The sequence below is a fragment of the Arthrobacter sp. 08Y14 genome, from assembly GCF_002929455.1.
GTDB classification, from domain to species: domain Bacteria; phylum Actinomycetota; class Actinomycetes; order Actinomycetales; family Micrococcaceae; genus Arthrobacter_B; species Arthrobacter_B sunyaminii.
This window is the reverse complement of record NZ_PJIX01000002.1, coordinates 519,045-574,281: the sequence shown is the minus strand read 5'-3', so window position 1 is coordinate 574,281 and position 55,237 is coordinate 519,045. Positions and strand designations below refer to the sequence as shown.

55 protein-coding genes (2 of these 55 only partly in view) are annotated in these 55,237 nt (G+C 64.7%); 25 read left to right on the top strand and 30 right to left on the bottom strand.

Going from position 1 to position 55,237, the window contains the following annotated elements; all coding sequences use genetic code 11:
- The 3 genes in view from kdpA to CXR03_RS18615 are tightly spaced (each overlapping or abutting the next) and all read right to left on the bottom strand, a layout consistent with a single transcriptional unit that may run on beyond the window.
- Positions 1-734, bottom strand: the 5' end (the start) of a protein-coding gene (kdpA, locus tag CXR03_RS09245; protein ID WP_104103524.1) for a potassium-transporting ATPase subunit KdpA. Its footprint begins 928 nt before the window's first position; 734 of the gene's 1,662 nt are visible here — the first part of the coding sequence; the start codon lies at positions 732-734; its stop codon lies off the left edge, out of view.
- On the bottom strand, positions 734-820 hold the full coding sequence (locus tag CXR03_RS09240; RefSeq protein WP_258073621.1) for a potassium-transporting ATPase subunit F: 87 nt from the start codon (positions 818-820) through the stop codon (positions 734-736). The genes kdpA and CXR03_RS09240 overlap by 1 nt, the downstream gene beginning before the upstream one ends.
- Positions 820-954, bottom strand: a complete 135-nt coding sequence (locus tag CXR03_RS18615; protein WP_258073575.1) for a hypothetical protein — start codon at positions 952-954, stop codon at positions 820-822. Before CXR03_RS18615 ends, CXR03_RS09240 begins: the two co-directional genes overlap by 1 nt.
- Positions 955-1,472: 518 nt before the next feature.
- Between CXR03_RS18615 and CXR03_RS18610 the strand changes: the two genes are divergently transcribed.
- Positions 1,473-1,940 (top strand): DinB family protein, encoded by a 468-nt coding sequence (locus tag CXR03_RS18610; protein WP_258073620.1) that lies wholly within the window; start codon positions 1,473-1,475, stop codon positions 1,938-1,940.
- Between the two features lie 121 nt (positions 1,941-2,061).
- Positions 2,062-3,456 carry a hypothetical protein gene (locus CXR03_RS09230; RefSeq protein WP_104103520.1) on the top strand — a complete coding sequence of 465 codons (1,395 nt, stop codon included), beginning with the start codon at positions 2,062-2,064 and terminating at the stop codon, positions 3,454-3,456.
- A gap of 74 nt (positions 3,457-3,530) precedes the next feature.
- Here CXR03_RS09230 and CXR03_RS09225 read toward each other — a convergent pair whose 3' ends face one another.
- The 3 genes from CXR03_RS09225 to CXR03_RS09215 form a co-directional block, all read right to left on the bottom strand.
- Positions 3,531-4,901, bottom strand: a complete 1,371-nt coding sequence (locus CXR03_RS09225; protein WP_104103518.1) for an alpha-amylase family glycosyl hydrolase — start codon at positions 4,899-4,901, stop codon at positions 3,531-3,533.
- Positions 4,902-5,064: 163 nt separating this feature from the next.
- Entirely contained in the window at positions 5,065-6,699 is a 1,635-nt protein-coding gene (locus tag CXR03_RS09220; protein WP_104103517.1) for a ribonuclease J, read from the bottom strand.
- A gap of 300 nt (positions 6,700-6,999) precedes the next feature.
- Positions 7,000-7,500 carry a MarR family winged helix-turn-helix transcriptional regulator gene (locus tag CXR03_RS09215; protein ID WP_104103515.1) on the bottom strand — a complete coding sequence of 167 codons (501 nt, stop codon included), beginning with the start codon at positions 7,498-7,500 and terminating at the stop codon, positions 7,000-7,002.
- A 157-nt stretch (positions 7,501-7,657) separates the two neighbouring features.
- On the opposite strand from CXR03_RS09215, the gene CXR03_RS09210 reads away from it, so the two are divergent.
- Complete coding sequence (locus tag CXR03_RS09210) at positions 7,658-9,490, top strand: NAD(P)/FAD-dependent oxidoreductase (protein WP_104103513.1); 1,833 nt, start codon at positions 7,658-7,660, stop codon at positions 9,488-9,490.
- Between the two features lie 126 nt (positions 9,491-9,616).
- Here the strand turns inward: CXR03_RS09210 and CXR03_RS09205 are convergent, their stop codons facing one another.
- The 5 genes from CXR03_RS09205 to CXR03_RS09185 form a co-directional block, all read right to left on the bottom strand.
- Complete coding sequence (locus tag CXR03_RS09205; protein ID WP_258073574.1) at positions 9,617-10,501, bottom strand: cytochrome b/b6 domain-containing protein; 885 nt, start codon at positions 10,499-10,501, stop codon at positions 9,617-9,619.
- Positions 10,502-11,073: 572 nt separating this feature from the next.
- Positions 11,074-12,066 (bottom strand): electron transfer flavoprotein subunit alpha/FixB family protein, encoded by a 993-nt coding sequence (locus CXR03_RS09200; RefSeq protein ID WP_104103512.1) that lies wholly within the window; start codon positions 12,064-12,066, stop codon positions 11,074-11,076.
- Entirely contained in the window at positions 12,063-12,851 is a 789-nt protein-coding gene (locus tag CXR03_RS09195) for an electron transfer flavoprotein subunit beta/FixA family protein (protein ID WP_104103511.1), read from the bottom strand. Before CXR03_RS09195 ends, CXR03_RS09200 begins: the two co-directional genes overlap by 4 nt.
- 154 nt (positions 12,852-13,005) lie before the next feature.
- Positions 13,006-13,836: a MaoC/PaaZ C-terminal domain-containing protein gene (locus CXR03_RS09190; RefSeq protein ID WP_104103509.1), complete on the bottom strand. Its 831-nt coding sequence runs from the start codon at positions 13,834-13,836 to the stop codon at positions 13,006-13,008.
- A complete protein-coding gene (locus tag CXR03_RS09185; protein WP_104103508.1) occupies positions 13,833-14,738 on the bottom strand; it encodes an SDR family oxidoreductase in 906 nt (301 codons plus the stop codon). Before CXR03_RS09185 ends, CXR03_RS09190 begins: the two co-directional genes overlap by 4 nt.
- Before the next feature lie 94 nt (positions 14,739-14,832).
- Between CXR03_RS09185 and CXR03_RS09180 the strand changes: the two genes are divergently transcribed.
- The 4 genes from CXR03_RS09180 to CXR03_RS09165 are packed head-to-tail and all read left to right on the top strand — an operon-like array spanning position 14,833 to position 18,260.
- A complete protein-coding gene (locus tag CXR03_RS09180) occupies positions 14,833-15,591 on the top strand; it encodes an enoyl-CoA hydratase family protein (protein WP_104103507.1) in 759 nt (252 codons plus the stop codon).
- On the top strand, positions 15,588-16,442 hold the full coding sequence (locus tag CXR03_RS09175; RefSeq protein WP_219816218.1) for a CoA transferase subunit A: 855 nt from the start codon (positions 15,588-15,590) through the stop codon (positions 16,440-16,442). The genes CXR03_RS09180 and CXR03_RS09175 overlap by 4 nt, the downstream gene beginning before the upstream one ends.
- On the top strand, positions 16,435-17,190 hold the full coding sequence (locus CXR03_RS09170) for a CoA-transferase subunit beta (RefSeq protein ID WP_258073573.1): 756 nt from the start codon (positions 16,435-16,437) through the stop codon (positions 17,188-17,190). Before CXR03_RS09175 ends, CXR03_RS09170 begins: the two co-directional genes overlap by 8 nt.
- The gene (locus CXR03_RS09165) at positions 17,187-18,260 is read left to right on the top strand and encodes a nitronate monooxygenase family protein (RefSeq protein WP_104103504.1); all 1,074 of its coding nucleotides are present in this window, start codon (positions 17,187-17,189) and stop codon (positions 18,258-18,260) included. Before CXR03_RS09170 ends, CXR03_RS09165 begins: the two co-directional genes overlap by 4 nt.
- A 115-nt stretch (positions 18,261-18,375) precedes the next feature.
- Here the strand turns inward: CXR03_RS09165 and CXR03_RS09160 are convergent, their stop codons facing one another.
- From CXR03_RS09160 to CXR03_RS09150, 3 genes are read right to left on the bottom strand one after another with little or no spacing between them, the layout of a single operon-like run.
- Entirely contained in the window at positions 18,376-19,527 is a 1,152-nt protein-coding gene (locus CXR03_RS09160) for an acetyl-CoA C-acetyltransferase (protein ID WP_104103502.1), read from the bottom strand.
- Positions 19,528-19,540: 13 nt separating this feature from the next.
- Entirely contained in the window at positions 19,541-20,344 is an 804-nt protein-coding gene (locus CXR03_RS09155; RefSeq protein ID WP_104103501.1) for an SDR family oxidoreductase, read from the bottom strand.
- Entirely contained in the window at positions 20,341-21,513 is a 1,173-nt protein-coding gene (locus tag CXR03_RS09150; protein WP_104103499.1) for an acyl-CoA dehydrogenase family protein, read from the bottom strand. The genes CXR03_RS09155 and CXR03_RS09150 overlap by 4 nt, the downstream gene beginning before the upstream one ends.
- Before the next feature lie 120 nt (positions 21,514-21,633).
- Between CXR03_RS09150 and CXR03_RS09145 the strand changes: the two genes are divergently transcribed.
- From CXR03_RS09145 to CXR03_RS09130, 4 genes are read left to right on the top strand one after another with little or no spacing between them, the layout of a single operon-like run.
- A complete protein-coding gene (locus CXR03_RS09145) occupies positions 21,634-22,491 on the top strand; it encodes an enoyl-CoA hydratase (RefSeq protein WP_104103498.1) in 858 nt (285 codons plus the stop codon).
- Entirely contained in the window at positions 22,488-23,666 is a 1,179-nt protein-coding gene (locus tag CXR03_RS09140) for an acyl-CoA dehydrogenase family protein (protein ID WP_104103496.1), read from the top strand. The genes CXR03_RS09145 and CXR03_RS09140 overlap by 4 nt, the downstream gene beginning before the upstream one ends.
- Entirely contained in the window at positions 23,663-24,631 is a 969-nt protein-coding gene (locus CXR03_RS09135; protein WP_104103494.1) for an acyl-CoA dehydrogenase family protein, read from the top strand. The genes CXR03_RS09140 and CXR03_RS09135 overlap by 4 nt, the downstream gene beginning before the upstream one ends.
- Positions 24,632-24,667: 36 nt before the next feature.
- Positions 24,668-25,843 carry an acyl-CoA dehydrogenase family protein gene (locus CXR03_RS09130; RefSeq protein WP_104103492.1) on the top strand — a complete coding sequence of 392 codons (1,176 nt, stop codon included), beginning with the start codon at positions 24,668-24,670 and terminating at the stop codon, positions 25,841-25,843.
- A 3-nt stretch (positions 25,844-25,846) separates the two neighbouring features.
- Here the strand turns inward: CXR03_RS09130 and CXR03_RS09125 are convergent, their stop codons facing one another.
- Both CXR03_RS09125 and CXR03_RS09120 read right to left on the bottom strand, forming a co-directional pair.
- Positions 25,847-26,593 carry an SDR family NAD(P)-dependent oxidoreductase gene (locus CXR03_RS09125; protein ID WP_104103491.1) on the bottom strand — a complete coding sequence of 249 codons (747 nt, stop codon included), beginning with the start codon at positions 26,591-26,593 and terminating at the stop codon, positions 25,847-25,849.
- Positions 26,594-26,678: 85 nt separating this feature from the next.
- Positions 26,679-27,413, bottom strand: coding sequence for an SDR family NAD(P)-dependent oxidoreductase (locus CXR03_RS09120; RefSeq protein WP_219816217.1), 735 nt, complete (start codon positions 27,411-27,413; stop codon positions 26,679-26,681).
- 121 nt (positions 27,414-27,534) lie between these two features.
- On the opposite strand from CXR03_RS09120, the gene CXR03_RS09115 reads away from it, so the two are divergent.
- Both CXR03_RS09115 and CXR03_RS09110 read left to right on the top strand, forming a co-directional pair.
- Positions 27,535-28,401 carry a CoA transferase subunit A gene (locus CXR03_RS09115; protein WP_104054346.1) on the top strand — a complete coding sequence of 289 codons (867 nt, stop codon included), beginning with the start codon at positions 27,535-27,537 and terminating at the stop codon, positions 28,399-28,401.
- Entirely contained in the window at positions 28,401-29,159 is a 759-nt protein-coding gene (locus CXR03_RS09110; protein WP_104054347.1) for a CoA-transferase subunit beta, read from the top strand. Before CXR03_RS09115 ends, CXR03_RS09110 begins: the two co-directional genes overlap by 1 nt.
- Positions 29,160-29,176: 17 nt before the next feature.
- Here the strand turns inward: CXR03_RS09110 and CXR03_RS09105 are convergent, their stop codons facing one another.
- Complete coding sequence (locus tag CXR03_RS09105) at positions 29,177-29,794, bottom strand: TetR/AcrR family transcriptional regulator (protein WP_104104069.1); 618 nt, start codon at positions 29,792-29,794, stop codon at positions 29,177-29,179.
- Positions 29,795-29,913: 119 nt separating this feature from the next.
- On the opposite strand from CXR03_RS09105, the gene CXR03_RS09100 reads away from it, so the two are divergent.
- Positions 29,914-31,524 carry an AMP-binding protein gene (locus CXR03_RS09100; protein WP_104103489.1) on the top strand — a complete coding sequence of 537 codons (1,611 nt, stop codon included), beginning with the start codon at positions 29,914-29,916 and terminating at the stop codon, positions 31,522-31,524.
- Between the two features lie 100 nt (positions 31,525-31,624).
- Here the strand turns inward: CXR03_RS09100 and CXR03_RS09095 are convergent, their stop codons facing one another.
- The 7 genes from CXR03_RS09095 to CXR03_RS09065 all read right to left on the bottom strand — a co-directional run bounded on the left by CXR03_RS09095 (position 31,625) and on the right by CXR03_RS09065 (position 39,520).
- Complete coding sequence (locus CXR03_RS09095; RefSeq protein WP_104054350.1) at positions 31,625-32,845, bottom strand: acetyl-CoA C-acetyltransferase; 1,221 nt, start codon at positions 32,843-32,845, stop codon at positions 31,625-31,627.
- Positions 32,845-33,654 (bottom strand): SDR family oxidoreductase, encoded by an 810-nt coding sequence (locus CXR03_RS09090; RefSeq protein WP_104103488.1) that lies wholly within the window; start codon positions 33,652-33,654, stop codon positions 32,845-32,847. Before CXR03_RS09090 ends, CXR03_RS09095 begins: the two co-directional genes overlap by 1 nt.
- Positions 33,655-33,754: 100 nt before the next feature.
- A complete protein-coding gene (locus CXR03_RS09085; protein ID WP_104103486.1) occupies positions 33,755-34,498 on the bottom strand; it encodes an ABC transporter ATP-binding protein in 744 nt (247 codons plus the stop codon).
- Positions 34,495-36,318, bottom strand: coding sequence for an ATP-binding cassette domain-containing protein (locus tag CXR03_RS09080; RefSeq protein WP_104103485.1), 1,824 nt, complete (start codon positions 36,316-36,318; stop codon positions 34,495-34,497). Before CXR03_RS09080 ends, CXR03_RS09085 begins: the two co-directional genes overlap by 4 nt.
- A gap of 2 nt (positions 36,319-36,320) precedes the next feature.
- Complete coding sequence (locus CXR03_RS09075; RefSeq protein WP_104096793.1) at positions 36,321-37,178, bottom strand: branched-chain amino acid ABC transporter permease; 858 nt, start codon at positions 37,176-37,178, stop codon at positions 36,321-36,323.
- Between the two features lie 212 nt (positions 37,179-37,390).
- Complete coding sequence (locus CXR03_RS09070) at positions 37,391-38,251, bottom strand: SDR family oxidoreductase (RefSeq protein WP_104103483.1); 861 nt, start codon at positions 38,249-38,251, stop codon at positions 37,391-37,393.
- Between the two features lie 39 nt (positions 38,252-38,290).
- A complete protein-coding gene (locus tag CXR03_RS09065; protein ID WP_104103481.1) occupies positions 38,291-39,520 on the bottom strand; it encodes an ABC transporter substrate-binding protein in 1,230 nt (409 codons plus the stop codon).
- A 179-nt stretch (positions 39,521-39,699) separates the two neighbouring features.
- Here CXR03_RS09065 and CXR03_RS09060 point away from each other — a divergent pair, with 179 nt between their 5' ends.
- On the top strand, positions 39,700-40,488 hold the full coding sequence (locus CXR03_RS09060) for an SDR family NAD(P)-dependent oxidoreductase (RefSeq protein WP_104103480.1): 789 nt from the start codon (positions 39,700-39,702) through the stop codon (positions 40,486-40,488).
- Positions 40,489-40,529: 41 nt separating this feature from the next.
- Here the strand turns inward: CXR03_RS09060 and CXR03_RS09055 are convergent, their stop codons facing one another.
- Complete coding sequence (locus CXR03_RS09055) at positions 40,530-41,147, bottom strand: PadR family transcriptional regulator (RefSeq protein ID WP_104103478.1); 618 nt, start codon at positions 41,145-41,147, stop codon at positions 40,530-40,532.
- A 97-nt stretch (positions 41,148-41,244) separates the two neighbouring features.
- On the opposite strand from CXR03_RS09055, the gene CXR03_RS09050 reads away from it, so the two are divergent.
- Positions 41,245-42,189, top strand: coding sequence for an alpha/beta hydrolase (locus CXR03_RS09050; protein ID WP_104103476.1), 945 nt, complete (start codon positions 41,245-41,247; stop codon positions 42,187-42,189).
- Entirely contained in the window at positions 42,186-43,796 is a 1,611-nt protein-coding gene (locus CXR03_RS09045; RefSeq protein ID WP_104103475.1) for an NAD(P)/FAD-dependent oxidoreductase, read from the top strand. Before CXR03_RS09050 ends, CXR03_RS09045 begins: the two co-directional genes overlap by 4 nt.
- A 52-nt stretch (positions 43,797-43,848) precedes the next feature.
- Here CXR03_RS09045 and CXR03_RS09040 read toward each other — a convergent pair whose 3' ends face one another.
- Complete coding sequence (locus tag CXR03_RS09040; RefSeq protein ID WP_104103473.1) at positions 43,849-44,592, bottom strand: SDR family NAD(P)-dependent oxidoreductase; 744 nt, start codon at positions 44,590-44,592, stop codon at positions 43,849-43,851.
- 120 nt (positions 44,593-44,712) lie between these two features.
- Between CXR03_RS09040 and CXR03_RS09035 the strand changes: the two genes are divergently transcribed.
- Positions 44,713-45,165: a thioesterase family protein gene (locus CXR03_RS09035; protein ID WP_181034543.1), complete on the top strand. Its 453-nt coding sequence runs from the start codon at positions 44,713-44,715 to the stop codon at positions 45,163-45,165.
- On the opposite strand, the gene CXR03_RS09030 is transcribed toward CXR03_RS09035, so the two are convergent.
- From CXR03_RS09030 to CXR03_RS09020, 3 genes are all read right to left on the bottom strand, one after another.
- Positions 45,145-46,209: an MBL fold metallo-hydrolase gene (locus tag CXR03_RS09030; protein WP_104103470.1), complete on the bottom strand. Its 1,065-nt coding sequence runs from the start codon at positions 46,207-46,209 to the stop codon at positions 45,145-45,147. The genes CXR03_RS09035 and CXR03_RS09030 overlap by 21 nt on opposite strands.
- A gap of 94 nt (positions 46,210-46,303) precedes the next feature.
- Positions 46,304-47,071 (bottom strand): hypothetical protein, encoded by a 768-nt coding sequence (locus CXR03_RS09025; protein WP_104103469.1) that lies wholly within the window; start codon positions 47,069-47,071, stop codon positions 46,304-46,306.
- 57 nt (positions 47,072-47,128) lie between these two features.
- Positions 47,129-47,914 (bottom strand): IclR family transcriptional regulator, encoded by a 786-nt coding sequence (locus CXR03_RS09020; protein WP_104103467.1) that lies wholly within the window; start codon positions 47,912-47,914, stop codon positions 47,129-47,131.
- Between the two features lie 153 nt (positions 47,915-48,067).
- On the opposite strand from CXR03_RS09020, the gene CXR03_RS09015 reads away from it, so the two are divergent.
- Genes CXR03_RS09015 through CXR03_RS08985 form a run of 7 tightly spaced genes read left to right on the top strand, consistent with a single transcriptional unit; the run spans position 48,068 to position 54,688 of the window.
- Positions 48,068-49,771 (top strand): AMP-binding protein, encoded by a 1,704-nt coding sequence (locus CXR03_RS09015; RefSeq protein WP_104103466.1) that lies wholly within the window; start codon positions 48,068-48,070, stop codon positions 49,769-49,771.
- Positions 49,768-50,328: a MaoC family dehydratase N-terminal domain-containing protein gene (locus CXR03_RS09010; RefSeq protein ID WP_104054369.1), complete on the top strand. Its 561-nt coding sequence runs from the start codon at positions 49,768-49,770 to the stop codon at positions 50,326-50,328. Before CXR03_RS09015 ends, CXR03_RS09010 begins: the two co-directional genes overlap by 4 nt.
- Positions 50,325-50,774, top strand: coding sequence for a Zn-ribbon domain-containing OB-fold protein (locus tag CXR03_RS09005; RefSeq protein ID WP_104103464.1), 450 nt, complete (start codon positions 50,325-50,327; stop codon positions 50,772-50,774). Before CXR03_RS09010 ends, CXR03_RS09005 begins: the two co-directional genes overlap by 4 nt.
- The gene (locus CXR03_RS09000) at positions 50,771-51,178 is read left to right on the top strand and encodes a MaoC/PaaZ C-terminal domain-containing protein (protein WP_104103463.1); all 408 of its coding nucleotides are present in this window, start codon (positions 50,771-50,773) and stop codon (positions 51,176-51,178) included. Before CXR03_RS09005 ends, CXR03_RS09000 begins: the two co-directional genes overlap by 4 nt.
- On the top strand, positions 51,175-52,353 hold the full coding sequence (locus tag CXR03_RS08995) for a lipid-transfer protein (protein ID WP_104054372.1): 1,179 nt from the start codon (positions 51,175-51,177) through the stop codon (positions 52,351-52,353). The genes CXR03_RS09000 and CXR03_RS08995 overlap by 4 nt, the downstream gene beginning before the upstream one ends.
- A gap of 15 nt (positions 52,354-52,368) precedes the next feature.
- Positions 52,369-53,586 carry an acyl-CoA dehydrogenase family protein gene (locus CXR03_RS08990; protein ID WP_104103461.1) on the top strand — a complete coding sequence of 406 codons (1,218 nt, stop codon included), beginning with the start codon at positions 52,369-52,371 and terminating at the stop codon, positions 53,584-53,586.
- Positions 53,567-54,688: an acyl-CoA dehydrogenase family protein gene (locus CXR03_RS08985; RefSeq protein ID WP_104054374.1), complete on the top strand. Its 1,122-nt coding sequence runs from the start codon at positions 53,567-53,569 to the stop codon at positions 54,686-54,688. The genes CXR03_RS08990 and CXR03_RS08985 overlap by 20 nt, the downstream gene beginning before the upstream one ends.
- Before the next feature lie 48 nt (positions 54,689-54,736).
- On the opposite strand, the gene CXR03_RS08980 is transcribed toward CXR03_RS08985, so the two are convergent.
- A protein-coding gene (locus tag CXR03_RS08980) for an ABC-F family ATP-binding cassette domain-containing protein (RefSeq protein ID WP_104103460.1) crosses the window boundary here: on the bottom strand, positions 54,737-55,237 show its 3' end. 1,092 nt of this gene lie beyond the right edge of the window; the window shows 501 of its 1,593 coding nt (coding positions 1,093-1,593); its start codon lies beyond the right edge, outside the window — the gene reads right to left on this strand; it ends in the stop codon at positions 54,737-54,739.

The window sequence follows — 55,237 nt, the reverse complement described above, 5'->3', positions numbered from 1 at the left end:
GGGTTCTCGAACGGGTGCGAGGAGTTTGCGTTGAAGAATCCGCCGCCGTTGGTGCCCAGGAGCTTGATGGCTTCCTGGGAAGCTACGGGACCGCCCGGAATCGTCGAGGTGCCGCCGGCGAGGCCGGTTACCTGCGTGAAGCCGTTGAAGTTCTGGATGACGCCGCCCAAAAGCAGCAGCAGCGCACTGACGAAAGCGATGGGCAGCAGCAGCCGCACCACAGACCGAGTCATATCCGTCCAGAAGTTGCCGATCGTCGCTTCCTTCCGGGACGCGAAGGCCCGGACCAGGGCAATGGCTACCGCCAGGCCCACAGCTGCCGATAGGAAGTTCTGTACAGCCAGTCCTGCCATCTGGACCGTGTAACCCACCGTCACTTCCGGCGAATAGGACTGCCAGTTGGTGTTCGCCACGAAGGATGCTGCCGTGTTGAACGCAAGACCTTCAGGTACGGAGGGCAGACCCAGTGACCCCGGCAGCAGATGCTGCAGGCGCTGGAGCATGTAAACCACCAGCATGCCCACGGCGGAGAAGGCCAGCACGCTGCGCGTGTACGACTGCCACGACTGCCGGGAATCCGGATCAACGCCAATGACCCGGTAAAAACCGCGTTCCACTGCCAGATTTTTGGTGGAGGCGTAAAACCGGGCCATGTAGTCCCCCAGCGGCCGGTAAAGCGCTGCCAACAGCAGCGCCACCAACAGGAAAGAGGCCACTGCCGGCCAAACGCCCATCAGAACCGCTCCGGACGAATCAGCGCGGCCAACAGATAGGCGGCTGCGGCAACTGCCAGGGCAAGGGCCAGGAAGTCGAAGAACATCACAGCTTTTCCACCGCCCGGATGCCCAGGGCAAGGGCGGCGAAGAAAACCGCCGTACCGAGCACAATAACTACGTCAAGCAAGGGAAACTCCCGGGGTTCGTTCGCATGGTGCCGGACAGGCAGCATGGGCACAATCAGCGCCTTTTCGATTAGAACCTTGGTAAGAGGCGCTTTTTGGAGTCCTTACGGATTCCTCACGCCCCGAGGGTGAACCATAACGAAATACTCCTCCGGGCCCCGGATGACCGTGCGGACGATTGTTAGGATCAGGCATGGAACAGTTGCCCGAGGGTATTCAGGAATCATCCAACTACCGCCCCGGTGAGCCCCTGCGTCCGTGGGAGGACACCCGCATTGCCGGTGCTGACCTCGCCCTGGCCATCAAAGGTGCCCGAGCGGAAGGCGCCGTCGTTCGCCTCATTAATGGAGAAGATCTTTCCAAGGATGAAATCATCGCTTTCGGCCGCCTGAACGCGCTGTGCGTTCTGAGATGGTACGAGCCGCTGGTGAACCTGCTCGGCCCGCGCAGCCCGGAGCTGCTTCCGCAGCATGCCGATTTGGTCCGCAAGCACACCAAGCTTTTCCGGACCAGGCCGGGTTCAGGGGCAAGCACGTCATCGAGCGATCAGACCGCGGCTTTCGCCGCACCGCTGGCAGCGCAGCTGCATCTGTTTATTGATCACCACCGCGGGAACCTTGGCCTCTGTTTAGAGGCCATGAGCGAGGAGGAAGCGCGCACTTCCCTGGTCCCCTCCAAGACGACGCTGCTGGGACTGGTCAAACACGCGACATTCGTAGAGCAGGTCTGGTTTGACGAGGCCATTACCGGCCACTCCCGGGCTGACATCGGTTGTCCCGCCGGCCCGGACGAATCCTTCGACCTGCTTCCGGAAGACACCATCGACTCAGTGCTGTCCGCCTACCTCCGGGTCTGTGCACAGTCGCGAAAAGCAGCAGCCGGACTGGACCTTGACGATATTGTGTACGGGAACCGCCGCGGACCGCTGCCGATGCGGTGGATTTACCTTCACGTTCTCCGTGAACTGGCGCAGCACTGCGGGCACGCGGACATTCTGCGCGAACAAATTATTGTTCGTCGCAGCAGCGTGACCGCCTAACCTGCAGCTAGCTGTTCCGGCGACATGCCCCTGTTATCCACAAGCACCGCGAAAATTTTCCGCGGCAGGTAGGGTTCCAGTGTTAAGCGCAGGACATCACTTCAACCTGGGGGGAACATATATGAAGAAGAAAGCAACAAGCGCCGCCGCAGCGGTCTTTGTCTCCGTAATTGGCTTGACCGGCTGCGGCGGTCCGCAGCTCGTCTATAACGGCCAGGAACTTTCAGAAGTCGAAAAGTCAATGGAGGAAATTGATGCCGCGTGGAAACAATCCGTCGCTAACGGAGTGGAGGCTACAGTCTCCGATGACTCTCGCTGCTATCTCCAGATTAGTGAGGACACAGTAGCCGAGGCAGCGGTGTGCGGGCCGGTTCATTATCTGGGAGACGACGAAACGACTTGGGACGGGACGCAGTGGGAGTCCGTTGCTGACGATAAGGACAAATACTCCCTCAGACCTGGAAGCATCTTTGCCCACGGCCAGCAGTTGCAGGCAAACACTCAGTTGTACAGGCCGGACGATAAGGAGCCGCCCGCTGAGCTGGACCTGGATGAACCCGACGCTCCGGTAGCGGAGAAAGACAAGCCGTTCTGGCTGCCCGTCGGACAGGCACCGGATGAGTCAGGGCCCGCAACGGCGAAACCCGGGGTTCTGAAAAGTCCGGTTGGAACCGTAAGCGTTGTCAGCACGGAAATGTCTGAACGCGTTGGGGATGCCAGCAACCGCAAGCAGGCTCCCGAGGGCACGCGGTTCCTGACAATCAACTTTTCCGAGCTCAGTGGTTTCGAGCCTTCTTCCGACGTATCCGCGATGGCGGTAGTTGTCGGGGACAAGACGTATCCAATTGAAACAGTCGAAGGAAAGTCCGTTGTCGTTCCGGTGGCTGGTGATGCCGAAAAGGCACTCCTCCAGCTGACCTACGACGGACTGGACCAAGACCTGTCGTTGGCAGATCTATCCCGCACGGATGATGCCGTGGCTGCGGGTCTGTACAGCGGTTTGGAGACCGAGCCAAAGGAATCCGATAGCCGCAGCGGTGAAATGGCAATGAACGCGGCTAAGGAAGACAACACGTTCTCCGGGAGCCTTAGTTACAACGTGAAGGCGGAGCGGCTGGCCTACGACCAGGAACGAAAGTGGCCTGCGGCAGGAATGTCCTGGCTCAAAGTGACCCTCAGCACGACTACCAACGGACCCAAGTGGGACGGAGAAAGCTACAAGAGCGGCTTCTACAACCTGACCAAAACAATCGAAGCGCCAACGGTACAGGTCGATGGTAAGAGCATCACAGGGGAAGTGGGCGACCTAAATATAGGCGTCTTCAGCGGAGGGCAGGAGATTTGGTACCAAGTGCCGTCAGCATCTCCCCAAGCCACGTTCTCCGCTGATGTAAAAATGGCCGGGGCACTCAAATCTGATTCAAGCAGTGCCGAGAATTCACCGGCGTCCGTGGAGCACGTCTATCAAATCCGGGATGTGAACCTTGAATTCGCTCCTCAGGCTAAAAACGGATAACTGATTGATGCTGTGGGGTGAAGAATAATCTCCACCCCACAGCATCACCGCAGCCGCGGAACCGCCTAACCCGGCTACGAACCGACCTCGGCATCCGTCCCGGCCAGTACAACCCACCCGCCGGGCGGAAGCGTCAGCTGCCCCGGCTGAGGATCCAGATCTCCGTCGCCGGCCAGCACATCGCCGGCTGCTTCAGGCACCTGAACGGAAACCGCCTGATCCGCAAGGTTAAGTGTCGCGAACAGGGAATTGCCGCCGTCGTACACCTCATAGACGAGCTGCTCGTTGCTGAGCGAATGCACCCGGGTTCGGGCCGCATGCACCCAGGAATGGCGGCGGCGCAGCCCGATGAGTTCTTGGTGCAGCCGGTACAGCGGCTGGCCCACCGCGGAAAGTTCGTCCGGCGTGGCAGGGAAGGAAGGGCGGACGTCGTCGTCTCCCCCGGCCCGGTCCTCCTTGACGCCGCGGTAGCCCTGCTCGTCTCCGTAGTAGACGGAAGGGGTGCCCGGAAGGGTGAAGAGCAGCACCAGGGCCTGAGCCAGCCGGAATGCACTTTGCCCCGGAGCCGGTTCCAGGCGGCTGGCAATGCGGGTGACATCGTGGTTGCCCACGAAGGTGAGCGGCACAAAGGTGTCCAGGAACGTGTTGTGCCGCTCCAGGGCGGCAGCCAGCTCATAGAAGTTGGCGTCCACCAGAGAACTCCAGATCGCCTTCCAGAGTTCGTACTGGGTCACCGCGTCCAGCGTTCCGTCCGTTACTTCAGCCGGATAATCGCCGTGAATGTACTCCCCCACAAAATAGGCGTCCGGGAATTCGGCACGGACATTGCGCAGCACCCGCGCCCAGAACGACGACGGCACCGCGTACGCCGCGTCCAGCCGCCATCCGTCGGCACCGCGGCGCAGCCAGTGCTTCATCACATCGGCAACGAAGTCTGCCACTGCCGGTTCGGCATGGTTCAGGGCCACCAGCTGGTGGTGGCCTTCAAAGTCCGCGTAACCGGGTTCGGTCTCCGGCGTCCACGCATCGGGCCAGGTGAAGGAGAACCAATTTGCCGTTGCCGCGCCGGGTCCCTGCTCCAGGGCCTCTGTGAAAGGTGCGAAGGAACGGCCGGTGTGGTTGAAAACGCCGTCCAGCAGCACCCGGATGCCGCGGGAGCGGGCTTCGCGGATGAGCTCGTCAAAATCGCTGTCATCGCCGAGCCGCGGATCAATCCGGTAGTAGTCGGTGGTGTCGTAGCCGTGGGTCTCCGAGGCGAACACCGGTCCCAAGGCCAGGCCGGAGGCACCCATTTCCACGATGTAGTCCAGCCAGGAGGTGAGGTGGGCCAGCCGGTGGCGGGGCTCCGCATCCGCAGGCAGCGCCGTCTGTTCCGCGCCGGTGAAGCCCAGCGGGTAGACCTGCCACCAGATGGCGTGCTGCACCCAGTCCGGTGTTGTCCTCATGAGAATTCCCCTTCAGCCGCTAATGTCCCTGGAGCTAATGTCCCTGTACCAGTGTGTCATCAGCCAACTGGCCCGGACACCAAAAAGGAGGGGACGGCGTCGTCGTCCGACACCGTCCCCTCCTTCGTTTCCCTTCAGCTACCGCTGAGGGAAAGCTGCTGCTTTAGGCATCCACAACAATGGCCGTGATGGCCGGCGTGCGGTTGTAGAAGCGGCGCATCCAGTTTGCCGTGGCGCGCTCGATGATCGCCTCGGGGTCCTCGCTGCGGCCACCGCGGCCGCGGCCGGCGGCGTCGTTGATGGCCTTCTCGATGGCGGCTTCAGCCTTCTTGATATCACCGGGGCTGCAGGCGAAGCCCTTGATGAAGAGCTCCGGCGGCTCGGCCACCGTGTTGGTGTCCGGATCGATGAGCGCCAGGACCGTGACGGAACCCTGCTCGGAGAGCTGCATGCGCTCCTTGAGGTCATCCTCGGTGGTGTGGCCGACGCTGTCGCCGTCCACGAACACCAGTCCCACGGGGATCTTGCCCGAAACCGTGGCACGGCCGCGGCGCAGGTCAACTGTCACGCCGTCTTCGGCGATAACGACGTCGCGCGGGTCCATGCCGGTGGCGACGGCGATGGCTGCGTTGGCCTTCAGATGGCGCCATTCGCCGTGGACCGGCATGACGTTGCGCGGCTTGACGATGTTGTAGCAGTACGCCAGTTCACCGGCGCTGGCGTGGCCTGAAACGTGGACCTTGGCGTTGCCCTTGTGCACCACATTGGCGCCCAGTTTGGTCAGGGAGTTGATGACGCCGTAGATGGCGTTCTCATTACCCGGAATCAGCGAGCTGGCCAGCAGGACGGTGTCGCCCTCGTGGATGCGGATCGCGTGGTCCTTGTTGGCCATGCGGGACAGTGCAGCCAGCGGCTCGCCCTGCGAACCGGTGCAGATCAGCACCACCTTGTGGTCATCCGAGCGCTGCAGCGCCTTGAAGTCCACCAGGAGGCCCTTGGGGATGTTCAGGTAGCCCAGCTCTTCGGCGATCGTCATGTTGCGGACCATCGAGCGGCCCACAAACGCCACCTTGCGCTTGTAGCGGTCGGCAGCGTCGATGACCTGCTGGATGCGGTGGATGTGGCTGGCGAAGCTGGAGACAATGATCCGGCGCGGCGCGGTGCGGAACACCTGGTCGATGGCGGGAGCAAGTTCCTTTTCCGAGGCCATGAAGCCGGGAACGTCGGCGTTGGTGGAGTCGGTGAGGAACAGGTCCACGCCTTCGGCGCCAAGCCGGGCGAAGCCCGCGAGGTCGGTGATGCGGCGGTCCAGCGGGAACTGGTCCATCTTGAAGTCACCGGTGTGCAGGACCATGCCGGCCGGAGTGCGGATGGCAACGGCCAGGCTGTCCGGGATGGAGTGGTTGACGGCCACGAATTCCAGGTCGAATCCGCCCATGGTGCGGCGGTCGCCTTCCTTGACCTGGATCAGCTTCGGGGTAATGCGGTGTTCTTTGAGCTTGGCTTCCACAAACGCCAGCGTCAGCTTGGAACCAATCAGGGGAATGTCAGCGCGTTCGCGCAGCAGGTACGGGACACCACCAATGTGGTCTTCGTGGCCATGGGTCAGGACAACGCCCACAACGTCATCCAGGCGGTCACGGATGTAGGAGAAATCAGGCAGGATCAGGTTGACGCCGGGATGGATTTCCTCGGGGAAAAGCACGCCGCAGTCAACAATCAGCAGCTTGCCGTCAAATTCGAAGACGGTCATGTTTCTGCCGATTTCACCGATACCACCCAGCGCAACAATGCGCATGGTTCCATTGGCGAGTTCCCGGGGGGCTTTCAGTGCGGCAGGTGTTCTATTCACGGATGGAGTTTCTTTCGTCGGGTACGGGTTTTGCTGGGGCGCTGCAGCACTGTGCTGCTGCGCCAAAAGGTCTTGGGTCCGTTTCAGAGCCGACTCCGCCGGGCCCGCGCAACCGTGCGCATTCTGGGCCTCAGGCCGCCGCCGGTGTGTAGCTGAGCGGACGGGGGCCATACGGGCGAAGTGGTCCAAAACCTATGGACATCTCTTATCATCTCATTATCTTGCGGCTTTACCGCATTGGCTAAATCACGGCGGCGGCTCGAGGCCCGTCGCAGGGTCCGTCGCAGGGTCCGGAAAGGAACAGCGGTGGACGGCACGCATCCCCTGCTCCAGGGCGCGAAGGTCCTCCAGCGGCAGGCGGTCAAGGATATCCGCGCTTAGCTCAGGCCGGGCGGACATGAGGCGCCGCACGAGTGCCAGCCCCAGCGGCGTGGCCCGGACCCGGCGCACACGCCCGTCCGCTTCATCCTGGGAACGGACAGCAGCCCCCTGGGCCACGAGGCGGTCAACCAGTCCGGACATGGAGGCCAGGGACACCCCAAAGGTGTCGGCCAGACCCCGGCCGGTGGCGCCGTTCTCGGTGGTGGCCAGCACTGCCAGCACCTTGAGTTGCTGGATGGTCAGTTCCGTGGAGAGGAGCGAGTCAAGCAGCACGGGAAGCGTGGTTGCCTGGAAGGCGGACCCGAGATTCTCAAGGCTGCGGACCAGCCGCCGGCGTTCCTGCCGGGCATCACTTCCGTCGGTCATGTCCTCACCGTAGTTCGCCGCTGGACGAATCAGGAAACATCCAGCCCAAATGGTTAGGGTAGTCCTAACCATTTTGACGTGGTTGTTATAAAACGGCGTTCCGGCGACGGGCTGGGGGCCCTGCCGGGAATGCTCTCATGCAACGTTAGGACTCCAGATGAGCACGCATGACCCTGTCCAAGATGTCTCAAAAGAACTGCTGCGCGAAGGCTTGGACGTCGACGCGCTGCGGGCACGCTACAAAGCCGAACGTGACCGGAGGATCAGGCCCGACGGCGCCGCCCAGTACCAGCCGGCCACCGGCACCTTCGGTTACTACGCCACCGATCCGTACACCGGGCGCCGCGAGCGGGCGCCGTTGAACGATGCCGTTGAAGTGCTGGTGATCGGCGGTGGATTCGGCGGACTGCTCACGGGTGTGCGCCTGCGGCAGGCCGGAATCGAAAGTCTCCGCATGCTGGATGAAGCGGGCGATTTCGGCGGAACCTGGTACTGGAACCGCTACCCCGGAATACGCTGTGACATTGAATCGTATGTGTACATGCCGCTGCTGGAGGAAGTCGGCACGATGCCCAGTGAGCGGTACGCGCCCGGCGAGGAAATCCGCAGGCACGCGGTGGCAATTGCGGAAAAGTTCAACCTGTACCGCGACGCCCTCTTTCATACCCGGGTCACCAGTCTGGCGTGGGACGCCGATGCCCTGGCATGGACAGTTGAAACAGACCGCGGAGACCGGATGCGTGCCCGGCACGTGATCACCTCTTCCGGGACCCTCACCCAGCCCAAGCTTCCGGGCATCCCCGGGGTCGATTCCTTCAAGGGACACACCTTCCACACCAGCCGGTGGGACTACGGATACACCGGCGGAGATCAGTTCGGCGACCTGCACAAACTGGCGGACAAGAAGGTTGCCGTGGTTGGCACCGGAGCAACCGGCATCCAGGTGGTGCCCATGGTGGCCCGCGACGCCGGGGAGCTGCTGGTCTTCCAGCGCACACCGTCCTCCGTGGATGTCAGGGACAACCGCCCCACGGATCCTGCTTGGGCAGAATCACTGACCCCGGGCTGGCAGCAGGAGCGCATGGAGAACTTCCTTGCCGTGGTCTCCGGAGAGTCGGTGGAACAGGACCTGGTCCGCGACGGGTGGACCTCTGTGCCGCAGCTGCACCGCAAAATGATCAGCGGCGCTGTGGACCGGACGGTCTCCGCTGCGGAACGGGAGCGGCAGGATGAAGTGCTGGACTTCGCCAAGATGAATCAGATTCGCGCCCGGGTGGATGAGGTGGTGAACGACCCCGCCACAGCGCAGATGCTGAAGCCGTGGTACCGCTACATGTGCAAGCGGCCAACCTTCAGCGATACCTATTTGCAGTCCTTCAACCTTCCGAACGTCACACTGGTGGACACAGCGGACACCGGCGGGATCACCCGCATGACCGAGACGTCCATTGTGGTGGGGGATAAAGAGTACGAGGTGGACTGCGTCATCTTCGCCACGGGCTTCGACGTCGGCGTCTCCGGGGTGACCTCGGGGGCTCTGCCGGTAACCGGCCGCGACGGACAGACACTGCTGGAAGCGTGGAGCCGGGGACCCCGAACCCTGCACGGCTTCTACACCCACGGCTTCCCGAACCTGTTCCATCTGGGGTCGGCGCAGAACGCAAACTCGGTGAACTTTGTCCACATTCTGGCGGAGCAGGCAAACCACATTGCAGCCGTCATCGCCAAGGGGCGCGAGACCGGAGCCGCCTTCATCGAGCCGACGGCGGAAGCGGAAGATGCGTGGTGCCGGACCATCCGGGAAACGTCGCTGGATAACCGGAAGTTCCAAGCCGAATGCACCCCGGGCTACTACAACCGCGAGGGGAATCCCCCGCCCGTCAGCTTCTCCTACGGGCCGGGTCCGGTGGCCTTCCACCGCCTGCTGCGCCGGTGGCGGACCGAAGAAATCTCCCGGGTGCTGGCCGTCGGGGAGACTCAGAAGGTGTAAGCCCGCCTCAGAAGGTGTAAGCCCGCAGCTCTGCCGGCGGGGCAAAACAAGACCTCCGGCCGGCGGCCGTACAGCCGCTGACCGGAGGTCTTCCCCGAGTGGGTTGTTCTGCCCGGTTGCGTGAAGCTAGCGTCCGACCTTCCCGAAGAGGGAGGCGATGGGTGCAAGAACCAGGGGGCGGGCTGCGAACCAGCCCCCGGCTATCACCAGCAGCGACGCAAAGAACATCCAGAACCCGAACCAGTTGACCGCATCCTGGGCACCGTACATGTGGTTCAGATTCCGCAGTGCACCGGTGGACAGCACCAGTGCGACGTGCACAATGATGAACCCCACGAAGTACAGCATCACGGGGAAGTGAATCGCCCGTGCCACCTCAACCGGGTAGACCTTGCTCAGCCCCTTGGCCTTTGCCGGCCACAGGTTGGACATGCGGTACCCGCTCAGCGCCGCCAGCGGAGCCGCGATGAAGATGGTGACGAAGTAGGCCAGAACCTGCAGGCTGTTGTAGTTGACCCAGCCGTTCTCCGTGGGCCAATCCAGCGAGAGATACTGCAGGCCCGCCGAGAGCGCGTTCGGGAACACGTCCCAGCTGGTTGGAACAACCCGCATCCACTGGCCGGTGACCGCGAGCAGCACTATGAAGATGCCTCCGTTGACCAGCCACAAAAGGTCCAGTGACTGGTGCAGCCAGAGGGTGATGCTGATCTTCTTCGGGTTTTTCCCCCGCCGCGGGGTCCACGACGCCGGCGGCTTGCGCTGGGTGCGGACCTGCCATCCTGACCGGATGATCAGGACCATGAGGAAAACGTTGAAGAAGTGCTGCCATCCCAGCCAGGCCGGCAACCCCACGGGTGCCCCGGCCGGCAGGTGGCTCTCCCCCGGATAACGGTCAAGGAAGCCCTGTACCGACTCGAGGGTTACCAGCCATCGTGCCAGCAGCACGGCCGCACCAAACAAGACGAGAAGCCCCACCGCCGCCATGCCCGCTTTGCCAAGCCGGCTGCGCACGGGGGCAGAACTTGACGACGGCTTGGCGGGCGCAGGTGCCGTGGCCGACGCAGCGGCCTGTGCGGGTGCCGCAGCCTTTGCCGGGGCGTCGCCAGCTGCTAATCCGGTGCGGGTACCGCGTGCCGGTGCGGTTGCCTCAGATGAAGCTGCTGAAGGTGGGGTTGTGCCCGCTGCGGGTGCGGCAGGCGACGTACCGGCGGCCGGACGCGGCATGCCCTGGCGCCGGCCGGGCTTAGCCGGTGTTGCGGCCGGAGCCGCAGCAGTCCTTGCCGGGCTGGCTGCAGACGTCTCCGGGGCTGCCGGTTGGACTGCAGCGGGTTGGGCAGCAGGTCCAGCGGGCTGGGCATTAGCGCCGGGACGCGGCAGTCCCTGCCGACGGCCGGCAGGCTTGGCCTGCGGTGCTGCAGCCGCCGGAGCGACGGATCCGCTGGACGCCGCTTCGGCCGGTGCCGCTTCGTCCGGCACAGTTTCAGCCGGCACAGACCCGTTGGATGCGGGATCCTGTGCAGCCCGCTTCTCACTCTGTTCCGTGGCCGGGCCCGCCCCGGGAGTCCGGGGCAGGCCCTGTCTTGTCAAACTGCCGCCCGTTTCGCTTCGATGGCCTTCACCAGCTGTGGCACAACAGTGAACAGATCCCCCACCACGCCAAAGTCGGCAATCTCAAAGATGGGCGCATCCGCGTCCTTATTGATCGCGACGATGGTTTTGGCGGTTTGCATGCCGGCGCGGTGCTGGATGGCACCGGAGATGCCGAGCGCAATGTAAAGCTGCGGGGCAACGGTCACCCCGGTCTGTCCAACCTGCGAGGTTTGCGGCACGTAGCCGGCGTCCACGGCCGCGCGCGAGGCACCGATGGCCCCGCCCAGTGCATCGGCCAGCTCCTCGACCAGCGCAAAGTTCTCAATGGAACCCAGGCCGCGGCCTCCGGAAACCACTACGTCTGCACCGCGCAGCTCCGGCCGGGCGGAAGCGACGGCGGTTTCCTCATAACTGGAAATGACGCCGTCGGGCACACCGGATGCCTGGACCGAAAGCAGCTCGATGCTCGCTTCCTTCGCCTCGGCCCGGACGCTGGAAGAGCCCTGCCGGAGCGTGATGACCAGGGTTCCGGCGGTTACTGCGGAATCCACGGAGTAGGCCCCGCCGTAGACCGAATGGTGGGCAACGATGCCCTCTTCATCACGCGAAACCCCAACCGCATCCGCCGCCAGTGCGGAACCGGAACGGGCTGCGAAGCGTGCTGCGGCATCACGGGCCTGGATGGAGTTGGAAACCAGCACGGCTTCGGGAGCGACAGCAGCTGCCGCTGCACTGAGCGCATCAACCACGGGGGAAACCATGGCCGTGGCGAGCTCGTCGGATTCAGCAACCAGGACGTGCGCCGCACCAAGAGCGGCCAGTTCGGCACCGATGAGGTCTGCGCTCCCGGGGGCCGCAACGGCAAGCACAACAGGCGTGCCTACCGCTGAAGCCGCACCGATTACTTCTGCTGCGCTGGAGCGGAGCTTGCCCGACGGCGCAACGTCAACAAGCACGAGTACGGAGTCACTGGGGTAGCCGGTCATTCTGAGCGTCCTTTGATGAGTTGGTTCTGGGTGAGGAAATCGGCCAGCTGCTGGCCGGCGTCGCCGTCGTCTTCAATCTTGATGCCGGCCGTGCGTGCCGGACGCTCGGCCACAGCCAGGATGATGGACCGCGAGGCGGACTCATCGGGGGCCAGACCCAGATCCGCGAGGGTTCGAGTTTCAAACGGCTTCTTCTTCGCAGCCATGATGCCCTTGAAGTTGGAGAAGCGGGCATCCGGAAGTGCTTCAGTGATCGAGATAACCGCAGGAAGTGCGGCACTTACTTCAAACGTTCCCGATTCAATATTCCTGCGCCCGGCAACAGCGGAATCGCTGATCTCTACGGTGCTGAGGGAAGTAAGGCCGGCGACGCCGAGCAGTTCGGCAATCATCGACGGCAGAACGCCGCCTCCGCCGTCGGTCGAAATGTTGCCTGCGATGACCAGATCAAAGCCGATCTGCCGGACAGCTGCAGCGAGCACCTCGGCAGTGAGGGTCATGTCTGCGCCCAGCAACGCGTCGTCCTGTACATGGACGGCGCGGTCCGCTCCCATCGCCAGCCCCTTGCGCAGGCTGGCGGGCACTGTTGACGGGCCGACGGCGAGCAGGACCACCTCGGCGTCTTTATGGCTGTCGCGGTGCGTCAGTGCAACCTCGAGTGCACGTTCGGTGATCTCATCAAGCACCAATTCGCTTCCGGCCCGCTCCAGCAGGCCGGTCTCCAGATTCAGGGTGCGGTCCCCCCAGGTATCCGGAACCTCTTTCATTAGAACGATAATCTTCATCATTTTCCCTCTCGCATCGTCGTCAACGACTCCTTGTTGAAGGCCTTTGAGACCTCAGTCACCGTTCGGCAGACGTCGCCGCGATCGTATCGCAGACCGGCCAATTCTTTGTGATCGGGGTCATACCCCTTGATTATTCCGTGGCCCTCCACCGTCACCGGAACACCGCCAATCCATCGCTGATGACGGGCTTGTCCCCCACCAGGGCGTCGAATCGTCCGTCGTCCCACGCCCGGACAGTCATCTCATCGCCGGGAAAGACGACGCCGGAAAACCGGCCCGCCAGCTGGACGAGGTCCGCCGGGTGGGCTCCGGCCATTCCTGCCAGCGGCAGTGTTGCCGCAGCCAGTGAGGCAAGCCCGTGCAGGATCGGACGGTCCTGGCCAATGCGCCGTGCAGCCTGCGGATCGATGTGGATATGGTGCCGGTCCCCGAGCAGGCGGTACAGAGCGGCCTGGTTGAGGCTGGACTGAAAACCTGCGGTGCCGGCGGGCTCACCGTGCGGTGCCGGGGCGCGTCCGGGGCCTCGGTCCCCGCCGTAACCGCCGGTTCCCGGCGCGAAGATGCTCCAGGTGGCCACAAAATAGTCACACTCCACGAGCACATTGAAGACGGCCGCCGAGCCCTTGTCCCATACCTCGCCCACCCGGGCGGTCAGCGTGAGCTCGCCGGAACGCGGAAGCGCCTTGAGGACCGTCAATTCCTGGGAACCGTGGACGGCGCGGTTGTCGAAGGCGCCCTGCCCGGCCAACACGTCGGGTGCCCACTGGGCCAGGGTCAGGCCGAATGAGGGAAGGACGCGCAGCCGGTCCTCAAAGACAAGGTCGAGTTCGCTGGCGGGAGCGCCGACCGCCAGGGCGTAGAGGATCGCATCGGTCTCGGAGTAGCCAAGGGTGCGCTCTCCCAGGAAGCGCCCTGCCCATGCGTCCGCCGTTTCCCGGCGATCCGGAGTGGGGATTTCCTCGGCCCGCGTCTGTGCGCTCATGCCCCGTACACCCCTTCGGGCACGGCGGCGTCGACAAGCAGTTTTTCAATGGCTTCGCCGGCAGCCGCGGCCTCCCAGCGCTCGCCCGCATCGATTGCAGGACCGTGGTTCCAGCCCTCCTCGATGCAGATCCGGCCGCCTTCAATCTCAATGACGCGGCCGGTGACTGCCGCGGAAGAGCCGCTGGCAAGCCATGCCACGACGGGGGAAACATTTGCCGGGTTCATTGCGTCAAAACCGCTTTCGGGAACCGCCATCGCTTCGGCAAACGCCCCTTCGGTCATCCGGGTACGTGCTGAGGGGGCAATGGCGTTCACGGTGACGCCGTAACGGCCCAGCTCGTGTGCGGCCACGAGCGTCAGTCCGGCGATGCCGGCCTTTGCAGCCGAGTAGCTCGCCTGCCCAACACTGCCCTGCAGTCCTGCACCGGAGGAGGTGTTGATGACGCGGGCATCCGGCGTCCGTCCGGCTTTGGCCTCCCCGCGCCAGTATTCGGCTGCGTGGCGCAGCGGCGCAAAATGACCCTTGAGGTGCACGCGGATCACCGCGTCCCATTCCTCTTCCGAGGTGTTCACCAGCATGCGGTCCCGCACAAATCCGGCGTTGTTCACCAGGACATCCAAGCGGCCGAAAGTCTCAATAGCCTGCCGAACCAGTCCGGCGGCCTGCTCGAAATCCGCAACGTCGGCACCGTTGGCCACAGCTTCTCCGCCTTCGGCCCGGATCAGGGCAACGATGTCGTGGGCCGGGCCGGAGGCTTCCTGGACGCCGTTGAGGGTGGTGCCGAGGTCATTGACGACAACCTTGGCGCCCTGGCGTGCGAGTTCAAGGGCGTGTTCACGTCCCAGGCCGCGGCCTGCCCCGGTCACGATGGCGACTCGTCCTTCACAGATGCCGGTCATGTCTTTGCTCTCCTTTGAGATTGTTGCGGTGCCTGGAGTGTACCGTGTACCAAGCAAATGCTAGGGTATCAAGCAAACGTTAGGTAGGTACAGGATGTCAATTACATCGAAGATGCACCACGACGGCGTGCGTGCGGTAACAATGAGCTATCCCCCGGTGAATGCGCTGCCCGTTGCCGGGTGGTTCGCTGTCGCCGAGGCAATCCAGGCGGCCGGCGAGGATCCGGACACGCGCGTGGTGGTCCTGCGGGCTGACGGGCGCGGCTTCAATGCGGGCGTCGACATCAAGGAAATGCAGGCAACGGAGGGATTCGATGCGATCCTCGCGGCAAACCGGGGCTGCTATCTCGCCTTCAAAGCGATTTACGAGTGCCCGGTTCCCGTCATTGCCGCGGTCAACGGCTTTTGCCTGGGAGGCGGAGTGGGCCTGGCCGGAAGCGCCGACGTCATCGTGGCCACCGAGGACGCCTACTTTGGCGTCCCGGAAGTTGACCGCGGCGCACTTGGCGCGGCAACCCACCTTTCGCGCCTGGTTCCGGCTCACCTGCTGCGCACGCTCTACTTCACCAGCCGCACGATCACTGCGCAGCGCCTGGCCGAATTCGGCAGTGTTGCCCAGGTGGTTCCCGCCGGCCAACTCGATGAAGCGGCCTTTGCCATTGCCGATGAAATCGCGTCCAAGGACACCCGGGTGATCCGTGCCGCGAAGGAAGCCCTGAACGGCATCGACCCGGTGGACGTGGTGAAGAGCTACCGCTGGGAACAAGGTTTCACCTTTGAGCTCAACCTTCGGGGTGTTGCCGATGAACTGCGCGACGACTTCGTCGCCACGGCGCCATCCTCCGCCGAGTGAGCAGCAAAGTCCTCGGGGCTGAGGACGTCCCCGGGCTGTTCAGCGACGGAATGACCATCGGCATCGGCGGCTGGGGGTCGCGGCGAAAGCCCATGGCCCTGGTGCGCGCACTGGTCCGTTCCGGCGTGCGCGGCCTCACCGTTGTCAGCTTCGGCGGTCCGGATGTGGGGGTGCTTTGTGCCACCGGGCAGGCCAAACGCGTGGTGTTTGGGTTTGCCACCCTCGACTCCATAGCCGTCGAGCCGCATTTCGCGGCTGCCCGGCAGGCGGGCGGCGTCGACGTCGTCGAACTGGACGAATCCCTGCTGGTCTCCGGGCTTCGTGCCGCCGGGCGCCGGCTTCCTTTTGAGGTGACGCGCTCCGGACTGGGATCGGATGCCCTGGCCGGCAATCCGCAGATCCGCACCGTCACCTCGCCCTACGACGACGGTGAGGAACTCGTGGCCATGCCCGCGATTCATCTTGACCTGGCCCTGGTGCACCTGAACCGTGCCGATGAATTCGGCAACGCCGCGTGCCTGGGTCCTGACCCGTACTTTGACGACCTGTTCGCGCGGGCGGCGTCGCGCACCGTGGTGAGCGCGGAGGCCGTGGTTTCGACGGTGGAGCTCACCCGGGACGCACATCCGTCCACGCTGCTGCTGAACCGCACCATGGTGGATCACGTCGTCGAGCTCCCCCGCGGCGCGCACTTCACCTCATGCCTGCCGGATTATGAGCGGGACGAAGCTTTCCAGCGAGAATATGCACAGGCCGCAACATCAGCACCGGCGTGGCAGCAATTCCGTGCCAGGTATCTCGACGTCGACGACGACGCCTACCGGGCGAATGCGGAGGTGGGCAATGCGTGAGATCACCACGGCCGAAGTGGCCGTTGCAGCCTGCAGCGACCTGTTCCGCGGCCAGGCGGAGATCCTGGCCAGCCCCGCCGGGATCGTGCCCACCGTCGGCGTGCGGCTGGCGCTGCTCACTCATGCACCCGACCTGATGATCAGCGACGGAGAATCCACAATCCTTGGCGACGTCCCCGCCGTCGACCGGCCAAGTACCGTCTCGGCCGGCTACCTGCCGTATCGGGAGCTGTTCGAACTGATCGCGGCAGGCCGCCGCCATGTGGTGATGGGCGGCGCGCAGATTGACCGGATGGGCAACCAGAATCTGTCGGTGATTGGGGACCATGCCAAACCCGCCAGGCAGCTGCTGGGGACCAGGGCCGCTGCAACGAACACCGTCAACCACACGACCAGTTATTGGATTGCCCGCCACAGCCGCCGGACCTTCGTAGAGAGCGTTGATTTTGTGACCGGCGTCGGAAATGACAGGGCGTCTGCCGCCGGCCCGGCAGCTTCCCGGTTCCACCGGCTGCATCGCGTCGTGACGAATCTTGGTGTCTTCGATTTCAGCGCTCCGGACGGCGGCATGGCCGTGGTGTCCGCGCATCCCGGCGTCAGCTTCGACGAGATCCAGGCTGCCACCGGGTTCCCGCTGCACACCGCGGGAACCGTGCCAACTACCCGCCTCCCGGATGAGCGCGAACTTCAGCTCATCCGGGAGGTTCTCGACCCCCGTAAGCGCAGAGAAGACGAGGTCCCAGCATGAGCACCGAGAACCGCATCAAGACTCCCCTGACCGAGCTCACCGGCGTCGAGCATCCGATCGTGCAGACGGGCATGGGCTGGGTGGCCGGACCCCGGCTGGTCACGGCCACGGCAGAAGCGGGAGCCCTGGGCATCCTTGCCTCCGCCACCATGACGCTGGACCAGCTTGAGCACGCCATCGTGGAAGTGAAGAGCCATACCGACAAGCCGTTCGGCGTTAACCTGCGTGCGGACGGTGCCGATGCCCCGGATCGCGTGAACCTGATGATCAAGTACGGGGTGAAGGTAGCCTCCTTTGCCCTGGCTCCCAAGCGGGAACTGATCGAGAAGCTGAAGGAAAACGGCTCCGTGGTGATCCCCTCCGTGGGCGCGGCACGGCATGCCGAGAAGGTGGCCGCCTGGGGCGCGGATGCCGTGATGGTGCAGGGCGGGGAAGGCGGCGGCCACACCGGCGCCATCCCCACCACACTGCTGCTGCCCTCAGTGGTGGATGCCGTGGACATCCCGGTGATTGCCGCCGGTGGCTTTTTCGACGGCCGCGGGCTGGCTGCGGCCCTTGCCTACGGGGCCGTCGGCATCGGCATGGGCACCCGGTTCCTGCTCACCAGCGACAGTTCGGTGCCGGAGAACATCAAACAGCGCTACCTCGGCTTCGGGCTGGACGGAACGGTGGTCACCACCAAGGCGGACGGCATGCCGCACCGGCTGCTGCGCACCGAGTTCGTCAAGGGACTCGAGGACGGCGGCCGGCTGCGCCAGCTGCTGCCGACCCTGCGCCGGACGGTGCAGTTCAAGGAGATGTCCGGTCAGTCCTGGCTCGGCCTGGCGAAGGACGGCATCTCCATGAAGCGCGGCACCGGCAGGAGCTGGAGCCAGATGATGCTTGCGGCCAACACGCCGATGCTCCTGAAAGCCGGAGTGGTGGAAGGCGACACCACCGCCGGAATGCTGGCCGCCGGGCAGGTTGTCGGGATGATCAACGACCTGCCCTCCTGCCAGGAACTCGTGGACCGCATCATCGACGAAGCCGTGGAGCGCCTGAAGGCTAACAGTGCAGCGGTGTCCGCCTAGGCCGTTAGCTCAAGCCCAAACAAAAGAGGGATGCTGCAACCGGTTCGGTTGCAGCATCCCTCTTTTGTCATTCCTGGCTGATGTCTCTTCGGCTCAGTCCCGGCTTAGAGCCGCCTCAGAGCCGCTCGATGATGGTGACGTTGGCCTGGCCGCCGCCCTCGCACATCACCTGCAGGCCGAAGCGTCCGCCGGTGCGCTCCAGTTCATTGAGCAGCGTGGCCATGATGCGCGTGCCCGTGGCGCCGATCGGATGGCCGAGGGCGATGCCGCCGCCGTTGACGTTGATCTTGTCCTGCTCGATGTTCAGTTCCTGTGACCAGGCCAGCACCACGGAGGCAAAGGCCTCGTTGCATTCGAAGAGGTCAATGTCGGAAACCTTCATGCCGGCGCGCTCGAGTGCGTAGTCGGTGGCGCGGATGGGACCGGTGAGCATCCATACCGGGTCATCGGCACGAACCGAAATGTGGTGGATCCGTGCCCGGGGCGTCAGCGAATGGGTGGCCAGTGCGCTCTCGGAGGCAATCAGCAGGGCGCTCGCGGCGTCGGTGATCTGTGAGGCAACTGCCGCGGTGATCCGGCCTCCCTCAGTCAGGACCGGAAGAGTGGCCATCTTTTCCAGCGACGTGCCGCGGCGGGGCCCCTCATCCTGGGACAGCCCGGCGATCGGAACGATTTCGCGGGCAAAGCGACCCTCGTCGGTGGCAGCGATCGCCCGCAGGTGGCTTTGCAGGGCAAACTCTTCCATGGCCTCACGCGAGATGTTCCACTTTTCGGCGATCATTTCGGCCGACCGGAACTGGGAAACCTCCTGAGTTCCATAACGTGCCACCCAGCCCGGTGACTGCGCAAAGGGAGTGGTGAACCCATACTGCTCGCCAAGGGTCATGGCGGCCGAAATGGGAATCGCCGACATGTTCTGCACTCCGCCGGCCACGATGAGATCCGCGGTTCCCGACATCACGCCCTGGGCGGCAAAGTGCACGGCCTGCTGGCTGGAGCCGCACTGCCGGTCAATGGTCACGCCGGGAACGTGGTCCGGCATCCCGGCGACCAGCCAGGCGGTGCGGGCAATGTCGCCGGCCTGGGATCCCACGGTGTCCGTGCATCCGAAGATGACGTCGTCAACGGCGCCGGGATCAATTCCGGTGCGTTCCACCAGCGAGGTGATGACATGCGCACCCAGATCAGCGGAGTGGATGCCGGCCAGGGATCCGCCCCTGCGGCCGCCGGGCGTACGGACTGCGTCAACAATATATGCGGTACTCATTCGGTTGCTCCCCTTAGGCTTGCTGGCTGCTGACGGACACGACTTCGCCCGTCATATAGGACGAATAGCCGCTGGCGAGGAACACCATGACATTGGCGATTTCCCATGGTTCGGCCGCACGGCCAAACGCCTCGCGTGAGGTGAGCTGCTCCAGCAACTCATCCGAGGTGACCTTTGCGAGGAACGGGTGCATGGCCAGGCTCGGCGAGACGGCGTTGACCCGGATTCCGTAGGGTGCCACATCGAGGGCAACTGAACGGGTAAGTGCCATGACCCCGGCCTTGGCTGCGGCATAGTGGGCCTGGCCTTCCTGTGCCCGCCAGCCGATGACCGAGGCGTTGTTGATGATGACGCCCTTTACATCGTTGCGGACCATGCGCCGGGACGCAGCACGCACGCTGCGGAAGGTTCCCGTCAGGGTGACGTCCAGGACCTTGCTCCACTGGTCATCTGTCATTTCCAGGATGGAGACCGTGCCGCCCAGGCCGGCATTGTTGATCATGACGTCAACCCCTCCGGCTTCCTCGGCCAAATCCAGGAGGGCCTCGATCTGGTCCTCCACGGTGACGTCACAGACCGCCCAGCGGACGCGCTCGACACCGAATTCGGCACCGAGCTCCGCTGCCGACGACTCCAGCCGTCCGGCATGGGTGTCCCCGAGCACCACCAGGGCGGCTCCTTCTTCCAAGCAGCGGCGCGCTGCCGCTGCGCCGATTCCGGCGCCGGCCGCAGCGGTGACGACGACGCGGCGTCCCGTCAGCAGGCCGTGGGCGGGGACGTAGTCGGGTACGGGCTGTGCGACGCGGGATTCAATCATGCGCGTGCCTCCTTCGGCAGGCCGAGCACACGCTCGGCGATAACGTTTCGTTGGATTTCGTCCGAGCCGCCGTACAGGGTGTCCGCGCGGCTGAACAGGAAGAGGGTCTGGAGTGCGTCCAGTTCGTAGGGAGCTTCGGCGACAGTGAGCCCGCCGGGGCCGGCAACGGCCATGGCCAGTTCACCGAGGGAGCGGTGCCACGGTGCCCAGAGGAGCTTGGTGATCGAGGCTTCGATGCCCTGTTCACCGCTGAGTGTGCGCAGCCCGTGCAGGCGCAGCATGTCCAGGCCCATGTGTGCGGAGACGATCCGGTCCTGGATGATCGGGTCATCGATGGCACCGTTATTGCGGGCCAGGTCGACGACGGACTCCAGTTCGCGCTGGAACGCAATCTGCTGCGCCAGGGTGGAGACGCCGCGTTCAAAACCCAGCGTGCCCATCGCCACCGACCAGCCGGCACCGGGTTCCCCCACCACCAGGTCCGCGTTTGTGACAGCGCCGTCAAAGAACACCTCGTTGAACTCCGAGGTGCCGGTCAGCTGCAGGATCGGGCGGATCTCGACGCCGGGCTGGTCCATCGGCACCAGCAGATACGAGAGCCCGTCGTGCCTGCGGGGTCCGGATCCCGTGCGGGCGATCACGAAGCACCAGTTGGCATTGTGCGCCAGGGAAGTCCAGACCTTCTGCCCGTCGATCACCCACCGACCGCCGTCGTCGAGCCTGGCTTTGGTGGACACGTTAGCGAGGTCCGAACCGGCACCGGGCTCGGAATATCCCTGGCACCAGAGATCCTCAACCGCCACAATGCGCGGCAGGAAACGGTCCTGCTGCTCCTTGGTGCCGAAGGCAATCAGTGTTGGTCCCAGCAGTTCCTCACCAAAGTGATTGACGCGGGCAGGGGCGTCAGCCCGGGCGTACTCCTCATGGAAGATGACCTGCTGCAGAAGGCTCAGCCCGCGTCCGCCGTATTCCCGCGGCCAGCTGACACAGCTCCAGCCGTGTTCGGCGAGGTGGCGGTTCCACTCAAGGCGCTCCTCGAAAGCCTCGTGCTCACGGCCGGATCCGCCGAGTCCGCGCAGCTGCGCAAACTTCCCGACAAGATTGGATTTCAGCCAGCCACGGATCTCCTGACGAAACTCCTCGTCCTCCGCTGAATAGTTCAGATCCACGACACACCTTTCATCGCCCACCGCCATTGGTCATAAAGTCGAGCTTCGCCTATGCTAGCAAACCAAGCACTTGTTTGGTGAACTCCATCACAGCGGGAAGTGCCTCAGAGAGGAGCCACGATGAAGAATGATGATTCCGGCGAGGTTGTAACGTACGAGGTGCGCGGTTCCGTGGCAGTCGTCCGGCTGAACCGGCCCGAGTACCGCAACGCGCAGAATTCCAAGGTCACCTATGCACTGGATGCCGCGTTCACCGCCGCCGTCGAGGACGATGCCGTAAAGGTCATCGTCCTGGCCGGAAACGGAAAGCACTTCTGCGCCGGACATGACATCGGCTCCCCGGAGCGGGACATTGACCAGAGCTTCGAGCGCAAGGCCGTCATGTGGTGGGACCATGTGGGGGCAGCAGGCGTGGACTCCCGCCTTGCCCGGGAATCCGAGGTTTACCTGGGCATGTGCCGCCGCTGGCGGGAGATCCCGAAGCCGATGATCGCAATGGTTCAGGGTGCGTGCATTGCCGGCGGTCTGATGCTGGCCTGGTCCTGCGATTTCATCGTGGCCAGCGACGATGCGTTCTTCTCGGACCCCGTGGTCCGCATGGGCATCCCGGGCGTGGAGTATTTCGCCCACCCGTGGGTGATGAATCCCCGCGCCGCCAAGGAGTTCCTCTTCACCGGTGACCGCTTCACCGCGCAGCGCGCCCATGATCTGGGCATGGTCAACCACGTGGTGCCCCGTGAGGTCTTGGAGGACACGGTGATGGCCATGGCCGAACGCATCAGTGCGATGCCCCGTTTGGGCCTGGCGCTGGCCAAGAAGGCAGTAAACCAGTCCGAAGATTTGCAGGGCATGCGGGCCGGGATGGATTCCGTGTTCGGGCTGCACCATGCGGCGCACGCCCACAACGCGGAGGTGGGCGCCGACTCGCTGGCCGGAATGAACGTTCAGGGCATGCGGAACGCGGCGGCGGCCAAATGAACCTCGACCTGACCGAAGAACAGCAGGCATTCGCCGCCGAGGCGCGAGCCTGGCTGGCCGAAAACGTGCCGTCCACACCGCTGCCGTCAATGGATACGGAAGCGGGTTTCGCCGCCCACCGCGAGTGGGAAGCAAAGCTGGCGGAAGGCCGCTGGTCCGCCGTCGCCTGGCCGGAGGAGTTTGGCGGCCGAAGCGCCGGCCTGGTCGAGTGGGTCCTCTTTGAGGAGGAGTACTACCGCTCCGGAGCTCCCACCCGCGTAGCCCAGAACGGTATCTCGCTGCTGGCCCCGATTCTCTTTGAACATGGAACGGATGACCAGCGCAACCGGTATCTCAACGCCATGACAGACGGTTCCCTGATTTGGGCACAGGCCTGGTCCGAGCCGGGAGCCGGCAGTGACCTGGCCTCCATCCGGAGCACCGCCCGCCGCGACGACGAGCGCGGCGGCTGGCTGCTCAACGGCCAGAAAACCTGGAGTTCACGCGCAGTCTGGGCCGACCGCGGATTCGGACTGTTCCGCAGCGACCCCGCCGCGCAGCGCCACCGCGGCCTGACGTACTTCCTTTTTCCCATGGACGCCCCCGGACTCACCGTGCGCCCCATCGCCCAGCTCGACGGCTCAACGGGTTTCGCCGAACTGTTCTTCGAGGATGTCTTTGTGCCTGACGCAGACGTCCTTGGAGCTCCGGGAGACGGCTGGCGCGTGGCCATGAGCACCGCCGGGAACGAGCGCGGCCTCTCGCTGCGAGCACCGGGACGCTTCTGTGCTGCCGCGGACCGGCTCATCGACCTGTGGGGCACCCACCAGCAGGAAGACCCCTTTGCCCAGGACGCCGTCGTGGACGCCTGGATCAAGTCCGAGGCCTATCGCCTCTACACCTGGGGCACGGTGAGCACGCTGCAGGACGGCGGCGACATTGGAGCCGAAGGCAGTGTCAACAAGGTGTTCTGGTCCGAGCTGGACATCGCCCTGCACGAGACGGCGCTGGATTTGCTCGGTCCCGCCGCGGAACTGCGCGGAGAGCCCGGGGTGGCCGGCGGACGGTGGATGGATGACTACCTTTTCTCCATCTCCGGACCCATCTACGCAGGCACTAATGAAATTCAGCGCAACATCATTGCAGAACGTCTACTTGGCCTCCCACGCGGCGGCGACGGCAGGAGAGCGTCATGAAATTCGCACTGAGTGAAGAACAGCAGTCGCTGGCCGAGGCCCTCGACGAAATCATCGAGAGCGCCGGCGGCACGAAGGTTGCCCGGACCTGGGCAGAAGGGAACACGGAGCCCGGCCTGGCGTTGTGGAGCCAGCTGGCGGAACTGGGCCTGTTTGGCCTGTGCCTCGCAGAGGACGACGGCGGTATGGGCGGCACCGCAGTGGACCTCACCGTTGCTTTCGAGCGGCTGGGATATCACGCGGTTCCCGGACCGTACATCGAATCCGCCGCGCTGCTGCCCGAGTTGGTCGATTCCAGTGTGCGCAGCGGCATCCTGGACGGATCACTGGTTGCCACGGCTGCCGTACCGGGACTCGTTCCCTACGCACTTGACGCCGCGGCAGGCAGCCGGTGCTTCGTCGTCGGCCCCGATTCTCTCTCGGATGCCTCTGCCGGACCCGGTACAGCCTCCGTGGACCGGACCCGGAAGCTGAGCGAACTCACCGCCGTCGGCTCCGAAACCGCACTGGAAACCGCTGCGGTGGACCTTGCCGTGGACAGGGCAACGCTGGCCTGTTCGGCCATGCTGCTCGGTGCCGGAGAGCGCCTGCTGGAAGAAGCAGTCAGCTATGCCAAGATCCGCGAACAGTTCGGCCGGGCCATTGGCGAATACCAGGCCCTTAAGCACCAGCTCGCCGACGTGCGCATCGCCCTCACATTCGCCCGTCCGCTGATCTACGACGCAGCCCTGGACCTCGGCGGTCCTGACGGCGCCCGCAGCGTCTCCGCCGCCAAGGTTGCCTCCGGCGATGCGGCCAACCTGGCAGCACGGGTTGCACTGCAGGTCCACGGCGCCATCGGCTACACGGAGGAACACGATCTGGGGCTCTGGATCACGAGGGTCCGTGCCCTGCTGGGCGCTTGGGGAACGCCGCGGCACCACCGCTCCCGCATAGCCTCCCTGCTGCTTCCTGCAACCCGCTGACCTTCCACACCTTGACCTTCCACACCTGAGGACACCATGGACTACTCACTGACCGACGAGCAGAACGAGCTCGTCAAGACCCTGCGCGCAGTGCTCAACCGCCATGCCACCTCCGCTGCCGTGCGCAGTGCAGCAGCCTCTGCGGACGGCTACGACACGGAGCTTTGGCGCACCTTGGCTGAAGAGGTGGGCGTGGCTTCCCTCGCCATTCCCGAAGAATACGGCGGGGCCGGATTCACCTGGTTTGAAACCGGCCTGGTCCTGGAAGCACTCGGTTACCAGCTGTCCCCCAGTCCACTGCTGGCCTCAGCAGTACTGGGAGCATCCGCCATCCTGGAGTCGGCCGAAGAGGAGGCGCGTGAACGCCTGCTGCCCGGGATTGCCGAGGGAAGCAGCATTGCGACCCTGGCCTGGGCGGATGAACGCGGCGCCTGGAGCACCACCGGTTCCGGCATCACCGCCACGCCGGACGAACAGGGGCACGAGCAGTGGACCCTGGATGGAACGGCAACCCTGGTGCTCGACGGCGTCACCGCCGACACGGTCATTGCCGTCGCGTCTACGCCGGAGGGGGTGGGTCTGTTCGAGGTTCTGGACGCCGCCGCGGTCCAGCGGGTGAACACCCCGGCCGTCGACACCACCATCAGGTTCGCGACACTGACCTTCAACCGGGTTCCGGCCCGCGCGCTTCGGCTGGACGCCGAAAGGTCGCTGGAGAGAATCCGCGACATCGCCGTCGTCGCGGTGAGCTGCCTGCAGGTGGGAACCGCGCAGCGAGGGCTGGACATGAGTGTTGAATACTCCAAGCAGCGCGTGCAGTTTGGCCGGGCAATCGGCTCCTTCCAGGCCCTTAAGCACCGGATGGCCGACATGCTCGTGCAGGTGGAAACGGCGCGCACCACTGCCTGGGCTGCGGCCTGGTCGGCCGGAACCAATGCTGCGGACCTGCCGGAACGCGCGGCGTCAGCCGCTGCGTGGTGCGCAGACGCCCTCGACAAGGTGGCCGCTGAAACTGTGCAGATTCACGGCGGAATCGCGATCACGTGGGAGCATGACGCCCAACTGGTCTTCAAGCGGGCGCATTCCACGAGCCAGCTCTTCGGCTCTGCGCGCGAGCACCGGCGCCGGCTGGGAAGGCTGCTGGGAATCATTCCCGCGCCCGCGGCCGGTACCGAGCCCCGACGAAGGCAGGAAGCTCTCGCTTCGCTGTGAGCCCTACGCCGTAACCCCGCCGTCCACAATGAAGTCCTGGCCGGTGCAGTAGCTGGCGGCGTCACTGGCGAGAAAAGCCACCATCGTTGAGATTTCCCCGGGCCGCCCGGCCCGGGGAATCGGAAGCGTAGCTATGAATCCGGTGCCGGCACGGGTCTCCTCGGTGATCATCGGGGTGTCCACGGCACCAGGGCATACAGTATTGACCCTGATGCCGTACGGTCCGTATTCCCTGGCCGCGGACCGGCTGGCCCCGCGCAGCCCCCACTTGGACGCGGAGTACGGCACGCGGTTGGCATAACCGGCGACGCCGGCCGTCGACGCAATATTGATAATTGACCCGCCGGCCCCGCGCATGGCGGGAAGAACTGCCTGCATGCCGAGGATGGGGCCGATCAGGTTGATGTCGATGGCGCGGCGGATGATGTCCTCGCTCGTTTCCGCCAGCGGAGCAACCGGACAATAGCCCGCATTGTTCACTAGGACGTCCACCCGGCCGAACGCAGACACCGCCGCGTCCACCACCCGGGTCCAGTCTGCCGGTGAGGATGCGTCGTGCCGAAGGCCGAGCGCGTTGGATTCGAAGGTCCGGGCCAGGGCCGAAACCCCGTCGGCGTCCACATCGGTCAGCACGAGGCGCGCACCCAGACGGTGAAGCAGAGCCGCGTGTGCGCGGCCCTGTCCGCCCGCGGCGCCCGTGAGCAGCACGACTTTTCCGTCCAGCGAGATAACCGGGTCAACTGCGTTCATGGAAGGCCTTCACTGGTTTGGCGTGCATCAACAAATCGGCTTGTACGTATTGTTCGTACTGTTCGTATTGTTCGACTGTCGGGGCTCACTTTCCAACGGCAGTCCAACCGCCATCAACAGCAAGGCACTGGCCGGTCACGAAGGTTGCGTCCAGAAGGAGGAAGACAATGCAGGCCGCCACCTCCTGCGGCGTCGCGAAGCGCCCCAGGGGTGTTCGGGCGAAGACGGAACCGGCGTCGTAGCCGCCGTCGAGCATTTCCTGCACCATGGGCGTGAGGGTATGCCCGGGAGCCACTGAATTGACCCGAACACCGCCCGGCGCCCATTCGATGGCCAGATTCTCGGTGAGCTGCCGGACGGCCGCCTTGGCAACACCGTAGTCAGCCTGTTTCTCCCATCCGCCGTAAGCCGTTGTGGATGAGACCGTCACGATTGACGCCGGAGTCCCCGCGAGCTGCTGCACCACCGCGCGGCTAACCACGAGCGTACCGAGCACATGCACGTCCAGGACCCTGCGCGTGTGCTCCACGTCCAGGTCCACCGCGGGCAGGAAAGCGCCGCGGATGCCGTGACAGGTGACCAACCCGGTGACGACGCCGCCGCGCGTCCGGGCACGGGCGATTGCCTCCTGCACGGCGGGCTCCTCCGACACATCGACCGCCATGTAGTCGACGTTTTCGGGCCGGCTCCCGGCCATCGGCTCCTGCAGGTCGAATACCGTGACGCGGGCGCAGCGCCCGGCAAGCTGCTCGACGGCGGCTGCACCGATCCCGCTGACGCCCCCGGTCACAATGATGTGCCCGTCCCTGCTCTGCCCCATGCCTGTCCTCCGCGACCTTAGTTTGTCTTCTGCGCGGCACCGGGACGGCGCCATGGGGCCATGCTAGTCTAGCTACCAAACAAGCGCTAGGTTTCGCAATGATGCGGGAAATGAGGACCGGATGCCCGACAAGAGGATTGGACTTAGTGAGGCGGTTTCGTCCATTGAGTCAGGAATGACCATTGGCATCGGAGGGTGGGGATCGCGGCGCAAGCCCATGGCTGCGGTCCGCGAACTGCTGCGCAGCGACGTGACAGACCTGACCGTTGTCGCCTTCGGCGGCCCCGACGTCGGCCTGCTGGTTGCCGCGGGCAAGGTCCGCAAGCTTATCTACGGCTTCGTCTCGCTGGACAGCATTGCCCTGGATCCCCTGTTTACCGCAGCGCGGGAACGCGGCGAGCTGGAGATCAATGAGTATGACGAAGGCATGTTTGTCACCGGGCTGCGCGCCGCCGCCTCGCGGCTGTCCTTCCTGCCCACGCTGGCCGGCATCGGGTCCGACGTCATGGCCGCGAATCCGCACCTGAAGACCGTGGCATCCCCCTACTCCGATGACGAGTATGTTGCGGTGCCGGCGACCCCGCTCGACGTGGCCCTGATCCACGTCAACCGCTCCGACAGCGGAGGCAACGCGCAGTTCCTCGGCCCGGATCCGTACTTTGATGACCTGTTCGCCATGGCGGCAGCGCGCACCTTCGTCACCACAGAGCGGATCGTGGAAACGGAAGACCTGCTGGACGAAGGCTCGTTCCACACCCTGATGCTCAGCCGCATGTACGTTACCGGTGTCATTGAGACCCCCCGCGGTGCCCACTTCACCACCTGCGAGCCGGACTACGGCCGCGACGAGGCATTCCAGAAGCACTATGCCGCCTCCGCCAAAGACCCTGAAAGCTGGCGCGCCTTTGTCGCCGAGTTCCTCGGCGGCGACGAAGCCGGCTACCACGAGGCGGTTGCCCGCTTCCACGCAGTACAGGAGAAGAAGTAATGACCGCAGACGCCACCACCGCCGAAATCTGCATCGCGGCGTGCTCAGACACCTACCGTGAATCCGGCGAGATCCTCGCGCACGCCGTAGGCACGATTCCGACCATCGGCGCCAGGCTCGCCAAGCTCACCCACTCCCCCGACCTGGTCCTTAGCGACGGGGAAGCCTTCATGATGAGCGAGCCGCCGCCGCTGGGCAAAACGGCTGCCGGCGGCGGGACCATCGAGGGTTGGGCACCGTTCCGCCGCATCTTTGACATCGTGGCCAGCGGCCGCCGGCAGAGCATGATGGGCGCCAGCCAGATTGACCGCTACGGAAACCAGAACATCTCGCTGATCGGCGACTGGAACAAGCCCAAGCGCCAGCTCATCGGCGTACGGGGAGCTCCGGGCAACACGGCCAACCACCGGGTGGACTACTGGGTGTCCCGGCACAGCGCCCGCCTGTTCGTCGAGTCCGTGGACATGGTCTCAGGCGTTGGCAACGACCGCGCGCGTGCGGCCGGCACCTCCATGCGGTTCCACCACCTGGGCGTGATCGTCACCAATCTTGCTGTCCTGGGCTACGACGACGACGGCCGCGTCACGGTGCTCTCCATCCATCCCGGGGTTGATCCCCAGGAGATCATCGACAACACCGGCTTCGCGCTGGAGGTAGAGGGTGCCCCGCTTACCCGCGTTCCCACGGACGAGGAGCTGCACCTTATCCGCGAGGTGCTGGATCCGCGCGGGAGCCGGTCCCGGGAAGTCCCGAACTAGACCGGCTCCTGAACGGATCAGTCCTGCAGGAGGCCTGAGTGGATCAGCTCAAGGAAGTGGCGGCCGGCACTCTCGGCGGAGTGCCGGCCGCCCGGGCGGAACCAGCGCACCGTGGACCAGACGGCGTCACGAATGAAGCGATAGGTAATTGCCGAGTCAAGGTCGGCACGGAAAACACCCTCGCGCTGGCCCTCCTGGATCACGCTGAGCCAGATCGATTCAATACGGGCGCCTTCTTCGGCCACAAACTCGAAGCCTGGAAGGTTGGCCAGAAACGCCGCCTCATTCTGGTAAATGCCAACGGCGTCCGGTTGTTTCTCGATGGTGACAAAGGCAGTCCGGACGAGTTCGTCAAAGACATGCCGCGGCCCGCCGCCGGCAGCGGCAATCTCCTCCGACCGCTGCCGCAGTCCACCCTGGAAGGACCGCAGGATTTCTTCCAGGATCGCTTCCTTGGAGGAGAAGTGATGGTAGAGGCTGCCCGAGAGGATGCCCGCTTCATCGGCAATGTCACGCACCGTCGTCGCGGAGTATCCGCGGGTGGCTATCAGGTGGGCGGCAATGGCCAGTAGCTGTTCCCGCCGGTCGGAACCCTGCTCACTGGCTGCTGATTCCGGTTTTTTGCGCGTTGCCATCATTTCTCCTCATATACGAATTCACCCAAGCATTTGCTCAATTCTCCCGCATTTTAGGCACGTTACTGTATTAGCCGCGCCATTGCGTTTTTTGTCACATGGAATGAAAGGATTCCTCGATGCATCTCTCTGACGCACGGACCATTCCCCAGCTGCTTGCCGACATGGCGCGGCTCGGTGACCACCCCGCCGTCGTGGCCGCAGACACTGCCGTTTCCTACGGTGAACTCAGTGAACGCATCGCGGAGGCCGGGCGCGCCTACCTGGCACACGGTGTAGGCCCGGGCGACAGGGTGGGCCTCTGGGCCCCGAACCGGCTGGACTTCATTCTCGCCATGCTGGGTGCACAGTCGGTCGGAGCCGCGGTGGTGCCGCTGAACACCCGCTATACCGGCCATGAGGCTGCCATGATCCTGCGGCGCTCCGGTGCGTCGGTACTGGTGGTTGCCGATGATTTCCTCGGCCGCCGGCCCCTGGAAACGCTCCGCACTGCAGCAGTGGATGCCGTCAGCGACGGTGCTGAAGAGCCGGCCCCTTCAGTGCCGGTGCCGGGCCTGCCCTCGGTGCGGCTTGTCGTGCGGCTCGACGGCACGGCGGATGAGCCCGGCGAAAGCAGCTGGAAGTCCTTCCTCGCCGACGGCGCGGGTGAGGAGGAGCGCTTCACCGCGGCGGCTGCGGCAGTGCAGCCCGACGACGTCGTCGACATCCTGTATACGTCCGGAACCACCGGCCTGCCCAAGGGGGTCATGAGCGCGCACCGGCAGACACTGGGCGTTGCCCGGGCCTGGGCAGCGGGTGCCGAGCTGTCCGCCGAGGACCGCTACGCCATCGTCAACCCGTTCTTCCACGGTTTCGGCTACAAAGCGGGGGTGATCGCCGCGCTCCTGGCCGGGGCCACGATCTATCCGGTGGAAACCTTTGATGCTTCGGCACTGCTGGAGCTGGTCCAGAAAGAGCGCATCAGCGTCCTGCCCGGCGTGCCCACCATCTTCACCTCGCTGCTGAACCATCCGGACCTGAAGAGCTACGACACCTCATCCCTGCGTTTCGCCATTGCCGGGGCCGCAACGGCCCCGGAAACACTCTTCCGGGACATGTCGGAGGTGCTCGGTTTCCGCACCGTGGCGCAGGCGTACGGGATGACCGAATGCGTGGTGGCAACGCTGTCCCGGCCCGGTGAATCCCTGGAGCACGCAAAGCAGACCACGGGGCCGGCAGTGGCCGGCGTCGAGATCCGGGTTGCCGATGCAGCCGGGAACGATCTGCCTGTCGGTGACGACGGCGAAATCCTGCTCCGCGGCGAGAATGTGATGCTGGGGTACTTCGATGACCCCGAGGCCACTGCCAATGCCGTGGACAGCCAGGGCTGGTTCCACACCGGCGATATTGGCCGGCTGGACGAGCACGGCTGCCTGAAGATCACTGACCGGTTGAAGGACATGTTCATTGTCGGCGGCTTCAACGTCTATCCGGCCGAGATTGAAAACGTGCTGCGGCAGCACCCCGCCGTCAACGAATCCGCCGTGGTAGGCGTCGACGACGAGCGGATGGGTTCAGTGGGCAGGGCCTACGTTGCCCTGCTGCACGACGCCAATCCGATGCCGACGGCTGATGACCTGGCCGCGTTCTGCAAGACCCGGCTGGCGAATTACAAAGTTCCCCGCAGCTTCGTCATCGTCAATGATTTCCCGCGCAACAGCACCGGAAAGGTGCTGAAGTCAAAGCTGTGAGCCGCTAAACCGGCAGGACGGCAGACAGTGCGCACGTAAAAGGGTGGTTGCAGGGATTCCCCGCAACCACCCTTTTATTCGCCGTGCCCGGGTGCGGCTGCTAGCTCAGCCGTTCCAGGATCATGGCCATTCCCTGGCCGCCGGCCACGCACATGGTTTCGACGGCGAACTGTTCGTCGCGCTCCTGCAGTGCGTGAATCGCCGTCGTGGTCATGCGCGCCCCGGTCATGCCGAAGGGGTGGCCCAGCGCGATGGCACCGCCGTTGACGTTCACCTTGTCCGGGTCGATGCCGATGTCGTCGATGGAGGGCAGCACCTGGGCGGCGAAGGCTTCGTTGAGCTCCATGATGTCCATGTCGCCGATGGACATTCTGGCATTGGCCAGCGCCCTGCCCACGGCGTCAACGGGACCCAGCCCCATCAGCTCCGGCGTCATGGCTGCAACACCCGTCGAAACGATGCGGGCCAGCGGAGTCAGTCCCAATTCGGCGGCGCGGCGGTCGCTCATGATGACCAGGGCGGCGGCGCCGTCGTTCAGCGGACAGCAGTTGGCAGCCGTGACGGTGCCGTGCTCGCGGAACACCGGCTGCAGCGTTGAGAGCTTCTCGAGCGTGACGCCGGCGCGCGGGCCGTCATCAGTGGAGACAACGGTTCCGTCGGACAGGGTAACCGGGGTGATGTCGGTTTTCCAGAAACCGCGCGCTGCGGCGGCCTCGGCGAGGTTCTGGCTGCGCACCGCCCACTCGTCCTGCGCTTCGCGGGAGACGCCGCGCAGCTGGGCCACGTTTTCGGCAGTGTCACCCATGGCAATGTAGATGTCGGGGTGTTCTCCGCGTTCGCGGGGATCACTCCAGCGGGCCTCGGGGTCCTTGGCCATGGCTTTCGTGCGCTCCATGCCGTCAAAGTACGCCGGGTTCTTGGTGTCCGGCATGCCGTCGGACTTGCCGAAGCCGAAGCGCGAGACAGTCTCCACGCCGGCTGAAATGAACACGTCGCCCTCGCCGGCCTTGATTGCATGCAGTGCCATCCTGCTGGTCTGCAGGGATGAGGAGCAGTAGCGGTGCACCGTGGTGCCCGGAACGGAATCAAGTCCGAGCTGCATGGCCACCATGCGGGCTATGTTGTAGCCCTGCTCCCCCGCCGGCTGGGCGCAGCCCATCATCAGGTCATCGATGGTGGCGGGATCGAGCCCGGGTACGGCGTCAAGGGCGGCCCGCACCATCTGGGCGGCGAGGTCGTCACCGCGCATCCCGCGCAGCGAACCCTTGTTGGCCCGGCCAATGGGTGAACGTACCGCAGAAACAATTACCGCTTCGGTCATCAGTGTGCTCCTTCTACTTCGTGAGGTTTGAGAATGTCGGCGTGCGGGGTGTGCGCCAGGAAAGCGGGCCACTCGCCGCCGCCGTCGACGTCGAGCACTGCTCCGGTGATGTGGCTGGCCAGCGGCGAGGCCAGCATGACGCAGGCGGCACCGATCTCGCTTGGACGGGCCAGCTGTCCGCGCGGAATGGTGGCTGCCACACGGGCATAGCTGTCGGCATCGCCGTAGTGGTCCGCAGCGCCCTCGGTGGCCACCAGGCCGCAGCTCACGGCGTTAATCCGGATCCGCGGCGCCCACTCGACAGCCAGGCTGCCGGTCAGGCTTTCCAGTGCAGCCTTCGCCGCACCGTACACCGCAGTGCCGGGGCTGGGGCGGCGGGCGCTGATCGAGGTGATGTTGATGATCGACCCGCCCTGCTCCTGAGCCATCATGACCGGGTGCACCGCGTTGGCCAGCTGGGCCGCCGAAAGGAAATTCAACTCGGTGATTGCCCGCTGGTAGCGGGCTGAACCGCTCTCGAAACGGCCGAAGGGCGAGCCGCCGGCATTGTTGACGACTACGTCAATGCGCCCGCGGCGCTCGACGACGTCGGCAACCCATGCGCGCACCTGCGCATCATCGCGCACGTCAACGGCACTGAAGTGCACCGCCCGCGATGCGGTTCCGGCCGGCGGTTCGGGTTCTGTGCGGCCGCAGATTTCGACGGCGGCGCCGGCGTCGACGAAGGCGTCAACAATGCCGGAACCCACACCGCGTGCGCCTCCCGTAACGAGTACAACCCAGCCTGTGAGATCGATAGTTATCGACATCGGTTCCCTGCCCTTTCTTCGCGACGGCGCGAATGGTTCACACTGTACCAAGCAAACGCTAGGTTGTCGTTAAGCGGTCTTGCGTTGCGGCTGCCAGCCGTCACGGGTGGTGCGAAGGTGCACCAAAGTAGGCCCGCTTCAGGTCCTCCAGATCAACCGACGCAGCCGGGCCGGCGAGAACGTTGCGGCCCATATCCACAACCGCCACGTCATCCGCGATGGCCACAGAGGCTTCCACCGCCTGTTCCACCAGCACTATGCCAATCCCGGTCTCCTTCAGCTCGGCGACCCGCTGCATTACTTCCTTCACGACAACCGGAGCGAGCCCGCCGGAGGGCTCATCCAGGAGCAGCAGCCGCGGCTTGGCCATCAGCGCGGACCCAATGGCCAGCATTTGCTGCTGGCCGCCGGACATGCTGCCGGCCGGCAGGGAGCGTTTCTCCTTGAGGATCGGAAACAGCGAGTAGATCCGCTCGATTTCCTCGTGCAGCACGGCACGCCGCACTTTTCTAATGCGCCCGCCCAGCAGCAGATTCTCCTCGATGGTTTGGGCGTGCAGGACGCGTTTGCCCTCCTGCACGTAGGACATTCCCATCCGCACGCGATCCGCCACTGAGCGTTTGTCAATCGGTTCACCGTCAAACGTGATGCTGCCGCCTGCAAGTTTGTTCAGCCCTGACACAGCACGGAGGGTCGTTGTCTTGCCGGCACCGTTACGGCCCAGCAGGACCGTCAGCCGTCCGGCCCGCACTTCGAAAGACACGTCCCGGACCACCCTCAGATCCCCGTATCCGGTGACCATTCGTTCGACCTTGAGCAGTGGAGCCTGCGTCGTCGCATTCATCGCTGACCTTCCGGTTCCATCATCGCTTCCTCATCTGCTTCGATGCCGAGGTACTCGTTGAGCACACGCGGATTTGATTCGATCTCGGCCGGTGTTCCGGTGGCCATGACCTCGCCGTGGGCCAGCGCCACGATGGTGTCGGCAAGGGAGAGCACGAGTTGGAAGTTGTGCTCCACCAAAACCACGGTGCCGCCGGCTGCCGTCACCTTGCGGACCACCTCCGAGAGCATCTCCACCTCGTGTTCGTCCAGGCCGGAGGCTACTTCGTCCAGGAGAAGCACTCCCGGGCGGGAGATCAGGCACCGGGCAACTTCGAGCATCCGGCGCATGCCCAGGGGCAGCGACACGGCTTCGACGTCGCGGTACTTAGTGAGGCCCACCAACCCCAGGACGCGATCGGCCTCGCTTCGGTCTTCCCGCCGGATGCGGCGGAACCCGGGCAGCTGGAGGACCGCCGCGGGGATCGAGGCCCGGTTGGACATGTAACGCCCTGAAACGACGGCCTCAAGAACGGTGATTCCCTCGGGAATGTTGGGGGTCTGGAACGTGCGGGCCACGCCGGCCCGCGCCACGGCGTCGGGCCCCGTGGAATCCAGGCGGCGGTCGTCAATGGAGATCGCCCCGGTGTCCGTCCGGTAAAAGCCGCAGACCATGTTCAACAGGGTTGTCTTGCCTGATCCGTTGGGGCCGATAAGGGCAGTCACCCGGCCCGGCTCGGCAGTCAGCGATACGCCCTTGAGCGCTTTGTTCCCGCCGAAGGCCTTCGAGACGTTGTCGATGACCAGCCGCTTGCCGGCAAAACCGGTGAGGGCGGTATCTGCGGGCGAATCCGCTGCGGCAGGCACCGGTCCTGCCTGCCGGGCACGTGCATCGAGCCGGCTCACCGCCGTCCGCAGCAGGCCGGCGATGCCGCCGGTCAGGAACACGCCGCCCACAATCAGGAAGATCCCGGTGAAGAGCAGGGAGTATTCCTGGAACTCACGGGAGCTGTTGGTTGCGAACTGAAGGATTGCCGCACCCACCAGGGCACCGTAGATGCTGGCCGAGCCGCCCAGAATGGAAGCCGCCAGCACCGTGGTGGCAAACCCGAAGGCAAAGGCCTCCGGTGACACGTACAGGTCGACATTGGCGAACAGCACGCCGGCCAAGCCGGCGGGAACAGCACCCAGCGCATAGGCCGTGAGCTTCATCCGGAACACCGAGATGCCCAGTGACGAGGCCAGCACCGGACTGCGTTTCAGGACACGGAATGCCACGCCGTGCCGGGACACGATGATGTTGCGGACAATCACAAACCAGACGACGACGACGAGCGCCACCACCATGAACAGCATGTCGTCGGTGATGCGCTGGCCAAACAGGGTGGGCGGCGTGATACCGCTGAGCCCGTTGCGGCCGCCGGTTACGTCCTTGAAGATCGCCAGTACGTCCGGAAGCAGCAGCACGAGGAAAAAGGAGGTCATGGCGAGGGACCATCCACCCAGCCTGAGACCCGGTACTCCGGTGATCAATCCGACCACCAGGGCGGCCAGCGCACCCGCGGCCAGCTGGACCAGAATTTCGGTGTGTCCTGCCTTTGACATCAGGCCTGCGGTATAGGCGCCGGCGGCATATACCGCAGGCTGGCCGAGGGCGAGCTCGCCGGCGTAGCCAAGGCTCAGGTTGAGGCCGCTCACGACGAGGGCGAGGATTAGTGTGAGCTGCACCTGCCGCTGCGTGGAATAGGGAATTCCCAGCATGGGAAGAAGGACAATGATGATTCCGATCAGCAGCGGAAACACCCAGGCCGGCAGTGCACGAAGTCGAACCCATAATGCCATGGCTAGACCGTCCTCTCTTTGGTGCGAACGAATAGTCCTGAAGGACGCAGGAGCAGGATGACGATCAGCAGGATGAAGACTGCCAGGACGGCAAACTCGCCTCCCAGATAACGCGCGGCCAGTGCTTCGGTCAGCCCAACGATGACACCGCCGACGGCGGCACCGGGCATCGAGCCGAACCCGCCGATCGCGAGGACCACAAAACCCTTCAGTGCCAGGGCGGTGCCCAGCGTAGCCACGGCAAAGGTTTTGGGTCCGACGATAACTCCGAGCAGGCCGGCGAGGGCACCGGCAAAGATGAAGGTCATCAGCGCAAGGTTGCGCACGTTGACCCCGCGGAGCTGGGCCGCTTCGCTGTCCTCCGACATGCCGCGCAGGGCGAGCCCGGTCAGGGAGACCCGGCCGTATACGGCGAATCCGATGACGAGCACCGCGACCACGAGAACGAGTGCTATCTCCACCGGATAGACCCGGCCGCCGAAGATGTCGATGGCTGAATCGCCGGCGAAGAAGGGAACCTTCAGCGGCTCGCCGCCCCAGAGAAGCTGGGCCGAGCCGTCCAACAGCACTGCGGCCCCCAGTGTGGTGACCAGAACGTTGTGCTGGTCCTTCACCGGACGGATTGCGAGGACAAACTCGAGATAGGCGATGCCCGCGACGATGATCATGGCCAGCACTGCAGCGATAACCGGATTCAGTCCGAAGACTGATACTCCGGTGTAGACGATAAACGCGCCGAACATCATGAGCTGGGCCTGGGCGAAGTTGAAGGTCTTGGACGAGATGAAAATGATGTTGTAGCCGATCGCAACCAGCGCGTAGACGGCGCCGAGCGCAAGGCCGCCAAGTATGACGGTCATCGGAGTTCTCCCCTCAGCCTGGTGCAGCCGGCGCTGCTGAACCCAAACGCCGCCTCAGCGGACTGGATGTGCGGACTCATGTTTCTTCCTCTGCAAACACGTTGATTCCTCTGTGAATTGTGATGCCGGATCCCGCTGCCGGGCTGTGCGGCCGCAGATGGGCCGGACGGCACCGCAAGGGCCGTGCAGGTGGGTGGGGAGTCAATCGGAACCTAGTGGTCCGGCGTGCCGAAACTGTGCCGCCGGGGCTCCTGCGGGGCGGAACGCCGGGTTAGTTGCGCACCCCGGTCCGCCATGATGGCGGCGACGTATCCAGGCTGGGAAAGCAGGTAAAACTCTCCGGCCGCCGCCTGGTCGAAGATAGCCCGCGCGGCATCCAGCGGATCCATGGCTGTGGGAAGCAGCGTCATCATGTCCCTGCGGGCACCCTCTGCTGCTTCCAGGTCGCCCTCGAGAACTGTCCCCGCATCCGAGAAAATGCGGGAGGAGACGGCAGCGGGAAGCACGGCGGCAACACTGATGTCATGGCCGGCATGGTCCATATCCAGCTTCAGTGCCTCGGTGAGGCCCAGGACCGCGTGTTTGGTCGCCAAATATGGTCCCTGGCGGCTGATACCCGTGACCGCTCCGACAGACGCCGTGTTCCACACGGAACTCCTGCCGCCCGCCGAGATCATCCTCGGCACAAAGGACCGCACTCCGTGAAAAACTCCGCTGACGTTGATATCCAGGATCCTGCGCCAGTTCGCGACGGGGGTGTCCCAGAGGTATCCGAACTGCTCGATGCCCGCATTGTTGACCAGAAGGTCCACACGGTTAAAGATCCTGTAGGACGCCTCCGCCAGGTTGTCGACCTGCTCCGGATCACGGACATCGACCGCAAGCGCAACAGCGTTTCCGCCGGCCCGAACTATGTCATCAGCGACCTTCTTGGCAGCAGCCTCGTTGACATCGGCAACGACGACGTTCATCCCCAGGGCGGCGGCGTACCGGACCAGGCCTTCGCCTAAACCGGATCCGCCGCCCGTGATGACTGCGGTTTTGCCGTTGTACAAGTGCTCCGCACTGCTCATGGTTGCCCCTCGGTGCTCGCCCGATTCCCGCTGCGGTTCCTACTTCGCGACGTGGAATTGTCCGTCCTTGACAGCCGACGGCGGAATGAACTGGAACTCGTCGCCGGCAATGGCCGGTGAGTGCTCATCCGCGCTGAAGACGTATTCGTTCAGGATGGCCGTCTCTGCTGTTTTGGTGACCTCCGGGTCCTCCAAGGCAGCGGCAAGTGCTTCGGGGTCATCCGTGCTTCCGACCGACTCGGCAGCTGCCTTGAGCAGCATCACGGCGTCGTAGTTGTAAGCAAGGATCAGGGTGGCCTTGATGGGGGCAATCGAGAGCATCGCTTCCACCGCACGGTTGGTTACTTCCGCGTCGGGGTTGTAAACCGTGCTTCGGTAGACCTCCATCACGAGGTTTTCCACTTGCTCCGTTCCCAACACCCCCGACGGAGGCGGAGTGTTGACCAGTCCGGTAGCGGCAACTGAAACATTGCCCACGACCGGTACGTCCCAGCCCAGCTTTTCAAGACCCTGCAGTATGTACCCCAGCGGGGCTCCGTATGCATCCAAGGCCAGTACGTCCGGGTTCTTTGCCCGGAGCGCCTCGAGCTGCGGCGTCATGTCGAGCGAGGCGACGTCGTACTCTTCATTTCCGACGACCTTCATACCCCCGTCAGCAAACCCCTCGTCGGCCAGGTTGCCGTATGACTCGCCGTAGGAGCTGCTCCCGTGCAGAACGCCGACCGACGTGTACCCCATCTCTTCGAAGTGGTTTGCCTGGCCGGCCACGTGATGGCTGGGACCGGCAGAGATGTCAAAGTTCAGTGGAAAGACCGAGGGATCCAGCGAAGTTTCGGTAGGTCCAATGTTGAAGGAAAGGATGCCCGCCTGGTTGATGATGGGCAGCGTGGCATCCGCCACCTGCGACGGCCCGGAATTCAGGATGGCGTCAGGAGGCGTGTCGGAGTTTATGGCTTCGCGGACCAGCGTCACGGCAGCCGTAGGGTCACCCTGGTCGTCGGCAACCTCGACTTCGATGTCGCGGCCAAGAATACCGCCGTCTTCGTTTGCCACCTGAGCTCCGGCCTGAGCGGCAAGGACCGAGGTTGAGGCGTTGATGCCGAGCGCACCCTCGGCGCTCAGCGCGCCCAGGACGAGGATGCGGAACGGTTCGTCCCCTGCCTCTCCAGCCCCGGCCTCGCTGCCGCAGCCCGAGAGGATCAGTGCGGTTGTTGTTGCTGCTGCGGCAACCATGAGTCCGCGGCGGCCGCGGAACGGCAAAACATTCATTGGACTTCTCCCTTGAAGACAATCCCGGGTGTGGGGGGTGCAGTAGAGCATGATCTCTCGCCGTGGCCCTGCCGAGACGGCCAATAGTTCACCAAGCGATTGATTGTCTGGACGCTAACACAATGCGACCCTACTCAACAAACGCTTGCTTGGTATGTGAAAACTGTTAGTGTGCGGCAATGCAAACTTCCACAGAGGGCCTGTCGTGCGCATCCCCGGAATTCAGCGCGAAGCCCGGTGTTGCCCTGGTGGTGGGCGGCTCCGGCGGCATTGGTGCAGCCATTGTCCGCAGGCTGGTTGCCGGGGGAAGCACGGTAGGTCTGACCTACCGCAGCAATCGGCCCGATGACCTGCTTGCAGAGCTGGGTTCGGGGGCCTCGGCCCACCACCTTGACGTGACCGACACCGCCGCCGTCGATGCGCTCTTCACGGAGCTCCTGGCCAGGCACGGTGCACTCCACACGCTCGTGCATGCTGCAGGGCCGCACGTACCCATGGTTCATCTTTCCCGGGTCTCACCTGCGGAGTTCGCGGCCCAGGTCGAAGCTGACCTCGTTGGCTTCTTCACCGTGGTGTCGGGCGCGCTGCCGGCACTGCGTGCCTCCGCCGGCTCCGTTGTGGTGGTCACCACCGCCGCCACCCGGCGTTATCCGGTCAGGGACGGCCTGTCTGCGGCACCCAAGGGCGGAGTTGAGGCCCTTGCTATGGCTCTGGCCGCAGAGGAGGGCAGGTTTGGCATCCGGGTCAACTGCGTCGGCCCGGGCATGCTGACCGAGGGAATGTCGGCGCGACTCATGGAATCCGGAGATCTCGACGAGCGGGCGTTGGCCGCAGCCACGGCAAATATTCCGCTTCGCCGCTTCGGCAGCGCCGCAGACGTTGCAGAAGCGGTCGTTTTCCTGGCGTCGGACCGCGCCGGGTTCATCTCGGGGCAGAAGCTCGACGTCGACGGCGGGTACGGCGTCTAACGCCGCTAACTTCGGGAGTAGGCGCCGCACTCCCCCGCCCGTCAGCGCTCGGCCGCTGCGCCTCCGCCGGCCCGCTCAGCCGCCTCCAGTTCAGCCAGGCGTTCGAGTACCCATTCCGCCCGGGCCGCTTCATCGCGGTAGTACTTTTCCGCCCACTCCAGTGCAAGTGCAGGAAAGCGCCAGGCCGGCACTTTCTCTGCCGAAAGGGCATGTGCTGCGGCGCGTGCGGCAGTATCCCGGGACTGGTCGGCATAGTCGGCCCACTGCTCGGCGAGCCGTTCGGCTTCACCGTTGTGTCCGACCCAAAGCCGGAGCACCATGGACTGCTTGAGCACAACGGGGTCCGGCGCCTGCCCGTCAATCCATTCCCTCATGCGGCGGCGGCCCACACCGGTAATCGAATAGAGCCGCCGGCTTTTTGCCGCATGGGTCTGCTCGACCCGTGATTCAACCAGGCCCTGATCCTCCAACCGCCGGAGTTCGGAATAAATCTGGCTCTGGGACGGCGCCCAGTAATAAAACGCCAGGCTCTGTTCAGCCCACCGCTTGACGTCGTAGCCGGAGAGCTCCTCGCCGAAGGAGAGGATGCCCAGCACGGCCCGGCTGGTGGCGGGAAGTTCGGCCGGTGCCTGGGCGTCCCCTCCGGATTCAGTCTTCATTGCTGTTGACCCCCTGCTGGTCCTGTGTCATATTTCAAATCGTACTATGACTATTAGTCATATTCTCCAGATACTGTCCTCGGATCAAAGGAGATCAATGGACGAGACACAAACCATGCTGGCAGCCCTGAATGCTTCCTTTCCCGATATTGCCGGCATGGACCCACTGGCAGCCCGCGCGGCCGTCGATGCGCGGATCCCTCCCGCACAGAACCTCGATGATGTTGCGGCAGCGGAGGATGCGCTTGTTCCGTCGGAGCACGGCGGCATTCCCGTGCGGATTTACCGTCCCCACGTGCCGTCCCCCTCCGCCCCGGCCACGGTTTACGCCCACGGGGGCGGATTCCTGCATGGATCGATAGCCGGGCACGATCGTTTTTGCCGGCTGTGGGCGGCGGGGACGGGCTCATCCGTTGTCTCCGTTGAGTACCGCCTGGCACCCGAGCATTTGGCGCCGGCTCCGGTGGCTGATGTCGTCGCGGTCGCGCACTGGCTGGCTGACCGCGGGGAAGCGGCCCGGGGACTGGTCCTGGCCGGGGACAGTGCGGGCGCCAATCTGGCTGCCGCAGCTGCCCTAACCCTGCGGGACCGCGGGTCGGAACTGGTTGCCGGTCAGGTGCTGATCTATCCCATGCTCGATCCGCGCATGCAATCCGAGAGTTACCGGCTGCGGGCAGAGGGCTACTTCGTCACCGCCCGTGCCCTGCGCTTCTACTGGGAGACCTACCTTGGCGGACCCGCCGCGGAGGCCGCACCGGATTGGCGTTTCATGCCGCAAACGGCTGAAGACCTGTCATCCCTGCCGCCGTCGATCACCGTCACCGCCGGCCTCGATCCCCTTGGCGACGAAGGACGCGACTATGCGGCACTGCTGCGCGGGGCGGGAAACACTGCGCTGCACCGCCACTACCCGGACCAGTTCCACGGGTTCCTCACCATGCCCGGCTATGGACCGGGGGCATCCGCCCGGTCCATCCTGTGGGCCGATTTCACCAGGCTGTTCGCCGGCAAAAACACCGACACCAGGGAGCACACAGCATGAGCAGCAACAACACCGCCTGCCGCGACGTCGTCGTCGTGGGCGCAGGGTTTGCCGGCCTGTACACAACCATTCATGCCCGGCGGGCCGGGCTGGACGTACTTGGCATCGAGGGAGGCAGCGACGTTGGCGGAACCTGGTACTGGAACCGCTATCCGGGCGCCCGCTGCGATGTGGAGAGCATCGACTACTCCTACTCCTTTGACGAGGAGCTGCAGCAGCAGTGGCGCTGGAGTGAGCGCTACGCCACGCAGCCCGAGATCCTGCGCTACCTCAGCCACGTTGCCGACAGGTTTGATGTGCGCCGGGGCTATCGCTTCGACACCAAGGTTGCCGGAGCACGCTGGGACGAAGACGCCCAGGTGTGGCACATCTCCACCAGTGCCGGTGACATTGTCACAACCCGGTGGCTGGTCATGGCGACCGGAAGCCTGTCCCAGCCGAACCTTCCGGACCTTCCCGGCCGTGATTCCTTCGCCGGCGCCGTGTACCTGACAGCGAACTGGCCGGCCGAAGGCGTGGACTTCACCGGCCTTCGTGTCGGCGTCGTGGGAACAGGCTCCTCCGGCGTGCAGTCGATCCCTGTGATTGCCGGTCAGGCCGCGGAACTGACAGTGTTCCAGCGCAGCGCCAACTACAGCGTTCCCGCCTATAACCGCCCCCTCGGCGACGAGGAATGGCAGCAGGTACTCGAGGAGTACCCCCGCCGCCGGAAGGAGTCCTGGAACAGTGCGGCGGGGAGCCCCTGGGGATCCTATTCGGTCCCCTACCAGAATCTGGCCCCGGAGGAACGCGAGCAGGTCCTGGCCGAGAGCTGGACGCGCGGCGGCGTGCTCTACGGCAAGGCCTTTGAACGCCAGACCGTCGACAAGGAAATCAATGATGCGGCGCGCGTCTACTTTGAACGCCGGCTCCGGAGCATCGTGCGGGATGAGAATCTGGCCCGCGACCTCACGCCGACGGACCATCCCATCGGCACAAAGCGCATTTGCACGGATTCCGGGTACTTCGAGACCTATACCCGGCCGAACGTACACCTGGTGAATCTGCGCACGGACCCGATCACCGCCATCACGCCCGGGGGTGTCCAGACGGAGTCCGGGTTCCACGCGTTGGATGCCATTGTCTACGCGACGGGTTTCGATGCGCTCACGGGCGCGCTGACCGCCATCGACATCATTGGCCGGCACGGACGCACCGTACGCGACGCCTGGAAGGACGGTGCACAGACCTACTTGGGCATCGGGGTTCCCGGCTTTCCAAACCTGCTCACATTGAACGGGCCGGGCAGCCCCAGCGTGCTCTCCAACATGGCGCTCGGTTCCGAGCAGCAGGGCTCCTATGCACTCCGGCTCATCCTGCACGCGGCCGAGCACGGGTACTCGTCGGTCGAAGCGCGCAGCGACGCGGCCGCCGCGTGGACGGCGCATCTGGGCGAGGTTGCCGGGAAGACGCTGTTTGCCGACGCGCCGTCCTGGTACGCCGGGGCGAACATCCCCGGCAAGCCGCGCACTTTCATGCCCTACCTCGGCGGCTTCCACACCTACACCGCCCGCCTCGACGAAGTGGCCGGCAACGGGTACCCCGGGTTTGTGTTCAGCGAAAACTGAAGGGGGTGCGGTCCGGTCCGTCTGGTCCCCGGGCCGCCGCCTGCCGCGCCGCCTACTGCGTAATCGTCCACCCTCCGTCGACCGGCAGGAACACGCCGTTGATGTAGGAGCCCAGCGGCGACAGGAGGAAGAGCACTGCATAGGCAATATCGTCAGGACTGGCCATCCGGGCCAGCGGAATGCGGCTGAGGACAGCCTTCCCGCGCTCGCTGTCAGCAAATCCCTGCAGCCTGGGGGTGTCCGTCATGCCGGGTGCGACGCCGTTGGAACGGAACTCACGGGCGCGGTGGGCCGCCGTGTGGCGCACGTAACCCATCAGTGCGGCCTTGGACGCCGAATACCAGTCAACCTCGGTGCCCACCAGGTTGCCGGCGACGGAGGTGGTGACCACCATCGCGGCACCGTCAGGGAGTCCGCCGGCTGCCCAGGCCTCGGTGAGCCGGCGAACACTGCCAACGCTGATGCTCAATGCATCGTCGAAGGCCAGCGGAGCTCCGGACGAGGGACCCGCATTGTTGTGCAGGTACCGCAGCCCGCCCAGCGTGCTGCGCGCCGCGGCAAGCCCTTCCTGCACAACATCCTCGGAAGTGACGTCTCCGACCACCGTGTGCACTTCCCCGCCGCGGGCGCGGATAACCGCGGCAGTCTCCGATAGGCCGTCGGCATTCAGGTCCCAGGCGCTCACCCGCAGCCCCAGCTCGGAGGCCCGCACCGCGGTGGCTCGGCCAATGCCGCTCCCGGCACCGGTAATGATGATGGCGTCGTCCCGGCGGAATCCAAAATCGGGTGTTGTCATGGCATGCTCCCCTGCAGTGGCAATAGAAAACAAGCACTTGCTTGTGTACAATTGCTCAGCATAGCCGGGATCGAATGCCGGGAAAGGCCGGAACTGGATTCAGAGGATGACGGGGAGCTGATGGCGGATAACCGGACGGAACAGGTGCACAGGGAGCGGCGCCCGGTGCTGCACGAGCACACGCAGCGGCTGAGCTATGCGGATACCGATCCGGCGGGAATCCTGTACTACGCGACGTGGTTTCCCCGGATGGAGGCCCTGCAGACGGAATATCTGTTCCTGAACGGACTGCGTCAGGACACACTCTTGGACCGGTTCGGCTGGTGGACCGTCTCTCGGGCAACCCACTGTGACTACTTGTTGCCGGCCAAACTCTTTGAGGAAATCACCATCGAACTCAGGGTGGGCGAAATCGGTACATCCTCAGTACGGTTCGACTTTGAGATGTGGCGCCGCGCCGACAACACCCTGGTGGCAACCGCGTCGAACTGGCTCGTGACCGTCTCCCCGGATCAGCGGCCTATTCGGCTGCCGGACATTCTGCGGGAGTGCCTAGCCGGCCCGACCGGCTGAAGCGGCCTCCGCGAGTGCGCCGAGCACCGCAGGCCCGCTCCGGGCAAGGTCCAAGTGCATTTCGGTCTGGCGCAGCGCTGCGTGCAGGAAGAATCCGGACAGGCGGGACCAGCCCGGTCCGTGCGTCCGCCGCGCGTAGTCCCACACCGGCGCATCCCCCAGTTCGGGCAGCAGATCGGCAATGCGCTGCGTACGCCGCAGGTGGTGCGAGCAAATGTCAGCAGCGCGCGCGTCAAGTCCGCGGAAGCGGAACTCGTGCCCCGGCAGCACCTCGTATCCGCCGAACCGCTGCAGGGACTGGAGCGACGTGAGGTAATCAGGCAGTGGCTTGTCTGCCGGAAGGGAGCCAAGGCCGAACCCGGAATGGATCTGCGGCAGTATGTGGTCACCGCTGTAGAGCAGTCCGCGCTGATCGTCGGCGAAACACAGATGCCCTCCCGTATGACCCGGCGTCGCGACGACCGTTAAGGTGTGGCCGCCCAGATCCAGCACGTCACCGTTGTCCAGCAGCAGGTCCGGCTCAATGTCGGAAAATGCCGGCGGCCGCGCAAAGGCAGCGAGTAGCTCGGCGCGGCGTGCAACGGGTACTCCCCATGCCTCCAGGACCGGGGTGTACGACGCCGGGCTCCGCAACTCGGAGCTGAGCTGGTGCGTCAGGACAGCCCGCTCTTCGCGGGAGAGCACCACCCTTGCACCCGTCAGGGCTTTGAGCGTGGCTGCAGTGCCGAGGTGGTCGGGATGGTGGTGGGTGGCGACGATGGTGGAGAGGTGTGCGAGGGTAAGCCCGATCAGCCCCAATGAACGGTGAAGGGCGTCAAGGTTAACGGGTGAGTCCCAGCCCGGGTCCAGGATGGAAAACGACGCCGAATCGGCACTGACCAGGACATAGCTGAGAGTGTAAGTGACGCTGCCTTCGGGGATGGGCGCGGCTATGGCCCACACTTTGTCCGCAACACGCTCAGGCCGCGGCAGTTGTCCGGACTGCAGTGCGGCCAGTTGCCCGGCGCTCGTCGGGTGGACGGTATGCACTCCGTTGCTGCTCATGGCGTGAGTCTAGCAAGCGCTTTGTCCACAACGGCCCGACGGCGTGGGTCACGAGACGTGTCAAGGGCCACGGGATTCGATGCTGACAGGAGAGCTACCAGTCCTGCCACGGAATGATGGTTTGCAACGGCGAGGCGAACAGCACCTCCCCCGTGTTTCGCGGTGCTTCCGGTGCAGCGTTGACGGCCTGTTCCGCCTGCGTGATGGCCTCAGCCGTTGTCCCCGGATCTTCGTCCAAGTAGAGCATCCGGACCCGCAGACCACCCGGAGGTCCGGACACCGAACCTTTGAACGGCAGTGTGCCGTGCTGCTGGGGATGGCTGAATGAGAAGGTCCAGGCCCCGGCCACCCCGTCCACCCCGAGCAGTTCCGGAATCAGGCGGGTATCTTCCCAGGCGAAGGCGTCGTGTGCATCCCGGCCGTGGGGCTCGGGATAGCGGGTCAGGGTCAGATGCAGCCCGCGGTTCGGACGGTAGGGCAGGACGTCCGGATCGACCAGCACGCGCGGTGCTGCGTAGCCCTTGACCGGCCGAAAGAAACCGAGCAGCGGCCGCCGGACACCCGGAATGATGGGACCGCGCCCCCACTGAAATGATGCTTCCCCGAGACGGTCCCATGCCGCGACACTCTCCTCCACGGGCGGCCGGAACCAGTACATTGCCACGTAGTCAGTGCCGTCCACGGCCGTTCCTCGGACAGGCTCCGTTTCCTTGCCGGTGCGCGCCCAGCGATCCCCCCAGGCCACGCCGGGAAGGGCGAGGTTTTCCGGCCGGTGGTCGAGTTGATGCCACCGGTTGTAGGGTCCGTGCGTCGTGGGGTCCGTGAGTTCCACAAATGAGAAAAAGGCCATCTCGGCGAGCATGCTAACTCCTTTGTCTAGCGCTTGTTTGGTTACCGTAGCAGAGCTGTCTTTCCGGTTTCACCGCGGCAGGCTTCGCGTCCCGTTACCCGTCCCGGCGCCAATGGCCTCGGCGGCGCGCAGCACCAGCGGACCGGTGACCTGCTCTGGGATGGCTCCCCGGTGCGCAACCGACACCGCACCCACCGGTCCCCCGGGACCGATGATGGCCGCACCCACGGAGCTGACGCCGCTGGCATGGCGGCTGCCGTCCCGGTAGGCCAGGCCTCCCCGGCGCCGAACAGCGGCAAGCTCACGGTGAAGTTCCTCGCGGCTGCCCCTGCGGTTCACTCCGGCGTGCTCAATGGCGGCGTCAACTTCCTCGGGGTCCATCCAGGCGAGGATCGCCATGCCGGAGGTTGATTCCGGAGCAAAGATTCTGGTTCCAATCCGCGTGGGCACGCTCGATTGAGCGCCCGTACCGGTCCTGTCCACGTAATCCACGAACCCGCGGTGCATGATGCCAAGATGCGCAACGAAGCCAGTCGCGGCTGCCAGCTCAGCCAGTACCGGTGACGCCGCCGCCCGGAGCCCGTCAAAATCAGACAATACTCCGCGGTACGCCAACCGCGGTCCGAGCACGTAGCCTTCAGCGTCGTGGCTGACCCAGCCCAGATCGCTCAGCTTGCGGAGCAACCGGAATGTTGTCGACCTTGCAAGACCGGTGATGGCGGCAACGTCTTCGAGTACGAGGTGGCCGGGGGCCTCGCCGAGGCAGTCCATGATCAGGGTGACGCGTTCCAGAACACCGCTGCGCGGTCCCGCGCCGTCCCGCAGCGCATCACCAAACTGCTGTGCATCAGTCATGGGTACAGTTTGCCGCCCTGTACGCCCGGTGCCGTGGCGGTTCCGCCCAGCGGGATTCCACCCAGCGGATTCCACTGGGTGGGACAGCGGCGGAGCGGGGCTGAAGTTCACCTAGCGTAGAGCCAAATGCTGGGACAACAAGGAGAAGATGCGGTGCGAACGTACGCAGAAGTGGTGAGAAGCCGCGCGCAGGACGAGCATGAGGGCCTTCGCTTCGAGGGGCGGAGTTGGAGCTGGGCCCAGGTCATCGACGAGGCTTCAACCCGCGCCGCCATCCTCGGGACCATTGAGCCCGGCACCGGACGCGATCAGGTCCATGTGGGAGTCCTGCTGCAGAACACCCCCGATTATGTCTTCTGGCTTCTCGCGGCAGCGCTGAGCGGCGACGTCATTGTCGGCATCAACCCGACACGGCGCGGTGCTGAACTCACGCATGACATGCAGCACGCGGACTGCGATCTCCTGATCAGCGAGCCGCTCTATTTGGCGTCCGATGACTGCCCCGAGCTGCCGGTGCCTGCAGGCCGCATCTTCGACGTGGAGTCCGATGCTTACGCTCAGCTGCTCGAATCCCATGCCGGCGCGCCCCTGCCCGCAGAAATACCGGCACCGTCCGCAATCTATCTGCTGCTGTTCAGCTCCGGGTCCACCGGAGCCCCCAAGGCTGTCATTTGTACGCAGGGGCGCCTGGGCACAGTGACTCCCAGCCTGACGGAGCGTATTTCACTTCACCGCGGGTCCGTCAGCTACCTGCACCTGCCGCTGTTCCACGGCCACGGCATCATGATGAACCTTGCCACGGCGGCCGAGGCCGGGGCCACTGTGGTCATGGTGCGCAAGTTCTCGGCCAGCCGTTTCGCCCGCGATATCCGCGAGCACAAGGTGACGTTCGTAAACTACGTTGGGCGCGTACTGAGTTACATTCTGGCTCAGCCGGAAGATCCGGCCGACGCAGACAACTGCCTTGAATCAGTCTTCGGCTCCGAGGCATCTCCTGCCGAAGCGGAGAGCTTCCGGAGGCGGTTCGGCTGCGAGGTCCGTGAAGGCTTTGGGTCAAGCGAGGGCATCATCCGCATCGTTCCCGTACCGGGCACGCCCGCCGGCGCCCTTGGCCTCCCGGCGGCCGGCATGGCGGTGGAGATCCGCTCTGCCGACGGCGCGGAATGCCCCAGGGCACAGTTCGACGACACCGGACGACTCCTCAATGCTGAGGAAGCCACCGGGGAGATCGTCGTGGTGGGAGCGGGTCCTCGCTTTGAGGGTTATTACAAGAACCCCGAGGCGATGGCCGAACGCCTGCGGTTCGGTGGAGAGGACTTCTGGACCGGGGATCTTGGGTACCGCGATGAGGAGGGCTACTTCTACTTCGGCGGCCGAACCTCGGACTGGCTGCGGGTGGACGGTGAGAACTTCGGCACCGCTCCCATTGAACGCATTATCTCCCGGCATCCGGCCGTCTCCGGAGTCCATGCCTATGCCGTACCGGACCCGCTAACGGGCGATCAGCTCATGTGCACGCTGGTGCTTCATCCGGGCGCCGAATTCGATCCCGTTGATCTGGCAGCCTTTCTCGATGCCCAACCGGACCTCGGCACCAAATGGCGTCCCACCTTTATTCGAGTAGTTGACGAAGCGCCGACCACAGCCAACGCGAAAATCGACAAGGCTCCACTGCGCAAGGTGGCCTGGGAAGCCGAGAACGTCTGGTGGGCCCGGAACCGCAGCAGCGCGTATATCCGCATGGAGGATGGACACCGTGAAGCACTGCGCAATGAATTCATCGCTGCGGGGCGCATCAATTCCCTGCCCGCAGCATCTGCTGCCCTCGTAGAAACTGTAGGAGCTGGTACCCGATGACAACTGCCCAACATGTACTGCGCGCTGAGGATCTGCAGCGGTTTGTTGGAACCGTAGCTGAGCCTCCCCGGGTGGCGCGTTATGGAGTGTCGGAGGCGATGATTCGCAACTGGGCCGAGGCCCTGGATGACCGGAATCCGGTCTACGTCGACGAGACAGCGGCACTGGAGAACGGCCGCAGCGGCATCATCGCTCCCCCGGCCATGGTTTCCACGTGGGTGATGTCCGGATACCGCCGCTGGCGGGAAGTGCAGCGCGCGCGGGCGGAAGGCGTCGTCGAGGCCACCCCCTACGCGGAGCTGCTGTCCCTGCTGGACCAGGCCGGGTACACCTCGGTGGTGGCCACCCAGATGGAGCAGGAGTATGAACGCGAACTGACGGTGGGAACACAGGTCAGCTGCCACATCACCATCGATTCCGTCGCCGGTCCCAAGAAGACCGGACTCGGCGAAGGGTTCTTCCTCGTTCTGGGCAAACGCTATGTGGACGCCGAACAGAACACCATCGCCACCGAAAAGTTCACGCTGCTGCGGTTTCGTCCCAAGGAGGACTCATGACTATCCCGGGCACTGCTGTTCCGCATCTGGTGCGGACACATGACAACGTGTTTTGGTTCGACGGCGCCGCGGAGGGCCGCCTGCTCGTGCAGCGGTGCACGGATTGCGAAACCCTGCGCCATCCGCCCGCCCCAAGCTGTCCCCGGTGCCGGTCGTTCGACTGGGACTCGGTTGAGTCTTCGCGGCAGGGAACCCTCCACAGCTGGACCGTGGTGCACCATCCCCAGGATCCGGCCTTCACCTATCCGCTCCTGGTGGGGCTCGTGGACCTGGATACCGGCACCCGTCTGGTGGCGGACTTCGAGCCCACCGACCACGATGCCCTCGCCGTCGGCTGCCCGGTGGAGGTCTACTTTGCCGAACACGCCCACGGCGAGATACTCCCCCGCCTGAGGCTTCGGCCCGGACACGGGGAATCAGACGTTACTCAGCAAGGAGTGTCATGAGCAGCAACGGATTCACACCGGGAGAAACGCTTCCGGTGCTGGACATCCCGATCGACCGCGCCTTCATAGTTGCCGGCGCCATCGCTTCGCAGGACTTCGAAGATGTGCACCACGATCCGGATGCGGCCATTAACCGGGGAACGCCGGACATCTTTATCAGCATCAATACCACCAACGGTGTTGTGGGACGCTACATCACCGACTGGACCGGACCGGCTGCGCGGCTGCGCTCGGTCTCCCTTCGTCTGGGTATGCCGCTGCACCCCGGGGACGTTCTGCACCTGACCGGAGAAATCATCGCCGCTGATGCCGCCGGGACCACGGTCAAGGTGACCGGCTCGCATTCCCGGGGCATCCATGTCACGGCAACGGTGAACCTGACCCGCCAGGAGGCCGCGGCATGAGCGGGTTCTCGGGGAAGGCAGCCATTGCCGGAATCGGCGCCACCGAATTCTCCAAGGACTCCGGACGCAGTGAATGGCGCCTGGCGTGCGAAGCAGTACTGGCCGCGCTCGCCGATGCGCAGATCCCGGTTGAGGAAGTCGACGGCTTCTCCCTGTTCTCTATGGAAAACAATCCGGAAATTGCCGTGGCCCGGGCGCTGGGGATCCCGGAGCTGAAATTCTTCAGCCGCATCCCGCACGGCGGCGGCGGTGCCTGCGCTCCCGTGCAGCAGGCAGCCATGGCGGTAGCCAGCGGAGTGGCGGACGTCGTCGTCGTTTACCGTGCCTTCAACGAGCGTTCCGGACACCGTTTCGGTTCCGGTCCCCCGCAGTTTGCCTACGCCACCACCACGGACCAGGAATACCGCAACTGGATCAATCCGTACGGACTGCTCACCCCTGCGGCGCAGGAGGCGTTCCTCGCCCGGCGTTATATGCAGGAGTTTGGCGTGACCAGCGCTGACTTCGGGCAGATCTCTGTGTTGTCCCGCAAACATGCGGCGAACAATCCGCTGGCCTGGTTCCACAACCGTCCCATCACCCTTGAGGACCATCAGGCCTCCCGGATGATCGCGGATCCGCTGCGTTTGCTGGACTGCTGTCAGGAGACCGACGGCGGGCAGGCACTGGTGATCGTCAGTGCCGAACGCGCACGCGACCTTCCGCATCCTCCGGCGATCATCACTGCCGCCGCGCAGGGCGTGGGCCCGCAGCAGATCTCCATGAGCAGCTATTACCGGGACAACATCGATGAGATGCCCGAAGTTGAACTGGTAGCCCGGCAGCTGTGGCAGCAGGCCGGACACGGCCAGGAAGGCATTGACGCTGCCATCCTGTATGACGCCTTCACCCCTATGGTCCTGCTGCAGCTCGAAGAATACGGTTTCTGCAAGCGCGGCGAGGCCAAGGACATGATCGCCGACGGCCAGCTGGAGCTCACCGGTTCGCTGCCGATCAACACCCACGGCGGCCAGCTCGGTGAAGGGTATCTGCACGGTGTGAACGGAATTGCCGAAGGCGTGCGCCTGATCCGCGGCACATCGGTCAACCAGCCGCCCAAAAACCTCGCGAATGTGCTGGTCACCGGTGGCTCGCCCGTGCCGCACAGCGCCCTCATCCTTGCTACCGACCACTGAGTCCCAGGAGTGACAATGAATCCAGATCTTTCACCGGCCTCGAAGCAGCTGCGCGCGGAGCTGCGCGCCTACTTCGCCAAGATCATCAACGCCGACGACGCCCGCGACCTCGTGGACCAGACCGAGGGCGGCCCGACGTTCTCCCGGATCCTGAAACAGATGGGCGCCGACGGTTGGCTGGGCCTGGGCTGGCCCGAGGAATACGGCGGGCGGGGCGAGGACCCCGAAGCGCAGTTCGTGTTCTATGACGAAGTGATCCGCGCCAATGCGCCCCTGTCCCTGGTCAGCCTGAACACGGTTGCTCCCGCCCTGATGAAACACGGCACCCAGGAACAAAAGGATTTCTTCCTCCCGCCGATCCTTGCCGGTGAACTGATGTTCGCCATCGGCTACTCGGAGCCCGGAGCCGGCACCGACCTCGCGTCGCTGCGCACCACCGCCCGGATCGAGGGCGACGAACTCGTCATCAACGGCAACAAGCTCTTCACCAGCGCCGCCATCTTTGCGGACTGGATCTGGCTGGCCGTGCGCACGGACCCCGATGCACCCCGGCACAAGGGGATTTCGGTGGTCATGGTGCCCACCACGGCCCCCGGATTTTCCGCCACCGAGATCCACACGGTTGGCGGCATCAGCACCGCCGCCACCTACTACGAGGATGTCCGGGTCCCGCTGAGCAACGTCGTCGGCGAACTCAACGAGGGCTGGCGGATGATTACCAACCAGCTCAACCATGAACGCGTTGCCCTGGCCGCACGCGGCGGCATCGCCAACGAGCTCTTCAGCCAGGTTCTGGACTGGGCCCGCACCGAACCGTACGGTGACGGACACGTCCTGGACCTGCCCTGGGTCCGCTCGACACTGGCGGAGGTTTACGCCCTGCTCTCAGCAGCGGAGCTGGTGAACCTTCGGCTCGTTGCCGATGTTTCCGCCGGCACGCTGGCCGGCGGAGACGCAGCCGCAGCGAAGGTGATTGGCACGGAAACAGTCGTGGAGGTTTACGGCAAACTGCAGGACGTGCTGGGTGTGGCAGGCCTGCTGCGCCCGGGATCCCGCGGTGCCGCCATCAGCGGCCGGGTCGAGACACTGGCCCGCCGCGCGCAGAACAATACCTTCGGTGGAGGCAGCAACGAGGTCCTGCGGGATCTTGTTGCCGCCAAGTCACTGGGAATGACCGTGGCGGTCCGCCGCCAAGAGAAGAAGGAAGAGGCACATGCAGTTCGAACTCGATGAGGATCTGCGCGAAGCAGCCCAGCTGGCGGAGGAAGTCTTCACGCAGATGGCCACCACCACGCGCGTGAGGGACGTCGAGCGCGAAGAAGGCGGGCACGACGACGCACTGTGGAAAGCCCTCGCGGAGACAGGAATCCTGGGGCTGGCACTGCCCGAAGAACACGGCGGTTCCGGTTTGGGCGTCCTCGGGCTGGTAGCGGTACTGGAGCAGCAGGGCCGGCGGGTTGCCCCGGTTCCCTTCGCCGCCGCCGTCGCCATGGCCGCGCTGCCCATCTCCTGCTGGGGAACGGACGCGCAGCGCGACCGCTGGCTACCCGGATTCCTTGACGGATCGCTGTTGATTACCGGTGCCATTGACGCGGCCGTCGACGGCGACAACGCTGTACGCGGCGAACGCGACGGCAGCGGGTGGCGGATCTCCGGCACCCTGCTGGCGGTCCCGGGTGCCGGCAATGCAGCTGCCCTGCTGGTGCCGGTGAAGACAGACGACGGCGTGATCGCCGTTATCCTGCCCGTGGACCGGGAGGGGGTCAGCCGCGAGAGCGTTTCCCTGACGAGTCACGGTGCGGCCGCCAGTGTTGTTCTGGATGCGGTGCATGTCGGCGACGACGAAGTGCTCACCGGCGGATCCATGCCGGTGCAGCAGGCACGCATGCTCGGACGCATCGCCCTGGCAGCAGTCCAGGCCGGAATCTGCGAAGAAGCCATCGCCATCACTGCGGCCTACACCTCCGAGCGCATCCAGTTCGACCGTCCGCTCTCGGCCAATCAGGCCGTCTCGGCCCGGGCTGCCGACGCACACCTTGATGCCGAGCGCATCAAGCTCACCACCCGCCGGGCCGCCTGGCTCGTTGACCGGGGCGACGACGGCGCGGAATCCGCGTCGCTCGTTGCGTCCTGGTGGGCGGCACACGGCGGCCTTCGCGTCGTGCTGGCGACCCAGCACCTGCACGGCGGCATGGGCGCGGACATCGATTACCAGATCCACCGCTACTTCCTGTGGGGACGGCAGAACGCCTATTCCCTGGGCAGCGCTCCGGCCCTGATGTCCGAACTCGGATCAATGCTGGAAACCGTACCGATGATCGGAACCCCGGCCTAACTCTCCTACACCCCCGGCCGGCTGCCGTGACAGGCACCGGCCGGGGGCTTAGGCGACCCGCAGGTCGATTTCGCCCGGCCGGGCGCCGTCGGCACCGAACACCAGATGCCGGTTGGCGATCTTGTCGGTGAAGAACCGGTCGTGGCTGACCACCACAACAGCTCCCGGGAAGTGCAGCAGCGCCCGTTCCATGACCTGGGTGCTGGACAGGTCCAGGTGGTTGGTTGGCTCATCCAGCAGCAGCACGGAGGCGCCGGAAAGCAGGCACTGGGCCATCGCCACGCGTGCCTTTTGCCCGCCGGACAGGTTGCCGATCTTCTGCTTCAGATCTGCTTCGGAAAACTGGAACATGGTGAGGAACCGGTTGACTGACTTCTTCGTGGCGGTCAGGGCCAGGCTGTCCGGCATGGCGTTGACCGAGTGCGTGACGGTGTCGCCGTCGTCGAGCTCCGCCAGCACCTGGTTGTAGGAAACCATCTTCGCCCCGTTCGCCCAGACAACCTTTCCGGCGTCGGCCTTTTCCTCGCCCGTCAGCACGCGCAGCAGCGT

Excerpts from the sequence above, each read along its gene's own strand:
- CXR03_RS09130 (WP_104103492.1), top strand. The coding sequence starts at position 24,668 with ATGGACTACTCACTGACCGACGAGCAGAACGAGCTCGTCAAGACCCTG.
- CXR03_RS09040 (WP_104103473.1), bottom strand. The coding sequence starts at position 44,592 with ATGACAACACCCGATTTTGGATTCCGCCGGGACGACGCCATCATCATT.
- CXR03_RS09025 (WP_104103469.1), bottom strand. The coding sequence starts at position 47,071 with ATGCTCGCCGAGATGGCCTTTTTCTCATTTGTGGAACTCACGGACCCC.
- CXR03_RS09055 (WP_104103478.1), bottom strand. The coding sequence starts at position 41,147 with ATGAAGACTGAATCCGGAGGGGACGCCCAGGCACCGGCCGAACTTCCC.
- CXR03_RS09225 (WP_104103518.1), bottom strand. The coding sequence starts at position 4,901 with ATGAGGACAACACCGGACTGGGTGCAGCACGCCATCTGGTGGCAGGTC.
- CXR03_RS09200 (WP_104103512.1), bottom strand. The coding sequence starts at position 12,066 with ATGACCGGCTACCCCAGTGACTCCGTACTCGTGCTTGTTGACGTTGCG.
- CXR03_RS09035 (WP_181034543.1), top strand. The coding sequence starts at position 44,713 with ATGGCGGATAACCGGACGGAACAGGTGCACAGGGAGCGGCGCCCGGTG.
- CXR03_RS09000 (WP_104103463.1), top strand. The coding sequence starts at position 50,771 with ATGAGCAGCAACGGATTCACACCGGGAGAAACGCTTCCGGTGCTGGAC.
- CXR03_RS09075 (WP_104096793.1), bottom strand. The coding sequence starts at position 37,178 with ATGACCGTCATACTTGGCGGCCTTGCGCTCGGCGCCGTCTACGCGCTG.
- CXR03_RS09020 (WP_104103467.1), bottom strand. The coding sequence starts at position 47,914 with ATGACTGATGCACAGCAGTTTGGTGATGCGCTGCGGGACGGCGCGGGA.
- CXR03_RS09135 (WP_104103494.1), top strand. The coding sequence starts at position 23,663 with ATGAAATTCGCACTGAGTGAAGAACAGCAGTCGCTGGCCGAGGCCCTC.
- CXR03_RS09060 (WP_104103480.1), top strand. The coding sequence starts at position 39,700 with ATGCAAACTTCCACAGAGGGCCTGTCGTGCGCATCCCCGGAATTCAGC.
- CXR03_RS09125 (WP_104103491.1), bottom strand. The coding sequence starts at position 26,593 with ATGAACGCAGTTGACCCGGTTATCTCGCTGGACGGAAAAGTCGTGCTG.
- CXR03_RS09080 (WP_104103485.1), bottom strand. The coding sequence starts at position 36,318 with ATGGCATTATGGGTTCGACTTCGTGCACTGCCGGCCTGGGTGTTTCCG.
- CXR03_RS09095 (WP_104054350.1), bottom strand. The coding sequence starts at position 32,845 with ATGACCGAAGCGGTAATTGTTTCTGCGGTACGTTCACCCATTGGCCGG.
- CXR03_RS09050 (WP_104103476.1), top strand. The coding sequence starts at position 41,245 with ATGGACGAGACACAAACCATGCTGGCAGCCCTGAATGCTTCCTTTCCC.
- CXR03_RS09045 (WP_104103475.1), top strand. The coding sequence starts at position 42,186 with ATGAGCAGCAACAACACCGCCTGCCGCGACGTCGTCGTCGTGGGCGCA.
- CXR03_RS09210 (WP_104103513.1), top strand. The coding sequence starts at position 7,658 with ATGAGCACGCATGACCCTGTCCAAGATGTCTCAAAAGAACTGCTGCGC.
- CXR03_RS09090 (WP_104103488.1), bottom strand. The coding sequence starts at position 33,654 with ATGTCGATAACTATCGATCTCACAGGCTGGGTTGTACTCGTTACGGGA.
- CXR03_RS09005 (WP_104103464.1), top strand. The coding sequence starts at position 50,325 with ATGACTATCCCGGGCACTGCTGTTCCGCATCTGGTGCGGACACATGAC.
- CXR03_RS09240 (WP_258073621.1), bottom strand. The coding sequence starts at position 820 with ATGTTCTTCGACTTCCTGGCCCTTGCCCTGGCAGTTGCCGCAGCCGCC.
- CXR03_RS09215 (WP_104103515.1), bottom strand. The coding sequence starts at position 7,500 with ATGACCGACGGAAGTGATGCCCGGCAGGAACGCCGGCGGCTGGTCCGC.
- CXR03_RS09100 (WP_104103489.1), top strand. The coding sequence starts at position 29,914 with ATGCATCTCTCTGACGCACGGACCATTCCCCAGCTGCTTGCCGACATG.
- CXR03_RS09190 (WP_104103509.1), bottom strand. The coding sequence starts at position 13,836 with ATGAGCGCACAGACGCGGGCCGAGGAAATCCCCACTCCGGATCGCCGG.
- CXR03_RS08990 (WP_104103461.1), top strand. The coding sequence starts at position 52,369 with ATGAATCCAGATCTTTCACCGGCCTCGAAGCAGCTGCGCGCGGAGCTG.
- CXR03_RS09170 (WP_258073573.1), top strand. The coding sequence starts at position 16,435 with ATGCGTGAGATCACCACGGCCGAAGTGGCCGTTGCAGCCTGCAGCGAC.
- CXR03_RS09160 (WP_104103502.1), bottom strand. The coding sequence starts at position 19,527 with ATGAGTACCGCATATATTGTTGACGCAGTCCGTACGCCCGGCGGCCGC.
- CXR03_RS09010 (WP_104054369.1), top strand. The coding sequence starts at position 49,768 with ATGACAACTGCCCAACATGTACTGCGCGCTGAGGATCTGCAGCGGTTT.
- CXR03_RS08995 (WP_104054372.1), top strand. The coding sequence starts at position 51,175 with ATGAGCGGGTTCTCGGGGAAGGCAGCCATTGCCGGAATCGGCGCCACC.
- CXR03_RS09085 (WP_104103486.1), bottom strand. The coding sequence starts at position 34,498 with ATGAATGCGACGACGCAGGCTCCACTGCTCAAGGTCGAACGAATGGTC.
- CXR03_RS09110 (WP_104054347.1), top strand. The coding sequence starts at position 28,401 with ATGACCGCAGACGCCACCACCGCCGAAATCTGCATCGCGGCGTGCTCA.
- CXR03_RS08985 (WP_104054374.1), top strand. The coding sequence starts at position 53,567 with ATGCAGTTCGAACTCGATGAGGATCTGCGCGAAGCAGCCCAGCTGGCG.
- CXR03_RS09070 (WP_104103483.1), bottom strand. The coding sequence starts at position 38,251 with ATGAGCAGTGCGGAGCACTTGTACAACGGCAAAACCGCAGTCATCACG.
- CXR03_RS09165 (WP_104103504.1), top strand. The coding sequence starts at position 17,187 with ATGAGCACCGAGAACCGCATCAAGACTCCCCTGACCGAGCTCACCGGC.
- CXR03_RS09115 (WP_104054346.1), top strand. The coding sequence starts at position 27,535 with ATGCCCGACAAGAGGATTGGACTTAGTGAGGCGGTTTCGTCCATTGAG.
- CXR03_RS09120 (WP_219816217.1), bottom strand. The coding sequence starts at position 27,413 with ATGGGGCAGAGCAGGGACGGGCACATCATTGTGACCGGGGGCGTCAGC.
- CXR03_RS09140 (WP_104103496.1), top strand. The coding sequence starts at position 22,488 with ATGAACCTCGACCTGACCGAAGAACAGCAGGCATTCGCCGCCGAGGCG.
- CXR03_RS09195 (WP_104103511.1), bottom strand. The coding sequence starts at position 12,851 with ATGAAGATTATCGTTCTAATGAAAGAGGTTCCGGATACCTGGGGGGAC.
- CXR03_RS09030 (WP_104103470.1), bottom strand. The coding sequence starts at position 46,209 with ATGAGCAGCAACGGAGTGCATACCGTCCACCCGACGAGCGCCGGGCAA.
- CXR03_RS09065 (WP_104103481.1), bottom strand. The coding sequence starts at position 39,520 with ATGAATGTTTTGCCGTTCCGCGGCCGCCGCGGACTCATGGTTGCCGCA.
- CXR03_RS09155 (WP_104103501.1), bottom strand. The coding sequence starts at position 20,344 with ATGATTGAATCCCGCGTCGCACAGCCCGTACCCGACTACGTCCCCGCC.
- CXR03_RS09185 (WP_104103508.1), bottom strand. The coding sequence starts at position 14,738 with ATGACCGGCATCTGTGAAGGACGAGTCGCCATCGTGACCGGGGCAGGC.
- CXR03_RS09230 (WP_104103520.1), top strand. The coding sequence starts at position 2,062 with ATGAAGAAGAAAGCAACAAGCGCCGCCGCAGCGGTCTTTGTCTCCGTA.
- CXR03_RS09220 (WP_104103517.1), bottom strand. The coding sequence starts at position 6,699 with ATGCGCATTGTTGCGCTGGGTGGTATCGGTGAAATCGGCAGAAACATG.
- CXR03_RS09180 (WP_104103507.1), top strand. The coding sequence starts at position 14,833 with ATGTCAATTACATCGAAGATGCACCACGACGGCGTGCGTGCGGTAACA.
- CXR03_RS09145 (WP_104103498.1), top strand. The coding sequence starts at position 21,634 with ATGAAGAATGATGATTCCGGCGAGGTTGTAACGTACGAGGTGCGCGGT.
- CXR03_RS09105 (WP_104104069.1), bottom strand. The coding sequence starts at position 29,794 with ATGGCAACGCGCAAAAAACCGGAATCAGCAGCCAGTGAGCAGGGTTCC.